Source organism: Streptomyces bicolor (assembly GCF_000719285.1).
Classification (GTDB): domain Bacteria; phylum Actinomycetota; class Actinomycetes; order Streptomycetales; family Streptomycetaceae; genus Streptomyces; species Streptomyces bicolor.
This window is the reverse complement of sequence record NZ_JOFS01000010.1, coordinates 228,528-286,198: the sequence shown is the minus strand read 5'-3', so window position 1 is coordinate 286,198 and position 57,671 is coordinate 228,528. Positions and strand designations below refer to the sequence as shown.

Below are 57,671 nucleotides of genomic sequence, written 5' to 3'. Positions count from 1 at the left end.
CGTCTTCCCCGGTGCCGAGGTGACGTACCGCGGTGTACCGGTGGGAAGGGTGGGCGCACTGCACCTGACGGGCGCCGACGGCGTGTCCGTCACCCTCGACATCGAGGACGGCGCCCCCCGCATCCCGGCGAACACCCTGGCAGTGGTGGCCAACCGCTCGGCGATCGGGGAGCAATACGTCGACCTGCAACCGCGCACGACCAAGGGCCCGTACCTACTGGACGGCAGCACGATCCCGCGAGCGAGCACCCGCGTACCGCTGCCTACGACCGACCTGGTCCTCAGCCTGGACCGCCTGGTGAACTCGGTCGGCAAGAAGGACCTGCGGGTGACCGTGGACGAGCTGGACAAGGCCTTCGCGGGAACCGGCCCGAACCTGAGCCGCCTGGTGGATTCGGGCAACGGCCTGATCGAGTCGGCATCGGAGGCACTGCCGGAGACGATCGCGCTGATCGAGGACTCGAGGAAAGTCCTGAAGACGCAGGCGGACCAGGGCTCGTCGATCAAGTCGTTCGCGCATGATCTGGCCTTGTTCTCGGCCCAGTTGAAGAAGAGCGACGGGGACCTGCGCAAGCTGATCGGCAACGCGAGACCGGCGGCGCAGGAGGTGAACTCGCTGCTGAAGTCGGCGGGCCCCGAGCTGTCGGTCCTGCTGGCGAACCTGATCAGCGGCGGCCAGGTGACGCTGGCGAGGCTGCCCGGCGTGGAACAGGCGCTGGTCACCTTCCCGGTGATGGTGGCGGGCAGCTACACGGTCGTACCGGGCGACGGCACCACGCACTTCGGCATGGTCCTGAACGCCGACGACCCGCCGGCCTGCAGGCAGGGATACGGCACGGTGCGACGCGACCCGGCGGACACGAGCACGCGCGAGGCGAACACGCAGGCTCGCTGCACGTTGCCGCGGGGCAGCGAGTCGTCGGTGCGAGGCGCGCAGAACGCCCCGGGAGCGTCGACGGCCTACGGCGGCGCGAACCAGGCCGCATACGTCACCCCGTACGACCCGGAGACCGGCACGACGGTCGCTCCGGACGGCAGGAACGTCGAGATCGGCTCGACGGGCGGCCAGCAGGCCGTGTTCGGAAAGGAGTCGTGGCAATGGCTGCTCGTTGGCCCGATGGCATGAGGAGCGTGATGACCGTGACGACCTCGAGGGCAATGACGGCGGGACTGATCGCGGCGACGATCCTGACCACCGCACTGTCGATCTGGCTGACCCTGGGCCTGTACGGCCACCGCGAGGCGGACCAGCGCCGCCAGGACATCCTGGCCGCGGCCCGCCAGTCAGCCCTGAACTTCACATCCCTCGACTACCGCCACTACGACCGCGACAGCGCGAACGTCCTGGCAGGCGCGACCGGCGACTTCAAGAAGCAGTTCGCGGCCCAGACGAAGCAGTTGACGGACCTGGTCGACCAGAACAAGTCCGTCTCGGAAGGCCAGGTCCTGGAGGCGGGCATCGTCCGCTCCGACGACAACTCAGCCCGCGTCCTGGTGGTCGCCGACAGCAAGGTGACCAACACGGCGGTGCCGCAGGGGGAGGCGCGCACGTACCGCCTGCAACTGGACCTGGTCCACCGGGACGGCCGCTGGCTGACGTCGAACGTCGAATTCGTCGGCTGACAAGCACCACCACTGAGGAGTACGACCATGCCGAAGACGACGACCGCCGGCGCCCCCGGCACGAGCACCCGCCGCACGCTGACAGCGGCGGCTCGCGCAGCAGCCAAGCGCGCGGAACGCGGCACCGCTTCCGTGACGGCAACCGAGGAGGAGTCCGGCTCCCGTGCCAGTGCCGAGCGCCCGCTCGCCGGCCGCACCGTACTGATCGACGCCCCGAAGAACGGCTGGCAGGACCCACCGGAGCCGTCACCGGAGGCGTTCGAGGAGGAGGATGCGCCGGAGGGGGGTAGCAAGCGGAGGACACCTGGCCGCCGAGGTCTGCTCACGGCGCTGGTGGGCGTCCTGCTCGTGGCGGGCCTGGTGGCGGCCGCCGTACTGGGCTGGCAGTACTGGGACGCCCGACGAACGGAAACCGCCCGCACCGAGGCGGTCGCGGCGGCACAGAAGGCGGCCCCGATCGTCCTGTCGTACGACTACCGCCGCCTGGACAAGGACTTCGCCGCAGCCCGCACCCACCTGACCGGCGACTTCCGCGACGAGTACGGCAAGACCACAAAGACGGTGGTCGGCCCGACGGCCAAGAAATACCGGGGCGTGGTGAAGGCAACGGTCGCCGCCCCTTCCTCCGGCGGCGCTCCGGCAGCTTCCGTCGTCTCGGCTTCCCCGGACAAGGTCGTGGTGCTGCTGTTCGTCAACCAGGTCACCGAGAGCACGCAGGTTTCGGGGGCGCGGGTGGATTTGAACCGGGTGCGGGTCACGATGAGCGATACGGAGGAGGGCTGGAAGGTGAGTGCGTTGGACGCGCTCTGACGAAGCCCTGGCCAACCGGCAGCAACCACGCCCGGCAGCCCGGCCCCGCGGAGAAGGCCTGGCTACCCGCATGTAGAGACCCTCTTTTTTTGTGGCCTGGGCCACACGCCAGCCGAGTACTCCGTACAGTTGGCAAGCCGTTACTGACCAAGGGGGATCCGTGAGCTCTGCCGGCGAACCGTCCGATGTTCCAGCGCTGCCGTTCTGGGTGTCGTGTGATGCTGAACTCGACGAAGAAAGCGACTCCATGGGCCTGTTCGGAGGAGGAGACGGGCAGGTACGGCTGAGGAGCGTGCCCCTGGGGCCGTTGCGCAAGAACCTCGCTGAAGCCGTGGACGCCTTGCAGCAAGTCTTCACCGAGGCTGCCGCGCGCGGAGGGCCTCTGCCGCTGCGGGAGGCACACCTTTCCTTCCAGGTGACCGCGAACGGCGGCGTCCAGTTCATAGGCAGCGCGCAGGTGCAACGCAGCCACGGCATCGTGCTGGTCTTCAAGCACTGACCGGCCTGTCATGGCGCAGTACAGAGCGTTACTCATCGGTGCCAGCGACTACGAGATGCGCGGTGTGCCGGCGCTGCCCTTCATCCCTGGTGATCTTGCCCGCCTCGGCGCGGCACTCCGTGGCGGCGGCTTCGACGATGTCCAGGTCCTGGCCGGGCGGGAAGGCGGTAAGCAGGTCTCGGCCAATTATGTGAACGCCCGCGTGACCGGCTTTCTCAGACGTGCGCGTGAAAACGACACGCTGTTCATCCTTCTCAGCGGACACGGGGTGCACGCCAAGGGCCAGGACTACCTCGTGCCGGAGGACATCGACGAGGACACGCATCCTTTCGAATCGGGGTGCGTGGCCATCGATTGGCGCGAGCATCTGGATGAGACTCCCGCCCGGCACGTCGTCTTCCTGATCGATGCTTGCCGAGAGGGAGTCGAGCAGGAGTCGATGGGAGTCGCAAGTGTCAGGCAGTGGAGCAAGCACAAGGTCGACGCCGCGCTGCGGCGCAAAGTGGCTTACGTCTATGCCTGCTCACCAGCACAGCTCGCATTGTTCGTCCGCACTCACGATGCGCTGGTCGACTACGTCGCCGGTATCCGGCCCGGCGAGTCGTTCAGCCTCTTCTCCCGGTCGGTGTCGGACGTCATCACAGCCCACCATGGCAGCGCGGCGCTCACCCTGGCGGAGTTCAAGGACGCCGTGCAGGAACGGATGACCCGGCTGCACCGCGCGTACCGCAAGCACGGGCAGCCCCAGACCCTACGAATCATCACAGACATCGCCCTGGACAGCTTCGCCTTCCTACCCCCGCCCAGCGCGCTGCCGGGCCCAGCCCGTCAACCCCTCTTCACCCGCGAGCGGACCGGAAAGACCACCTACGAGGGCACGGCCATGAACGTCGGAGTGCCTGTACCGACGCAGCCGCCCCACCGCATCCGACGTTCGCCCGGTCAAGGCAGCCGCCCGCCGGGCGGGCCGACGAGGCCCACCGCAACGAGCACAGCCGCCGTCTCGCACAAAGACACCGCCCTGGACAGCGCACCGGTCCGGGCCGGCGGGGACCCCTCCCCCAGTCGAGTCCTTCGAGACCTGAAGCGGAGCAACAAGAAGCTGGACCGCGCGATGCGCGGCCTGAACCGTCCCGCCCGCTGGGCACGGATCGCCGTGTTGATCTCCACTGGAGCAGCCGTCATCACCGGGACCGGCTACGCACTCTGGGCATCCAGGCCCGACGGAAACCAGCGAACCGACAACTCCTCCGGCCCATCGGCATCAGCGCAGATCAGCAGCCAGCACACCACCCCGCCCCCACGCCGGGACACAGTGCCCGATCTGGGCAATCAGAGCGTGAACACGGCGGCCATCATGCGCCTGCCCCGCTGCACGGACTCGGACTCGTTGGAACCCGTGACGCTTCAATTGAGGTCGGAGCGCAACAGCTACGACTCGACGGACACCCCCGTCCTCATTTTCAAGATCAAGAGCACAACCACCTGCAGGATCAACGCCACACCCAAGCTGGTCACTCTCACGATCACACGCGCCGACGAGGACAAGCCACTCTGGAGCTCCGCGTCCTGCTCCACCGAGACCCCGGACCGATGGCTCTCCGTATCAGCCAGCACCCCAGCCACCGTCACCTACCGGTGGAACCTTCACCGCAACACCTCCTGCAGCGAAGCGCGGAAGGCCCCGACTGGCACCTATCTCGCCACTGGCGACTTCGGATCCCTGTTTGTCTCGGACGCACAAACCAGCTTCGTCGTCACCACCGACTAGGCAGGCACCGGTGCGGAATGGAGACTGGCAGAGGAGTCGGGCTATACGCAGGGGAGAAGCGCCAAAGCACCGTGATTCGTCCAGATCCGAGACTCGATCGTCGGACACGAACCCGACAAGACACCTAGAGTCCGTGACCTCCTCCACCGTCTATTCCCCATGCCGCGCTGCACCGCCGCGTCGACGGCCGTCGCAGGACGCCCCTGCGCGGCAAGGGCGCGTTCCGCAGCCATCATCTTGGACCTCTGCTCGTGCATGCGAACCGGAATCCGGATGAGCGCACCCTCGTCCGCGATGGCCCACGTGAGCCGTGATCCTCACATCACCAGGCGGCAGTCTGCTCGATTCCACGGCGTCGGGCTCCCGCCCCACGCGATCCGTGCCGCGGCGCAGCAGTACGCGAGACCAACCTCAACTTCGACCTCAGGAACGGTTTCCCAGGACAACAGAAAGCGATCCTCCTCCGTACGGCAAGCGCCGCGATCAGGGCAGCCCGAGCCTTCAACGCAGCCATCTGCCGTGTGCCGAGTCCCGCCAGCCGGGCGACGCCGTCCACCGCTCTGGAGGTCACGTATCCGTCGGTGTCCACGTAGCGCGGCAGCAACGCTTGCACCACGCCAGCACCGAGGCGCACGTTTCCCTCACCAATATGTGCAACCTTTCCCACATCCGGAGGGTCTGCGTCTTCATGCACACGCACGCCCTGCTCATGCAGGCCCAACCAGGCCGACTTGTATCGCAGCCGACCCCACTCGGTCTGGCCAAGCCTCACGGGCTGCAGGATCCACACAAAGACCGACTCGGGCACGACACCTTCACGGCGGCCCGCCTCAAGCCGGGCACAGTCGCTCCGCCGGCAGTTCGATCGTGCATGCCATCCACTCCGCTCACAACGAGACCACGTTGACGACGTCAACAAACGTAAACCTGTAAGGTCTGAGTCAATTCGTGTACGGTAACGGCTGCCTCACTGTCCGTTCTGACACCATGGGCCGTGGGGCAGCAGATCAGGGGGCGCGTTCCGGTTCGGAACCGCGAGAACGCGAGCAGTAGGCAGAGGAGCGGCAGTGAGCCACGAGCTCGTCGACGGCAGATTCCGCATCGGGCGCGTCATCGGTAGGGGCAACATGGGGGAGGTCCACCAGGCCGAGGACCTGCGCGCTCCCGAGGGCTCGCCGGAGCGCACCGTCGCCGTCAAGACGATCCTGCGCCGCCGCACCGGGGGCCGGATCGACACCGGCGGCGACACCAAGGCCGTGGAGCGCTTCGCCCGCGAAGTGGGCATCATGCGCCACCTGGACCACCACCCCAACCTCGCCCGGCTCATCGAGGGCGGCATCGCCGCGGACCGCGACGATCTGCCTTACCTCGCGATGGAATTGCTGGACGGCGAGTCGCTGCGCGACCTCATCGAGGAGGAGCCGCAGCTCCCGATCCCGTGGGTCGCCGCCATCGGCGCGCAGATCGCCGCCGGCCTCGCCGCCGCGCACGCGAAGGGTGTGGTCCACCGTGACCTGAAGCCCGCCAACGTCATGCTTACGCGGGGCGGCACCGTCAAGGTGCTCGACTTCGGTATGGGCAGCATCGTCGACGACCCGGACCAGACCCGCCTGACCAGCACGGGCGTCAGCGTGGGCACGGCCCGCTACATGGCGCCGGAGCAGTGCCAGGCCAAGCAGGTGACCCAGGCCGCCGACCTCTACGCCCTGGGCTGCGTGCTGTACGAGATGCTGGTCGGCGTCCCCCCGTTCACGAGCGAGTCGGCGTACGAACTCGCCGAGCGGCACGTCCACCAGGAGCCCAGCCCGGTCCGCGCGATCCGCAGCGAGACCCCCGCCGAGCTCGCCCGTCTCGTCGACCGCCTGCTGGCCAAGGACCCGGCGAACCGCCCCGCCGACGCCGTGACCGTACGGGACTCCCTGCTCCCCCTGGCCGTACCGTCGGACGACACCAGCCTCGTCCCCACCTGGAGCGGGCAGGACCCGACGCTCCCCCTGCGCGAGGCCACCCCGGCCCCGGCGCCCGTCACCCCGCAGCAGCCCTCCCTGGTGACCGGTTCCGGCGCCGGCATGGATGTCTTCGGCGTCAACCAGGCGCTGATCCGCGACTACCGCTCCTTCACGGAGGGCGGCACCGTCATCCGCGACGAACGCATCAAGGCGTACGTCGAGAAAGACCTCGACGACAAGTCCCAGTGGCCGAACCCCTGGCTGTCGCTCAACCCGTTCTTCCAGGGCGGCGGCACGGTGGTCGAGCTCGCCCATCAGAAGGTGCTGCACCCCGAGTGCACCCGCATCTTCCAGGCGAAGAAGACCGAGGGCGGCACCGTCTGCGACGGCCGGCCGCTGCTCCTGCACCGGCACCAGCGCGACGCCATCGATGCCGCCGCCTCGGGAGCGTCGTACGTCCTGACGACCGGCACCGGCTCCGGCAAGTCGCTCTCCTACATCGTCCCGATCGTCGACAAGGTGCTGCACCAGCGCGACGAGGAGGGCCCGAACGCTCCGAAGCGGGTGCGGGCGATCATCGTGTATCCGATGAACGCGCTCGCCAACAGCCAGCTGCGCGAACTGGAGAAGTACCTGCGCGACGGCTACGGCGCGGGCCGTGAGCCGGTCACCTTCGCCCGCTACACGGGCCAGGAGGACGACGCGAAGCGCAAGGAGATCCGCGACAACCCGCCGGACATCCTGCTCACCAACTACGTGATGCTGGAGCTGATGCTGACCCGCCCGGCCGACCGGGCGAGCCTCATCAAGATGGCGCGGGGCCTTGAGTTCCTCGTCTTCGACGAACTCCACACCTACCGCGGCCGTCAGGGCGCCGACGTCGCCCTGCTGATCCGCCGTGTCCGCGAGGCCTGCCAGGCGGAGAGCCTCCAGTGCATCGGCACGTCGGCCACCATGTCCACGGAGGGCACGCTGGAGGACCAGCGGCAGGTGGTCGCCGGTGTGGCGAGCACGCTGTTCGGTACGACGGTCCGGCCCGAGCACGTCATCGGCGAGACCCTGGTCCGGGCGACCGGCGAGGCGCCGGCCACCGTACCCGCCGAGCGCCTCACCTCACCCGCGCCGCGTGCCTACGACGACCTGGCGCAGGACCCCCTGGCCCGCTGGATCGAGGACCGCTTCGGCCTCGTCGAGGACGACGCCACGGGCCGCCTCGTACGCCGGCCGCCGACGCAGATCGAGGTCGCGGCGCGTGAGTTGCACGAGACGTCGGGCGTCGCGGAGGAGCTGTGCGCGGAGGCGATCCGCGCCACCCTGGAAGCCGGCTCACAGGCACTCAACCCGCGCAACGAACGACCGCTGTTCGCGTTCCGCCTGCACCAGTTCCTCTCCAAGGGCGACACCGTCTACGTCACCCTGGAGAACAAGTCCTCCCGTCACCTCACCCGTTCCTACCAGCTCGAACAGCCGGGCAGCGGCGGCAAGTTGCTGATGCCGCTCGCCTTCTGCCGGGAGTGCGGCCAGGAGTACCTGACGGTGTGGCGCACCGAGAAGGACGGCGAGGTGCGCTACGAGGCCCGCCGCGACACCTCGGCGACCGGCGGCCGGCAGGGCGACGGCTATCTGTACGTGGACCACGAGCGCGAGTGGCCCTCCAACGTCCAGTACGCCGTCGACGACCGCCGACTGCCCGAATCCTGGCTCGAGTTGGACGACAAGGGCCAGGAGGTCATCAAGCGCGCGTACCGCGACCGCGTCCCGAAGTCCGTCACCGTCGACCCGTTCGGACGCGAAGGCCGGGGGGGCCAAGGCGGCGAGCTGAAGGCCGCGTTCATCCCCTCGCCCTTCCTCTTCTGTCTGCACTGCGGTGTGGCGTACGAGCAGACGCGCGGCCGGGACTTCGCCAAGCTGGCCACGCTGGACCAGGAGGGCCGTTCGTCGGCCACCTCCCTGGTCTCGGCGTCGATCGTGCGCTCGCTGAAGTCGGTGCCGGAGGAGTCCCTGGACAAGGAGGCGCGCAAGCTCCTCACGTTCGTCGACAACCGTCAGGACGCCTCCCTGCAGGCGGGCCACTTCAACGACTTCGTGCAGATCACCCAGCTGCGGGGCGCCCTGTACCGGGCGGCCCTGGACGTCGGTGAGGAGGGCCTGCACCACGAGGAGCTGGCCTCCGCGGTGACCAACGCGCTCGCCGTCTCCCCCGTCGACTACACCGGCGAGTCCGACCTGCCCCCGTCCCTGGCCCGCAACGCCGCCCGCACCCTGCGGGACGTGATCGCCTTCCGGCTCTACCTCGACCTGGAGCGCGGCTGGCGCATCACCATGCCCAACCTGGAGCAGACCGGCCTGCTGGAGATCGACTACGAGGACCTGGACTGGATCGCCGCAAAGCAGGACCGCTGGGAGGGCACCCACCAGGCGCTGCGGGACGCCGACCCGGCACTGCGGGCCGAGGTGATGAGGGCACTGCTGGACGAGATGCGCCGCTCGCTGGCCATCGACGTGTCGTACTTCCGCGATGACACCTTCGAATCCCTGCAGCGGGCGAGCGAGGAACGGCTCGTGGACCCGTGGATCCTGTCCGCCGCCGACAAGCCCCGCGTCGGCACCGCCTACCCGCACCCCTCCCGGCCGGGCATGGACCGCGCCAGTCTGTTCCTGTCCGCACGCGGCAAGTACGGCAAGTACCTCAAGCGCGCCGACCGCACCTTCCGGGACCTCGACCAGGACGACCTCCAGCTGATCATCTCGGAGCTGCTGAAGGTGCTGACCAAGGCGGGCCTGGTGAAGGAGGTGGAGGCGGCGCCACAGCGGGCCGGCCGCTTCCGCAGGACGTCGTCCGTCACCACGACCGGGTATCGGGTGGCCGCCCAGTCGCTGGTGTGGCGCGCCGGCAAGGGCGAGTCGGGGGCGCACGACCCGCTGACCCGCACGTACCAGAGCGGCGACGGCCCGCGCATCAACACGTTCTTCCTCAAGCTGTACCGGGAGACCGCCGACGCCCTCTCCGGCCTGTACGCCCGCGAGCACACCGCGCAGGTGTCCCCGGAGGACCGCGAGGCACGTGAAGAGGCGTTCCGCAAGGCCGAGTTGAAGCTGCTGTACTGCTCGCCCACCATGGAGCTGGGCGTCGACATCTCCTCGCTCAACGCGGTGATGATGCGCAACGTGCCGCCCACACCCGCCAATTACGCCCAGCGTTCCGGCCGCGCGGGCCGCAGCGGCCAGCCCGCCCTGGTGACGACATACTGCGCGACCGGCAACAGCCACGACCAGTACTACTTCCGCCGCTCCGAGCGCATGGTCGCGGGCGCGGTCGCCCCGCCCCGCCTGGACCTCGCCAACGAGGACCTGGTCCTCTCCCACCTCCAGGGCATATGGATCGCCGAGGCGGGCCTACGGCTGGGCCGGTCCATCCCCGAGGTGTTGGATGTGTCGTACCCGGACTCGGGCGAGCGCCCGGAACCGGAGCTGCACCTCCTCTCCGACATCCGGGATGCGGCCTACGACGACGGCGCCCAGCGGCGCACGGTCGCCGCGGCCCTGCGGGTCCTCGGCCCGCTGTTCAAGGAATTCGCCGAGACGACGTGGTGGCACGACGACTGGATCGACGACAAGGTGCGGACCGTCGCCGAGCGCTTCAACCGTGCCTTCGACCGCTGGCGCGACCTCTTCCGGGCCGCTCTGACCGACCAGTACGTCCAGAACAAGCGGCGTCTCGACTACAGCCTCACCGAGGGCGACCGCAACCGGGCCAACGCCCGCCGCCGCGAGGCGGAGACGCAGCTCAACCTGCTGATGAACGAGAGTGTCGACAGCAAGTCGGTCCTCTCCGACTTCAACCCGTACCGCTATCTGGCCTCCGAGGGCTTCTTGCCCGGCTACAGCTTCCCGCGCCTGCCGCTGGCCGCGTACATCCCGACGATCGGCCGCCGTCGCGGCGACGGCGACTACCTCCAGCGCCCCCGCTTCCTCGCCATCCGCGAGTTCGGCCCCGGTTCGCTGATCTACCACGAGGGCGCCCGCTACCAGGTGACCCGCATCCAGCTGCCCCCGGACTCCTCCGGCGAGCTGACCACGGGCGAGGCGCGCCGCTGCGCGAACTGCGGCTACCACCACGAGCCCAAGGAGCGCGAGGACCGCTGCGGCTTCTGCGACGAGACGCTGGGCGCGGCGACGTACGGCCTCCTCCACCTGCACACCGTGTACACCACGCGCCGGGAGCGGATCTCCTCGGACGAGGAGGAGCGGCGCCGGGCCGGTTTCCGCCTGGAGACGTCGTACCGCTTCCACGACCACGGTGTCCGCAAGGGCCGCCTGAACGCCACGGTCGCCGACGCGACGGGGCAGCTCGCGCAGATCGCGTACGGCGACTCCGCGACCGTCCGCATCACCAACACCGGCCGGGTACGGGCCCGTACGGACGAGCCGCCGGGCTACTGGCTGGACCTGGCTGACGGCCGCTGGATGAACGACAAGGACGCGTCCGAGGCGTCCGGCGACTCCAGCGAGCTGCCGATTGTGGACGCGGATGGTAACGAGCGGCGCCGCAAGAAGCGGGTCATCCCGTTCGTGGAGGACCGCCGCAACATCCTCGTCGTCACCCTCGACGAGGCGCTGCCCGAGCCGGTCGCGCTCACGCTCATGTACGCCCTGGAGCGGGGCATTGAGGCAGAGTTCGAGCTGGAGGACGCCGAACTGTCCAGCGAGCTGCTGCCGCCGGACGACGGCCCGAGGCGTCGCATCCTGTTCATGGAGGCCGCGGAAGGCGGCGCCGGCGTACTGCGCCGCCTCCAGGCGGAGGACGACGCCCTCGCCAAGGCGGCCCGCCGCGCCCTGGAGATCTGCCACTTCTCCGAGGACGGCAAGGACAAGGGCGGCGAGGAACACCGCCCGGGACGCGCCTGCGCGCTCGGCTGCTACGACTGCCTCCTCACGTACGGCAACCAGCTCGACCACGCCCAGATCAACCGGCACACGGTGGCGGCCCTGCTGGTGCGGTTCGCGTCGGCGGCGGCGAGCCGTGAGGCGCGGGGCGAGTCCCGCTCGGAGCAGTTCCGGCGACTGGTGGCCCAAACCCCCGCCGATCCCACGCCGGTTGAGGCGACGGCGTCCGAACTCGCCGCGCAGGGCGACTTCCTGGGCTGGGTGAAGGCGTGCGGGCTGCGTCTCCCGGACGAGAAGGACGTCTTCCTGACGGAGGCGAACGCGGCGCCGGACTTCGTGTACCGGCTGCCGGGCGCCAATGTCGCCGTGTTCGTCGACGGCCCTTCCGGCGCGGAGGAGAGCGCGCTGCGTGACGCCGACGCGGAGGAGCGCCTCTTCGACGCCACCTGGGACGTCGTCCGCTTCCCGCACGGCGCCGACTGGGCTGCCGTCGCCGCCGCCCATTCCCGCTACTTCGGCTCACCCGCCAAGACCAACTGACGCACCGGCCGGACGAAGAGGATTTGACGATCGATATGGCATTCACGTTCTCCGCCGGATCCCTGGTGAAGGCCCGTGGCCGCGAGTGGGTGGTGCTCCCCGAGAGCGAGCCCGACCTGCTCGTCCTGCGCCCGCTGGGCGGCTCGGACGACGACATCGCGGCGGTGTTCCCGTTCGAGCCGGTGGAGGAGGCCCGTTTCGCGCCGCCGGAGCCGACCGACCTCGGCGACCAGCGGGCGGCAGGGCTGCTGCGTACGGCGCTGCGGGTCGGCTTCCGCTCCGGTGCGGGCCCGTTCCGCTCGCTTGCCGGGATCGCGGTGGAGCCGCGCGCGTACCAGCTCGTACCGCTCCTGATGGCCCTGCGCCAGAAAACGGTCCGCATGCTGATCTCGGACGACGTCGGTATCGGCAAGACGATCGAGGCGGGCCTGATCGCGAGCGAGATGCTGGCGCAGGGCGAGGCGAGTGGCCTGGCAGTGCTCTGCTCCCCGGCCCTGGCCGAACAGTGGCAGCAGGAGCTGCGCAGCAAGTTCGGCATCGACGCGGAGCTGGTGCTGGCGTCGACCGTGTCACGGCTGGAGCGCGGCCTGGACCTCGGCCAGTCCCTCTTCGACAAGTACCCGAACGTGATCGTCTCGACGGACTTCATCAAGTCCCCGCGCCACCGCGACGACTTCGTACGTCACTGCCCCGACCTGGTGATCGTCGACGAGGCACACACGTGCGTGGCGGCCGACGACACATCGACGAGCGCGCAGAGCCAGCTGCGGTACGAGCTGTTGCGCCGGGTGGCGGAGGACGCGGAACGGCACCTGCTGCTGGTCACGGCGACCCCGCACAGCGGCAAGGAGTCGGCGTTCCGGAACCTGCTCGGGCTGGTCAAGCCGGAGTTGGCGCACGTGAACCTGGAGTCGGAGGCGGGCAGGAAGCTGCTCGCCCAGCACTTCGTGGCGCGCAAGCGGGCGGACGTACGCCAGTACCTGACGAAGGAGGACGGCCTCGCGGACGACTCCCTCGCCGAGCGCACCGCCTTCCCCTCGGACCGCTTCTTCAAGGACGAGACGTACAAGCTGTCCCCCGAGTACCGGGCCCTGCTGGACGACGCGATCGCGTACGCGAGCGAGCGTGTCGAGGAGGCCGGCGGCCAGGGCAAGCGGGAGGCCCGCATCGCCTGGTGGTCGGCAATCGCGCTGCTCCGCTCGCTGGTGTCGTCGCCGAGGGCGGCGGCCCAGACCCTGACGACACGCTCGGCGGCGGCGATCGCGGCTTCGGCGGAGGAGGCCGACAAGCTGGGCGCCCCGCTGAACAGCGACGCGGCGGACAGCGACGCCATGGAGGGCATGGACGTGGCGCCGGGAGCGGAGACGACAGCGGGCTCTCCGCTGGCCGAACTTGCGGAGCTGGCCGCGCAGTTGGAGGGCCCGGAGAAGGACCTCAAGCTGAAGGCGCTGATCAAGCACCTCAAGGCGCTGCTGGCGGACGGCTACAACCCGATCGTCTTCTGCCGCTACATCCCGACGGCGAAGTACCTGGCCGAGCATCTGGCGAACGACCCGGAGACGAAGAAGCGCGGCCCGCTGGGCGCGAAGACGGTGGTCAAGGCGGTGACGGGCGAACTGTCCCCGCAGCAACGCATCGAGCGGATCGAGGAGCTGGCCACGGAGGCCGGCGAGGACGCGGCGGCCCGCCGGGTCCTGATCGCGACGGACTGCCTGTCGGAGGGCGTCAACCTCCAGCACTACTTCGACGCGGTCGTCCACTACGACCTCGCCTGGAACCCCACCCGCCACGACCAGCGCGAGGGCCGCGTCGACCGCTACGGCCAGCGCCGCGACGAGGTCCGTGTCATCACCCTTTACGGCGACGACAACGGCATCGACGGCAAGGTCCTGGAGGTGCTCATCAAGAAGCACCGCCAGATCAAGAAGGACCTCGGCATCTCGGTCTCCGTACCGGACGAACTGTCGACGGGCGTGACCGACGCCATCGTGGAGTGGCTGCTGATGCGCGGCCGGGAGAACGAGGACGCCCTCTTCAGCGCGGACGCGTTCAAGGTGAGCACCGAGAAGCTGGACAGCGACTGGAACTCGGCGGCGGAGCGCGAGCGGGCGTCCCGTTCCCGTTTCGCGCAGCGCTCGATCCACCCGGAGGAGGTGGCCCGGGAGGTCGCCTCGATCCGGGAGGCACTGGGTGGGGCGGGCGAGATCAGGACGTTCGTACGGGAGTCGCTGGGCGCCCTGAACGCGGTGCTGCGCGGCGCCGACGGCGAGTCCGGGGACTTCACGGCCCAGGTCGGCGGCACACCGGCGGGACTGCGGGACGCGGTCGCGCCGGTGGTGGGCGCGGAGGTCGTCGAGAAGGACCGGGAGATCCCGTTCCGCAACGATCCGGCGGTGGCGCGGGGCGAGGCAGCCCTGGTCCGTACGGACCCGGTCGTAGGCGCGCTGGCGTCCCATGTCCTCAACGCCGCGCTGGACACGCAGGCGGAGGGTGCGCGCCCGGCGCGCCGCTGCGGTGTCATTACGACGGACGCGGTGACTACGAGGACGACGTTGCTGTTGGTCCGGTACCGCTTCCATCTGACGCTGCCGTCGCGGAGTGGTGAGCGGCAGGTGGTGGCGGAGGACGCGCGGCTGCTGGCCTTCGAGGGGGCGCCGAGGAATGCGGTGTGGCTGCCGCCGGAGCGGGCGGTGGGCCTGCTGGACGCGACGGCGTCGGGGAACACGGACCCGCACTTCGGGGAGCGGACGATGACGCGAATCCTGCACCAGCTTCCCGATGTGAACGACTACTTGGAGACGTACGGCGATGAGCTGGCGGCCGAGCTGGACGCGGCCCACCGCCGGGTGCGGGCCGCGTCCGGCGAGATCGTCCGCGGCCTGTCGGTGACGGCCCAGAAGCCGGCCGACATCCTCGGCGCCTACGTCTACCTGCCCGCCACCGCTTCCGTCCCTGCTGGAGTGTCCGCCTGATGTCCGCCACCACTCGCAACCAGGTGTTCACGGCCGCCCACACGGTGGGGGGGCTGCTGCCGGCCGACATGCTGGTACGGATCTCGGAGGGCAAGGACGTCCCCGGCTCCAAGCCCGCCGACTACGGCCTGCCGTCGTCGCGTTCGGTACGCGACGAGGCCGAGCGCAGCTGGGAGTACCTGAAGCCGCTCTGGCGCGAGCTGCGCAAGCACCTCCCCGAGGACCGCGAAACCGGCGTACCCGCCGCCGACCCGACGGGCCGCGCCGACGCGGACTGGCTCGCACCGCTCTGGCGCGAACTGGGCTTCGGCCGACTCACGGCGGTCGGCGTGGCAGGCATCACCGCCGACTCCGACGTGGAGAAGAAGTTCCCGGTCTCCCACCGCTGGCACCACGCCCTGATCCACCAGACCGCCTGGAACGCGGAACTGGACAAGCGCCCCGGCAGTGCGGGCACGGTCCCGCCCCAGTCGATGCTCCAGGAGTGCCTGAACCGCACGGAGGCCCACCTGTGGGGCGTCCTGACGAACGGCCGTCAGGTGCGCCTGCTCCGCGACTCCAGCGCGCTGGCTACGGCGTCCTACGTCGAGTTCGACCTTGAGGCGATCTTCGACGGCGAGCTGTTCAGCGAGTTCGTCCTGCTGTACCGGCTGCTGCATGCCTCCCGGTTCGAGGTGGCGGAGGGAGCGGCGCCGTCGTCGTGCTGGCTGGAGAAGTGGCGCACGGAGGCCATCGCCTCGGGTACGCGGGCGCTGGACCAGCTCCGGAAGGGGGTGCAGGAGGCGATCACCGCGCTGGGCACGGGCTTCCTGCGGCACCCGGAGAACACGGCACTGCGGGAGGACGTCCGCCCGAAGGCCCTCCAGGCGGCTCTCCTGCGCCTTGTCTACCGGCTGCTGTTCGTCTTCGTGGCGGAGGACCGCGACGCGTTGCTGTCGCCGGGGGCGGACGGGATCGCGCGCGAGCGGTACGAGATGTACTTCTCGTCGGCGAGGCTGCGGGCCCACGCGAGGAAGCGCCGGGGCACGGCGCACGGTGACTTGTACGAGGCACTGCGCATCGTTCTGGCGGCACTCGGCGACGAGAAGGGCCGCCCGGAGCTGGGCCTGCCGGGCCTCGGCGGCCTCTTCAACGAGGTGGAGGCGGACGCCCCGCTGCGCGACCTGAAGCTCTCGAACGAGGCCCTGCTGACGGCCGTACGGCACCTGTCCCAGGTCCGCGACGGCAGCTCGCGGCGCTGGCGCGCGGTGGACTATCGGCACCTCGACGCGGAGGAGCTGGGATCGGTCTACGAGTCCCTGCTGGAGCTGGAGCCGAAGTACAGCGCGGTCGAGCGGACGTTCCAGTTGGTCGAGGTGGCGGGTAACACGCGTAAGACGACGGGGAGTTACTACACGCCGTCGTCGCTCATCGAGTGCTTGCTGAACTCCAGCCTGGACCCGGTGATAGAGGACGCGGTGAAGCGCGGCGAGCAGGCAGCCGCGGATTCGGGCGCTACCGACCCGGCGGACGCGATCGTGAACGAGCTGCTGTCGCTGACGGTCTGCGACCCCGCGTGCGGCTCAGGACACTTCCTCGTGGCGGCAGCTCGCCGTATCGCCAAGCGGGTGGCGGCGGTACGGGAACGCAACCCTGAGCCGACGCTGGAGGCGGTCCGGCATGCGCTGCACGAGGTGGTCGCCCGCTGCATCCATGGCGTCGACCTCAACCCCATGGCCGTGGACCTGGCCAAGGTGTCCCTGTGGTTGGAGGCTTTGGAGCCGGGCAAGCCGCTGAGCTTCCTGGACGCTCATGTGAAGCAAGGCAACGGTCTGATCGGGGCCACGCCCAAGCTGCTCCAAGGCGGCATTCCCGACGAGGCGTTCATCGCGACCGAGGGCGACGACAAGAAGCACGCCAAGGCCCTGGAGAAGATCAACCAGCAGGAGCGCGTGGGTCAGGGCAGCCTGTTCGACTTGGGCGGGGAGTCGGTGAGCGTAGCCAACACCGTGTTCGCCAGCGGGTTGCGCGCGATCACACTGGCCCAGGCTGAGGAACTGCCTGACGTACGCCGGCAGGAGGAGGCCTACGGAGAGTGGACCGACTCCGCCGACTACCGGCGTGCGCTGCTCGTGGCCGATGCCTGGTGCGCGGCGTTCGTGTGGCTCAAGACGCCGGAGGCGCCGAGGCCGGTGACGTACGCGGTGTTCAAGGCTCTGGAGGATCCCAGCGGGCAGGGAGTGGCTGAGGAGACCAAGGCCGAGATCAAGCGCCTGCGTAAGCAGTTCTCCTTCTTCCACTGGCACTTGGAGTTCCCTGAGGTGTTCTCCGTGCCGGAGGACGGGCGGGGGGTGTCGCCGGACACCGGTTGGGCGGGGGGCTTCGACTGTGTGGTGGGGAATCCGCCGTGGGACAGCGTCGACTTCCGGGAGCAGGAGTTTTTTGCCCAGCGTGCGCCAGAGATTGCGGAGGCTTCCCGCACAGCCGTGCGTAAGAAGATGATCGCGGCGCTCAAGGACTCACCGGACACGCTTCCTCTGTACGAGGAGTTCGAGGCGGGCAAGCGGAAGGTGTACGCCGAGAGTCACTTCCTGCGGCGGTCGGGCCGGGTTCCGCTGACGGGACAGGGGAACCTCAACACGTACGCCGTTTTCACGGAGACGGATCGGATACTGCTCGGGCCGAAGGGACGGGCAGGAGTGATCGTCCCGACCGGTATCGCCACGGACGCGCGGACGCAGCACTTCTCCGGGGATCTGGTGCGGCGGGGGGCGATTGCGGCGCTGTACGACTTCGAGAACGCCGCACCGCTCTTTCCAGGCGTTCACCGCTCGTTCAAGTTCAGCATCCTCTGTATGGTCGGCCGTTCCCTGCACGAACCGGCGGCTCGATTCGCGTTCTTCCTGCACGACCCGGCTGAGCTGGACGACGCGAACAAGGCGTTCATGCTGTCGCCGGAAGAGATTGCCCTGCTCAATCCAAACACGGGGACACTTCCGGTGTTCAGGTCTAGGCGGGATGCGGAAATCACACTGGGGATGTACCGAAGGTTGCCTGTGCTCTGGAAGGAGGGCGCGGCTGATGGCAACCCGTGGGGGATGTCCTTCCTACGCATGTATGACATGGGTCATGACTCGCCTCTTATGCACCCCCGCGAAGAACTTGAAGGCTCGGGCTGGACGCTGGAAGGCAGCGTCTTCGTCAAAGGCCAGGCCCGCATGCTGCCCCTCTACGAAGCGAAGATGCTCCACCACTACGACCACCGGTGGGCCACGTACGAAGCGACAAGTGACACTCGGGCCCTGGCGCTGGAGGAAAAGGAAGACTGCAACACTATTGTTCTACCTCGCTATTGGGTGTCCGAGGAAGACACACCGTCCGGGAAGCCGGACAAGGATGGGGAGGACATTCCCATCCCCGGCGTCCGAAAGCGCCTCGCCGAGAAGGCCTGGCCGCACGGCTTCCTGCTCGGGTGGCGAGACATCTGCCGTGCCACCGACGAGCGCAGCATGATCAGCTCTTGGCTGCCAGCAGTGGGGGTGGGTCACCTCTTCCTGCTCGCCATGTCGCGTCTCCCGGAACTCCTGGGAGCCGTCTGGTCATCATTGCCGTTCGATTACGCTGCGCGGCAGAACATCGGGGGCACTCACTTGAGCTTCTTCACCGTGAAGCAGCTCCCGGTGCCTTCTCCTACTGAACTCTCGCCCCACGCGCCTTTCATCGTGCCCCGGGTGCTCGAGCTCTCCTACACCACTAGCGACATGGCGGGCCTCGCCACCCACCTCGGCGACACCGGCACCCCCTTCCGCTGGAACGAGCCCCGCCGCCAACAAATCCGCGCCGAACTCGACGCCCTCTTCTTCCACCTCTACGGCGTATCCCGCGAAGACGTCGACTACATCCTCGACACCTTCCCCATCGTTCGCCGCAAGGACGAAGCCAAATACGGCACGTACCGCACCAAGGGCCTGATCCTCGCCGAGTACGACCGCATGGCCGCCGTCGGCCTCACCCTGGAGAACCCCCTCGTGGACGGCGAGAACTACACCTCCACCGTCACCCCGCCCCCGGGCCACGGCCCCCGCCACGAAGGAGCCGGAGAGTGACGAACCCGCCGCCGACCGGCGGGCCGGGGCAGCCGGTGTCGGGGGCGCGGGCCGAGGCGATCGCACGGGAACGGGAGCGGCTGAGGGGGCTCAGAGAGCGTCGGGAGGCGCAGAATGCAGACGCGGGGGTCGACGGGTTCACCGTACGCAGGTGGCGGAAGGTGGGAGTGTTCGGAGCCCCGGCGATACTGCAGGCCCACGCTCTGCTCCAACAGCTCGCCTCCCTCACACAGGACGCGACGCACGACGCCCTGGCCGACGCCCTGCGCAACGAACCGGACGACCGGCTACTGCCCGCTGTGCGGACCGTCCTCGAACGGGCAGACCCAGCCACAATCGCCGCGACGCTCACGGCGATCCACGCGAGCGGCTTCCTGTGGCTGTCCGAGGTCGGGGAGCAACGGCTCACCGCCCTGACAGAGGGCGACGACACGCTCGCCGTCTCTGGGAGCGAGGACCCCTACGGTGCTTTCGCCCTTCTCAGTGCGTTCGCGACGGATGGTACGGCCGCCTTTCCCCCTCGAATGCTGCCGCGTGTGCTTCCCTGGATACCCCTGAGCGCCCTCGACGACCTCATCGACGCCGGGGTGGTAGGCCCCGAGCACCAGCCCTGGCAGTACCGGGCCGAGGAGACAGAGCATGCGTACCTCATAGCCCGGCTGGTACCCGAGCAGGTAACCACCGAGCAGGCAGCTGCACTGGAGTGGACGGCCCCACAGCGGCGACGCGCGTTCCTCGCCGGGGGCGAGCCCCTGCCCCCCGTCGGCGACGTCTACGACCTCTTGGAGCGAGTTGCCGACGGTGACGCCTCGGTGGTGAAGGAGCTCGAAGGGATGCTGCCCCGCGATCTGGTGCTCCGGCTGCGCCGGCTCCTGGACGGGGTCGATGTCGGCAACTGGGACCGTGTCCTTTGGGAAGACAGGGGGTTGTGGCGACTCATTTTCTCTCTGTGGGAACCCAAGGCAGCCGTCAACCCGTCGCGTTCGCCCCTGCATGCGCTCATGGCCCTGCGTCAGGCCTACGACCTGCTGTGCCTGAACGACCTCGCCCGTGCGTCGTCCCAAATAGACAAGCTGGTGGCGTTCGAGACCGCTGAGCCGGCCTACCGAGCCGAGGCCCTCAACTTCCATGCGTACACGCTGTTGCTCCGGGAGGAACTGAACGCGGCGGCCGTCGTCCTCAAGGGGATCAGAGGATCGCATGAGCTGGCCGAGTCCAACCTCCGCATGGTCGAGCAGCGTCGGGCGGTTCCCCGCAACGACAGACCGGCGGCGTCCAACCCCTACCTGGACCTCGGGCTGCCGCACGGCGCGCCAAGCTGGGAGAGCCGGTACCGGGACCTCCGCAGGGAGCATGTACACGACGTGGACATGAGCGCGCGGCTCAACAGCGCGATGAAACGCATCAGAGACGCCGAGCGCGACGAGGACTGGTCCGGCTTCTTCGTGCTGCCACTCGACCTGGACGTGTTCGAGCTTCCGGACGAGGTGCCCGTCACACTGGTCCCGCCTTTGGCCCCGCTGACCAGGCGAACGACGCCTCGCTCCCCCGACAGTCTGGCGCTCGTCCGGCAGCGGGCGGTGGCGGATCTGCTGCCCCACCTGCTCAACGCGCCCCGGCGCCCCGATCGCAACGCAAGGATGCACACACAGTGAAAAAGGTGCCCCGCAGCCAGCGGAAGACCACGGCGGCCCCCAAGCGGGTCACCCCCAAGGGGAACAACGGTCTCAAACATCGTCGGGAGAAGCGGCGGGCGGCGGCCGACGTCCCCAAGGACTCCCCGCGCACCTACCGCCCCGAGGAACTGCTCAGCCCTCCCATGCTCCTCTCCCGTTTCACCGAGCGGGCGACCGACCTTCTGACCACTCTCCCGGAAGAGGAGCGCCCCACACAGGCCGCTGTGACGGCTGCCTTGCGTCAGGCCGTTCTGGAGGCCTTTCGCTCGCGGGAGGAGTACGTGGCCCGGATGGTCGAGATCGACCTGCTCGCCGGCGCGCCCAACCAGAGTGCCAGTTCACTTCGGAAGGGCATCCGTACCGCCTTGCTGGACCAAGGCGTACGGTGCGTGGACGCGCCCGACGGCGAACGCGAGCTCTTCGTGGTGGTGGAAGGCGACGGTGAGGCGTTCGAGGTGTTGCGTCCGGCCTATGTCGACCAGGCCACCGGCAAGCTGGTGCTCTCCGGACAGCTGCGTCGCCTGCCCGGGTCAGACGGAGGAAACCACTCTGCCGGGGACGAGGCGACGAACGGGGAGGGCATGTGACCGCCACCGGGATCGACTTCGGGACCACCAACTCCGTGGTGGCCCAGTGGCTGGGCAATGAGGCTGACGTACTGCTGCTGGACGCCCACCACATCGACGCCGACTGGCGCCATCCAGGCTTCGAATACCTCTTCCCGTCGGTGGTGGGCATGAGTTCGCTGCGCCGGGGAGCGTTGTTCGGCTGGGAGGCCAAGCTCCGCTCCGAAGAGGCGGCCGAGGCCTGCAAGCGACTCCTCAAGAGCGACGAGTACGTCACGATCCAGGACCGCAGATTCGCGGCCACGACGGTGGCCGCCGGTGTTTTCCAGGCCATGCGGAAGGGCGCGGAGCACAACCTCACCGCCATCGACCAGGCCGTGATCACCGTCCCCGCGAACGCCACGGGAGCCGCGCGCTATCGCACCCGCGCCGCCGCGCAGTTCGCGGGCATCAATGTCCTGGCGCTGCTCAACGAGCCGACGGCAGCAGCGATCTCGTACGCGCAAGATCTACGAAATGACCTACATGAGCTGAAGAAGGACCCTACCATCCTGGTCTTCGACTGGGGCGGCGGAACGATCGACGTCACCGTGCTCGACTACCAGGACGGGTTCTTCGAGGAGCTTGCGTCACGGGGTGTGACTGAGCTGGGCGGTCTGGAGATCGACCGTCGTCTGTGTGACCTCATCCTTGAACGGGCTCCGGCGCGATCGTTGTGGACGCCCGCACAGGAGCGGCAGTTCGGACTGGACGTGGAGCGGAGCAAGATCCGCCTGTCCTCCGAAGACTCCGTCACGGTCAGGACTCCGGGCGGTGACACCGTCGAGGTGTGGCAGGAGGAGCTGGAGGACGCCATCACCGACCTCGTGGACCGCGCTCTCGCACCGGTCCAGCAGTGCCTCGCCGACCTGCACATGGCGCCTCTGGACGTGGACGCGGTGCTGATGATCGGCGGTACGAGCCAGATCCCGAGCGTCCGGGCGGCGGTCGCCGAGGTCATGCAGCAGGAGCCCGTCGAGGTCGATCTCTGCGATCCCATGACGGCGGTCGCCCGCGGCGCTTCCATAGCGGCGGCTGTGCTGTCGGGGGAGGTTGACGGCGTAATCCAGGTGGCGACGAGCCATGCCCTGGGCACAGTCGTCAAGGACGACGCCGGACAGAAGAAGTTCAGTCAGATCATTCCACGCAACTCGCCGCTGCCGTGGAAGGAGCGCAAGAGCTACACGCCACGCCAGGACAACGCGCGCAGTCTCACCGTGGAGATCTGGGAGGGTGACCCGGATCGGCCCCTGGACCACCCCGACAACGTGAAGCTGACAGACCTCCCGCTCACCTATCAGGACCCCCGTGCTCGTGAGGACTCCCGCTTCCTGCTGGAGTACACGTACGACACGAACGGGCTCCTGCATGTCAAGGCGACCCTTGAACGCACCGGCGAGGAGGTGCTGAACGAGGAGATCAAGAGTTTCAGTTCCGGTGGTCCGACGCCGGCCGTGCGCAAGGAACTCGATGATCTGCTCGCGGGCAACACCGCCACCAGGCCGCTGGCGGCGCAGCCCCGGAAGCAAGCCACGGGTTCAGCACCCTCAGTGCTCGTGGTGGACGGCTCCAACCTGGCGTGGATCGGCAGGTCACCGCGGCGACCTGGTGTGTACGACAGCGGCGACCGGCCGTCCTTCGCCCAACTGCTGTCCGCGCGTGACGCCCTGACATCGCGGTATCCCGACGCCGTACTGCACGTTGTCGTCGACGCCACTTTCAGACACAAGGTGGCGGAGGAAGAACGCGCGGCAGTGGACTCGGCGCTCAGCAAAGGGGACCTCATCCAGCCTCCGGCCGGAACCGAGGGCAAGGGCGACGCTCTTGTCACAGCGATCGCGGAGGACGCCGGCGGGACCGTCGTCACCAACGACAACTATGTCGAGTTGCAGAACAGATATCCCTGGCTGCGGGACAAGGAACGGGTGCTCGGGGTCACCTTGTCGAAAGGCATGTGGGTTTTCACACCGCGCACCTGCGTGCCGCCTCGCCACCAGATCGTACGAGCGGAGGTGCCTCCGCAGTCGAGGGCCTTGATTCCCCCGAGCTCCGGCCCCCTCCCCGAGTTCAGATACCACCGCCCTCACGAGGAGTAGTGGTGAATGACACGGCACTGAATGACACGGAGAGTCTCAGAGCTGAGGTGCTTGCCCTCCTGCTCGAACCATTGGGCGTCGACGCCACGGGCGGGTCAGCACCACTCCAGCGGCTGGCCAAGGGCGCGGAGGCGGTTGCCCAAGCATGCGGGTGTGCCGGTCTGCCACCGTCCGGGAGCACTCTCCGGTGGGTGTCCGAAGCCGTGGCGTCGTGCGTCGAAGAAGGGGAACTGGTCCGTCTGGCAACGGCTCGGGGCCGGACTCTGACACCGAGCGAGGCCAGAGCCCTCCGAGAGTTGATGCGGCTCGAAGGACTGCGTTCTCATCTCCAGGCGCTCGAGGGCGTGACGACGGAGGCGCTCAGGGCAGACCTTGCGGCTGTGGCGCTCGCGGAACGGACACTGCCTGGAGTCCTTGAGCAGTGTCGTCGTGCGGATCAGGGGTGGCCCGAGGAGATCTGGCGTTCGATCTTTGAGATCGACGTCGATCGCGCAGTGACCGACTTGAGTCGCTACCGACGTAGTCGGCAGGCGTCAGGTGCACGTGAGCTCGTGCTCAAACACAGTGTCTCCACAGCGCGGGATCTGCGGAACCAGGATCTGGTGACGCGGCTTGGGAAGGTGCAGGACTTCATCGCCGCGAATGAGTCGTACGAGGCGGTTTTGTCCGTGCAACCGGAATGGTGGCGCTGGCTCGGGCCGAATGTGCCGTTCAAGTTCAGAGCGGATCGGCATGATGCCCTGGTCTGGGCGATCGGGGCTCGCGACACCGGCGTCGTTTCGGGAGGCACTCTGGAAATGCTCGCGGACGACCGCGCGCGGGCAGTGATCGAGCATGGGCTCTCGACGGCGCTCGTGAGCCCGACCGCTTCCCTCGAAGCGCCGACCACGAGTTCGGCCGCACGGCTCGCGACGGGGCTACTGGCGGTCGCCTCCCAGACCGACATCGGCCAGCTGCGTGCTCTTGAGTCCTGGTACACGGAGAACGTCGAGTCGTTCGACCGCGTGGCCGCCGCGATGGACGCGCGACGAACCGAACCGGGTCTCGGCGAGGCCCTGGAGTCCCTCGTCGGCGAGCTCGCGCTTCCGCCCGGGGCGGTGGACGTGAGTCGCTCGGCCTACCGCAATGTCCAGTCCATCCTCCGGGCCAAGGCCGAAGCCGGCCTTCAGCGGACGTCGTACTCCCCGCACGCGATCGAGAGCGAGGATCTCATCCGCTCAATCAGCCGTATCGGCGCTCTCGAACGCGAACTGCACGATGCCGTGCGGACCGTGCCCGCGGTGGGTGGCAGACTGCTCGTGGCCATCGCCGGAAGAACCAAGTCCGGGAAGACCACGCTCCGCAAGGCCCTCATGGGCGATGCGGACCGAACCGGGATCGGGCGAGGCGCACACCGCACCACACGGAAGACCTCCGCGTTCGATGTCGGCTCCGTGACCTACCTCGACACACCCGGCGTCGCCGCGAAGGACGACGACTTCGACGCCCAGCATGCGCGAGACGCGTGCGATAGCGCCGACGCCGTCATCTGGAACTACGCCGACACGCTGCGCGACGAGGAGTCCGCCGAACTCCAGCGACTTCTCCTGTCGGGGAAACCTCTGCTGGCTGTCGTCAATGTGAAGGGGCTGGTCAACACACCTGTCCGCCTTGCGCTCTTCGCCGATCACCCGAACAGAGAGTTCAAGTCAGCGCCGGAGCACGCCGTCCGGATCGAACAGGTCGCCAGAGCGGTCGGGGTCGCGCCGCCCGTCATCCTCGCGGTCCACTCCGGCGCCGCGCACGAGGCGCTGTCCACGGAGGATCGCGAGCTGGGAGACAAGGCCCTTCGGGCGAGCAGGCTGCCCGAGCTGGAGCGGTCCCTCCAACAGCTCCTGGCCGAGCGCGCGATTCCCCTTCGCGCTGTCCGGCTGGCCGAAAACGTACGGGGGCCGCTCGCCGCGATCCACGACCGGCTGACCGTGGAACTCCCCCGGATCGACCTCGCGCTTGGCGAACTCGAACGCTCGGCGCCGAGTGAACGGGCCGCGTTGCTCGAAGCTTTTCAGACCGCGGGCCGGAACACGCACGACCGGCTCGAAGCGGAGCGGCACCGTGCCAAAGAGCGGTTGCCGGGTGTGGTTCGGGAGCTGGGCGGCGCGGATCACGCGCAGCGGTGGAGCGACTTCGTCACCGGTCTCGAATTGGAGGCACTTGTCTCAGGTATCGAAAGCGAGCTCGATCAGGAGACGCGGAAACGGGGGAAGGTTCTGCGCGCGCGGGCACACGGCCCAGAGTCGCAGGACGACGAGCAGTTGGAAGTGCGGCCGCGTCCTAACGCGAAGCCCGGCAGTGTGAGCACGGCTGCTGCCAAGGGGGCGGCGACAGCCCTCATGGGCTCCGTCGCCGCCAAGGGAATCCCCAAGAAGCTCGCTCCCCCTGCCGTGGTGGTGGCGGACTACGTACTGACGCCCCTGGCCGGAGCGGCGAAAGCAGTGAGCGGCGAAGTTGATCGCCTGCGACGGGCGCGGGACGAGTGGACCGGCGAGATCACGGCCGCAGCTGAGGCCAGGCTCGATGAGCTGTTCGACGGGCGCGAAGCGCAGGTGGCTCGTGTCGTCGACGACACAACGGCTCAAGTCAATGCTCAGTTCGAAGCTCAGTCCGCAGACATCGGTCGCACGCGGGAGCGGTTCGAGCAGCTCCGCCGGCTGAGGTCGGCCGTGCGCTCCGCCCTTGACGCGATCGACCTCGTACTGGTGCGCCGGCTCCTGGCCCTTGCGGGCGGTGACCCGGCGACCGTCCGCTCGGCACGTCGAACGCCAGGAGTCGAACTTCGCGTCTGGACCGACGCGTCCAGCGTCGCGGACGTGCGGGCGTGCTTGCAGGAGCGAATCGTGGACGTCCTCACCGAGCGGATCGAGATCTGCTCTGATTCTATGAGCGGAGATGGAGATGGGACCGCGCATGACTGACGGGAGGCTGGACGCCCGCGTCCTCGCGCTGAGTGCACAGGCGAAGGAGATCCTGAACGCTCACCCTCGTACCCGAGGCCTGACAGCGAGTCTGCCCCAGGCGGACACAAGCCCGCTGCGGATCGCCCTCCTGGGGCCGTACAGCGCCGGGAAGTCGATGCTCATCGCGGCACTGCGTCGACTTCCGGCGGCCGAGGTCGAAAAGCTCGTCGACGCGGCCCCCAAGACGCAGGAGGCGACGCCGTATCCGTGGAACGGGGTGATGCTGGTCGACCTACCGGGAACACTGTCCGGCAACGACGAGCACTCCGCGGCAGCCCGGCGTGGAGTGCGCGGCGCGGACGCGCTGATGATCGTGACAACGAGCGAGCTGCCGGGCGAGGCGGAGACCGAGGCGATCTTGCAGGCGCTCGATGCCGACGGGTTCGCTGACCGCAGTGTCGTCGTCGTCAACAAGATGAGCGCCGAGAACAGCGACCGCGAGGTCATCCTCGACGAGATCCGCAAACGGCTCGGGCCCTTCGCCGATCGTGTCCCGGTCATCCCGACCGACGCGCGCGACTATGTCGACGCGCGCAACGAACCCCAACTCACTGATGAACACCGTGAGTTGCTCGTGGCGGAGAGTGGCATCGACGTCCTCACCGCCGAGTTGCGGAGAATCACGGCACCTGGTGTCGAGGGAATGCGGCCCAAGGCGCAGGCGCAGGAACTCATCCGGGTTCTGGAGGACGCCGAGCAGCGATGGGAACTGGACGGAGAGGAACTCGACGCAGCGCGGACCACGAAGAAGGTAGAGGAGTCGATCTCCCGGGCCAAGGCGGCGGTGCTGGACACCCTGGAGCGGGAGAGCGAGATCGTCGCCTCCAGGGTCAGAACGGCGGGAGGCAGAGCCGCTGACGGCGTCTCCGAGAAGAACGGCGCCGTCCCCGTCGACATCGCCACTGCCGTCACCGGGGAACTGATCGATGCCCGCACCGACTTCGACGTCAGGTACTCCTCGTCGGTGAGGGCGGCGTTCGATGCGCTGGTCGCCGAGTACGGCGATGCCGTACCCGAGCCCGAGGCCTGGGTGAACGAAGTCGACGCCCCCGAGGCGACACTCGCCGCCCCCACGGAGTCACCGTACGAACGGGCCATCAGGGAAGCCGCCGAAAAGGCCGCGAAGGTAGGCGCCAAGAAACTGCACGAGTGGATCGAGAAGGTCGCCGGAGAGCCGGAAGCGGCAGCCAAGATCGCGAACTGGCTCAACAAGACCCGCGCGGGCCAGAAGGTGCTCGACGCCGGCGGGAAGATCACCAACGGCGTCGACAAGTTCAAGCCGTGGGGCAAGATCAAAGCAACCAAGAAGGTCGCCGGTACGGCCGGAAAGGTGCAGTGGGCGGTGGCGGTCATGGGCCCGTTGATGGACGTGAAGACCATCGCGCAGGACCAGAGCGAGTGGAAGGCGATCAAGAAGCGCCGACAGGCGCTCCGGGATCACTTCGCCGACGCGGCGCTCAGACAGCGGACCGACCTCACTGACACCGGTGAGCAGCATCTCAGCGAGTGGATCGCCGAGGTGGAGCAGTCGCTCAGCGGTCTCACGAAGCAGGGTGCGGAGATCAGCGCTGCGCGTGAAACAGCGCTGGAAGGAATCAGAAGCCTCCGCGACGAGGCAGAGAAGCTTGTCAGGCCGGGTGACTGAGACGGCGGCGGGCCTATGTCCCGGCGGTGGATGTCATCACGCGACCGCCGGGACGAACGTACTCAGGCCCCTGCCGCGAACTCCACGAACCGCGACCAGCCATCCCGGCCGACGGCGAAGTGGGGGCGTGTCACGTCCTTGGAGTCCCTGACGCAGACGGCCTGTTCGGTGACGGCGACCTCGACGCAGCTGTCACCCGAGCTGCCGCTGTAGCTGGACTTGAACCAGACGAGTTCCGTCGTGCTCATAGCTCTCCTCGCAGTCGCTCCAGCAGACCCCGCGAGTCCTGGGGGTTCAGGGCCTGCGAGCGCAGTGTGTCATAGCGCTGCTGGAGGGTGCGCACCTCTTTACGGTCGGAGATCAGCCGGCCGTTCTCCTGCCCTTCGGAGTACGCCAGCCGCCGCCCTTCCGGTGTCTCAAGGAGCTGTACCGGACCGTCCATGCAGGCGTGGAACTCAGCCTCGGTCGGCATGACTTGAAGCATCACGTTGTGGAGTGCCGTCAGCTCCAGCACGAGGTCCAACTGCTCCCGCAGCACGTCACGACCCCCCAGCCTGCGCCGGAAGACTGACTCCTCCACGATGAAGTGAAACGGCACGGTCGGCCGTTCGTGCAGCATCCGCTGCCGCTCCATCCGCGCCTCGACCTGGGCCTCCATCTGCTCCTCAGTCAGCAGCGGAAGCCGGTTCTCGAACAGGGCCCGCGCATACCCCTCCGACTGCAACAACCCCGGCACCAGCCTGCACTCATACGTACACAGGCTCACCGCCACCCGCTCCAATCGAGCCCACTGCCGAAACCAAGCCGCGAGCCCCACATCCCCCCGCCCCCGCGTCACGTACTTCGACGACTTCCGCAACGCCCCGGTGTTCCCGAGGAGTTCCTCCGACCGCACCACGTACGACTCGTCGGGCATCCGCCGCCCCAGCTCCACCGACTCCACGGTGTGCTTGGAGAAGCGCACCAGGTCCGCGAACTCGGCCCTGCTGTACCCGGCGTGCTCGCGCAGCGCCTGCTGGACGGCTCCCCAGGTCCGCAGACTGTCCGAGGGGTCGGGCTCACGATCCGGCTCACCGCCGGCCGCCTCCCCGTCGCCGCAGCCCTCAGCCATGATGTCGATGCCGCCCGTCATACGCGGCCACCTCCCGTTCCGTACCCGTGACACGCACTGTCCGTCGCTCCACGCCCGACAGCACCCAGCGTGACGGAGGACCCCGCGTACCGTCCACAGAATGTGTCCGTACGCTGACGCACCGTACGGGCGTCACTCCTGGAACGCGCCCCCGTACGCCCACCACATTGACCCCATGAGCGCAACCCTCCCCCAACCACCCGGCACTGTGCCCACGTTCGCCCAGCTTCTGTCCTCCACCCGCCGAGGAGCCCGCCTCGCCCGCCTCCTCGCCACCACCCAGCTCCGCGCCTGGGACCTGTCACCAGAAGTGACCGAGCGAGCCGAGCACATCGTCGCCGAACTCGCCGCCAACGCGGCCCTGCACGGCCGCGTCCAGGGCCGCGACTTCCGGCTCGCCCTCACCTTCGACACCACGACCGGCCTCCTCCGCATCGCGGTCATCGACGCCAAGGGCGGCCAACTCCCCGTCGCACCTGCCGAGTCGGCGACGGACGGCGAGACGGGCCGCGGTCTGCTCCTGGTCGGCGCGTTGGCCGACCGCTGGGGCACCGAACCACATCCGCCGGGCTGCAAGACCGTTTGGGCCGAGGTGGTTCACCGGCCCAGTTGACGAGTAATCCCCGACCAACAGGCCTCGCAGAGTTGCCCGTTCACTGCCCCTCGTCACCTTCGACGCGCTACGTTCCCAGCAGGGCGAACGCGAGGGGGCGGGCCGGTATGCCTACCCCTCGGACGCGGCGTACGGCAACGAAGGGGGCGCAGTGGCAGAGGACACGACGGCCGGGGTGGACAACCGAGGCCTCTTCGACGACTTCGGCGCCTTCCGGACGCCGACCACCGACGACTTCACCTCCGTGCTGACCCACGGCCTGGTCGCCCCCGACGCCAACGTCCTGCTGAATCTCTACCGCTACACCGAGCAGGCGCGCGGCGACCTGCTGCGTGCGCTCGGCGCCGTGGAGGACCGGTTGTGGGTGCCCCACCAGGTCCTCGTGGAGTTCTGGCGGAACCGTGAGAGCACCCTCAGCGACGCCCGGTCGTCCGGTGCACAGGCCGCCGAGGACATGGCCGGTCACGCGGCCCAGGCGGAACGCACCCTGCGCACCTGGGCCAATCGCGTGGCCCTGCCGGAGGAGGAGACCGACCGTCTGCGCAGTCAGCTGAACGAGGTCTTCGACGACGTGCAGGAGGCGATCGTCAAGGTCGGCGAGGGCGAATGGCAGAACATCACCCATGACACGAGCACCGATCCGGTCATCGCGGAACTGGAGCCCGCGCTCGACGGCCGGGTCGGCGCTCCACTGAGTCCGCAGGACCACGACAAGGCGATCGCGGAGGGCATGCGCCGCGTCGAGAAGCGGCTGCCTCCGGGCTACATGGACAAGACGAAGGACGGCGTGGGAGCCGCCGCCGACTATCTCGTGTGGGAGCAGATCCTCTGCGAAGCCGGCCGCCGCCGGTGCGACGTGCTGTTCGTGACGGCGGACGTCAAGGAGGACTGGTGGCGCAAGGAGCAGGGCTTCAACCGCGGCCCGCGGCCGGAACTGACCGAGGAGCTCAGGACCCGGGGTGGCGGGCGGCTCTTCATGCTTACGCCGAAACGGTTCCTGGAGGTCGCTGCGCCGATCCTGGAGTTCGGTCTCCGAGAGGGGTCCGTCGAGGACATCGAACGCGTCGAACGGATCGGGACCGACGACGGAACCTACGGCGGCTGGACGACCGACGCGCTCCAGGAACTCTTCGACCGGTTGACGTACGAGAACTACGAAGACAGGGTCGCCGTGATCAAGTACGCCGCCGAGATGGACGGTGTCGCGGACGCCAAGAGTGTCTACGACATCTGTCATTACCCCGAGGGCCGCTCCCTCAGAGGCTTCACGAAGCCGGTCACCCGCATCACCGGCCTGCTGCGAAGCCTGGGCAAGATCCCGGAGTCGGCCGTCCAGGTCCTGAAGGCCGAATACAACGCGGGCCCTGGCCCCGCGTCCGGCTTCTCCGTTCATCCGCTCCTCGTACCACTCGTCAACGAACTGGGCGACGAGGACGAGTCTTGACCGCCGACCGGGCATCACACGGCGCGTAGGCGGCCGGCGAAGCCACGTTGCTACTCTCCCGTGCCATGCCTCATGCAGCAGCGCGGGAGATGCTCTCTCCGATCCTGTCGGTCCACCCGTACATTCCGGCGTTCGAGCAACACGACAACGTCATCTGTTCCATGGCCACTAGCGGCGGCTGCGACGAGAAGCTCGTCGCGGAGGTGCGCACCAAGTTCCGCGACGGCAGCATTCATCACTGGCGGGTGTGCGGCGAGTGGCTGACCAGCCACCGGTCAGCCATCACCCACATCAAAACGAACGGCTTCCAGGAGCCCATCCGGGCCGAACCCGACCTCGAAGGCCACTGATCAGGCCGACTCACAGCACGCAGACCAAGAACGTCCTACACCCCCTGCGACCCTCACCGTTCCGGCATCATGACCCCCATGACCGACGGCGTGGACATATGGGAAGCAGCAGCCCGGTTCGACCGGAGCACCGCTGCCAAGGACGAAGCCGGCGCAGAGCAGGAGCGCAAGCAGGTGCTGGCCCAGTTCCCCCTGGAGGACTGGCCCACGCTGCCCCTGGAGCGCTACGCCCTGGGCCTCAACCCGTCCGGTCCCGGGATGACGTACTGCCGACTCATGGAGTTCGGCACCCAGTGCCTGGGCAGCATCAAGGGCGGCAGCGCCGCGAAGCACATCATGTACCGTCACAACTCCGGTGAGTGGCGGCTCGCGGCGCCCCTGCGCGGGATGGAGCCGCAGGACGCGTGGGAGCGTCTTCGGGCCGAGTTCCTCCGGGCATTGACCGCCACAGGCGTGGGCGACTTCGCGGCCGTGGACGACCTCGAAATCCTTCGGTTCGGGCCCGCGCTGGTGACCAAGACTCTCGCCACCTACTTCCCCGAGCACTTCCTCCCCGTCTACTCCGCGGGGCACCTACGGAAGTTCCTCGCCCTGCTGGGCGGCACGTCGGGCGCCGATTCACCGACCTGGCGCAGCAACCGGCAACTCCTCGAACTCGTCCGCTCCCGGCCGGAGTTCGCGGGCTGGACCGGGAACGAGGTGATGACCTTCCTCTACCAGGAATTCGACCCGCGTCCCCAGATGCGCACGATTTGGAAGATCGCCCCCGGCGAGCGCGCCCGCTTGTGGGAGGAGTGCCGCGACGGCGGGTTCATCTGCGTAGGGTGGGACGAACTTCGTGACCTGGGTGAGTATCAGACCGACTCCGAGCTGAAAGAGGCCCTCGACGCGAACTGGCCCAGCGGCAACGGTCGTAGCCTCACCACCGCGCGCAGACTCCTGGCCTTCCGGGACCTGGAGGCCGGAGACCGGGTCGTGGCCAACCGTGGGATGGACGAGGTCCTGGCCACGGGCACTGTCACCGGGAGCTATCGGTTCGCCCCCGAACGGCCGGAGTACCGGCACGTGGTCCCGGTCGACTGGGACGTCTCCCACGCGCAGAAGCTGTCAGGACCCCAGCACGGCTGGCGGTCCACGTTCGCCAAGGTCGACCCGACGCTTTTCGCCAGGCTCACGGCGCATCGGGCGACTGGCTCCGTTGCGCATGCGGCCGCGTCATCCGCCGAGCTGGCGCCCGAGGACGTCCGGGCAGTACTGGACGCGCTGGAACGCAAGGGCCAGGTAATCCTCCACGGGCCTCCCGGTACCGGCAAGACCCGGCTCGCGCTCAGTGCCGCCCTCTTCATGGCCGGCCGCGCGGACGTGATCAACGCCGACCCGGCCCAGCGTTCCGCGGCCCAGGCCGAGATGCTGGGCGGCGAGCAGGTCCATCTGGTGACCTTCCACCCCTCCTACGGCTACGAGGACTTCGTCGAGGGCTTCAAACCGGACCTGAGCGCCACGGGCCCCGGGCTCACGCTCGCCCTCACGGACGGGGTGTTCCACGCCCTGTGCGATCGGGCCTCGGCACACCCCGAGCAGACATACCTCCTGATCATCGACGAGATCAACCGCGGTGATCTGCCCCGGATCTTCGGCGAGTTGATCACGCTCCTCGAACTCGACAAGCGCGGCCTGCCCCTCGCCCTGTCCGTGAGCGGGCGGAGCTTCTCCGTGCCGCCGAACATCCGGATCATCGGCACGATGAACACCGCCGACCGGAGCATCAGCCACCTCGACGCGGCCGTACGCCGCCGCTTCGCCTTCGTTGCCGTCGGCCCCGACCCGGACGCCGTCTCGGGCACGATTGGCCCGCTGGACCTGGCGGAGTTCTTCGAATCCCTCAACACCCGCATCACCCGGCATCTCGACGCCGACCACCAGATAGGACACGCCTACCTACTGCGTGACGGCGCGCCGATCGCCACGGAGGACGACCTCGCCGCAGCCTTCCACCATGAGGTGATCCCGCTGCTGGAGGACTACTGCCTCGGCCGTGCCGACCTGCTGCACCGCGTCCTGGGCAGCCTGGTCGACGCGGACACCGGCCGCATCGCGCTCATGTCACCCCAGGACCTCGCCGCCGCGCTGGCAGCCGAGTTCAGCGGCGGTGAGCCGGGCCCCGATGCCTGAGCGCACCGACGTCCGCCTCGGCGAGTACCAGTCCGTTCCGTTGGACATCGAACAGCTCACCTCCCGGGATGTCGGTCGCCTGCACGCCCTCCAGGCAGGGGGTCACCTCACTCTGCGCCCCGACCGTTCCGGATGGCGGCTCCGGGCGGGCTCGAGTGTCGGAGTCCTGGTCCTCGACCGCGTCCGCATCGTCGTCGAGCCCAAGTTCGCCATACCGGGTGACCGGCTCATGAGTTGGCTCGCCTACGCCCTGGACGCGCCGACGCCCGTTCGGACGATGTCACGACGCTGGGCCACCGGCCCGGAAGGCTACGCCGACCTCGTGGCCGCGGCCTTGCTGGAGCAGTGCGAACAGTTGGTGCGCGAGGGACTGCGCCGCGACTACGTACGTCACCAGAGCGTGGAACCGGTCCTGCGGGGACGGCTGGACTTCGCGGCCCAGGCCACCCGTCGGTACGGACAACTCGACCAGCTGCACATACGCACCTTCGACCGCGAGACCGACATCTGGGACAACCGCGTCCTGGGGACCGCCCTGAAAGTCGCGCTCACCCTCACCTCCGGTTCCGAGTTGGCTCGCGAGCTGCACGGGATCGCCGGTGCGTTCCCTCGGGCCGCCACCCCGGAGGCGGCGCTGCGCGCCCTCGATCGCATCAGGTACACGCGCCTGAACGCCCGCTATCGCCCCGCCCACACCTGGGCACGCCTGCTGCTGCGCGGCGGAGGCGTCACCGACCTGCTCACCGACCTGGGCAGTACGGCGGACGGCCTCCTGCTGCCCATGCCCGCGCTCTGGGAAGCCGTGGTACGACGCCTCGGCGCCGAGGCCGCCGCCCCGTGCGGTGGACATGCCGTCCCCAGCCGCGGCGAGAGGGGCATCACCGTCCGCGGGGACCTCGGCAACGCCTCGACCTTCCGCCCCGACCTGCTCCTGAGCCTCCCGGCGCCTGACCGGCCTCACCGCACACTGCTGCCGGTGGACGCCAAGTACAAGCGCTACGACCGCCACGGCGTCAGCGCCGCCGACGTCCACCAACTCCTCACCTACAGCGTCGGCTACGCCCCCGCCGACGCCCCCGACGCGATGATCGTCCATCCCCAGCCGGGCGGCCACGCTCATCGCGTCCTCCGGGTCGACGGCTCGCAAGGCAGGCTCGGCACCCTTCACGTCATCGGCATCGACACCCACGCACCCCCTCAAAGAGCAGTCGCGTGGCTTACCGAGCAGGCCGCATCGATGTACGGACCGTCGCCGCACTGAGCGGCAAAGAGTGGCAACGATGTTCGCCGCAGCGCCTCACCCGTTCCAGACGATGTTGCAGACGTAGACGCACTCGTGCCGGGGTACGGCAAGGAACTGGATGAAGCCGCGACCGCCAGGCCGGCCTCGGCCTCCGCATCTGCGTGGATCTTCCTTATCTCGGTGATGGCATCCGCCGGATCCACCACCCCGCCGCTCACTACGTTTTCCAGGTGACGCAGGCGAGCGGCTCGTGAGGGGTAGCGCTGGATCGCGACGAACACACCCCACGTGTGAACGAAGGTGCGCAGCGGAGCAAGGGACTGGGCCCGCTGAGCGCTGGTGGTCGCGTCGACGAGATCACGGACAAACGCCGGCATGCGGCTCGGTGTGAGTTCTTCTACGGCGGCACGCAGGGCGTCGGGGGTCAGGGCAGGCATGGGGATGAGCGGCTCACCGGGCTGCGGCTGCGCGTGCAGTGCGGTCACGGTCGTGCTCCCGGTCGGATGGTGGGCGTTGGCTGCGGTCTAGACAGTACTCGCACCGCGCCGGATCGACGGCCGGATCAACGCAAGGGCACGAGCCCGATCACACCTGGTTGCCGGTCGGCTGAAGAGAACCGTGTCGACGCCCGCAACCAGTCCTTCGTCAGTCCGCCGACTGCGCAGGGCGGTGATCAGGTCCACCGCTCCGCGTCCCTCTTCTGGGTGATGGCGCCAGGATGAGTTTCGAAGTAGTTTCAAAGTCATGAGTGCCGAGAGTGCAGCCGTGAACTTCTCCGAGCTGGTGAACAAGAACAAGCAGACGCTTGCCCGGCTCCAGGAATCGCCGAGACTGCTCCTGCATCGCAGAGACGGCGAGGATCTGGTCCTCACTACTGCCGCCCGGGCCGAGCAGGACCAGACCGTGGTGTCGGCAGCCACCCGGATGCTGGCCGCGATGGCTCGCCGGGAGCCCGGCAGCATGGAACTGCTCCTCGACATACTGCCGGACGCGTTCCCCTGGGTCCGTTTCCTGCCCGAGCCCGATCTCCACGCCTTCGCCGTCGAACTGGTCGACACCATGCGAGCCGCCGACTCCGTCGGCAACAGCGCGTCCGTCGCCCAACTGCTCATCGCCTGGCAGCACACCGCCGAGGTCTACTCCGACCCCGAGTTGCTGGCCGCACTGACCAGGGATCACGGCGAGGACTACGGCCCGGTACCGGACCCGCGGGACGTCACATGACCACGGGCCGCGGCGACCGCGCCGCACCTCCGGCACCGGACGGTCACTGGGAAGTCCGCTTCGCCGACGCCGCCTCGGCCAAGGGCTGGGAAAGCCTCGCCCAGCAGGCCCGCGAGAACACCTACCGCGCCTGGATCACCATGCGCACCGCCCCCAGACCGGCCACCGAGACACCCCGGCACCACCGCCTCAAGGGCGGCCTGGCGCATGGCACCCACCGCGGGCAGACCTGCGAGCAGTGGCAGATCGAGGTGACCGGCGGCGGCCGAATCTGGTACCTCCTCGACACCGTCCGGGAGACTTGCTGGATCACCTTCGCAAGTACGGGGCACCCGCGAGCCACAGACCGACGCTGACTCGGGACAGCCGGGTGGGGCGGAACAGGACGCCGAGGATCGACCTCCTTGTTCCGCCCCCTGGCCGTTCAACGTGGCCGGTACACCGATATGACGAACTCCTGCGGTTCGAGGTTCTTGTTCACAGCCCCTCGTTCCCCGGATCTGGTTCGTCATCCGGCACGGCGGTCAGGGCATCCCGTGCGTCCACGGCCTGTTCCGCGGAGTCCGCCGCCCCCAGGAGGGCGGTGAGGCGCTGCCGCATGCGTGTACGGCGGGCCTCGTAGAACTCCGGGAACCCGGTCACATCCTCGGGCAGGCCGGTGGCGTCGTACTCCTTCAGCCAACTCTCGCGCGGGGCATCCGAGGCGAAGTGCTTCCGGAGCCAGGCAGCCGGCAGGTCGGCCTGCTTCGCGATGTTCTCGGGTCTCCTCAGCAGTTGCAGGTTCGCCGCTCTTTCGACGCGGTCCTCGACGAGCGACAGCGCATCCCGCGGGCTTGGTCGACCAGTCCGACATCTCCAGCACGTACACAATTTCGAATATCGGGAATCCCGAATATGCGTTGACAGTGCTAACAAGGTGTCGCCATGCTGAAAGCGCCAACAAGACGCATCACCAGTCCGCGTGGCCCCTTCTCCCACGCCCCGACAACGGGAACAGACCATGACCGATCAGCCCCCTGCCTCCCTCCGCGCTCTCCTCCTCGACCGACTGCGCCACTCGGACCTCGCGCCTCAGGTGCAGGAGCTGCTGCGCGAGCTGGTTCCCGACGAACCGGCCACGAGCAGTGGAGGTCGCGCCGGGCCCGTGCAGCTCCGGTCCGTCACTGCGGCCGGCTGGCGCGGTGTCGGTCCGCGGACCACGCTCGAACTGCCGCCCGGGCCCGGGCTGATCGTCGTCGCGGGCCCCAACGGCTCCGGAAAGTCGAGCTTCGCCGAGGCCGCCGAGACCGCGCTGACGGGACGCAACTCCCGATGGGACGGACGACGGGCCACCGACTGGCAGAAGGGCTGGCGCAACCTGCATAGTCCCGACGTCACCCCCGAGGTCTGCGTCGAGCTGGCCGTCGGCGACCGGGGCGAGGCCGTCACCGTGCGGCGGACCTGGCACGGGCTCAAGGTCGACGAGGCGCGCACCAAGGTCGAGGGACCGGACGGCTCGGAGCGGAAGCTGGAGGAGGTCGTCGACGCCGAGGCGCTGGACCTCGCCCGGCCCTTCCTGCCGTACAGCGAACTCGGTTCGATGATCAACGGCACGCTCGGCGGCCTGCACGACGCCTTCTTCAAGCTCCTCGGGCTCGAACTGCTCGCCGAGTTCGACGGCCGGGTCAAGGACACCGCGAGCGAGTGCGAGCAGGCGATCAAGCACGCGGACGCCCTGACCGCGCAGCTCCTCGACGCGCTGGGCACGCTCGACGACCCCAGGTCCCGCGAGGCCACCCAGGCGCTGTCGGGAGCCAAGCGCGACCTCGGCCGGGTGCGTGCACTGCTGGGGAGCCGTACCCCGGCCGCCGAGGCCGAGCTGGCCCAGCTGCGACAGCACGCGAGCCTCGCCGGGCCGGATCTGGCGGAGGTCGGCGGGGCTGTCGGAAGGCTGCGGGAGGCCGCCGCCTCTGCCGAGGAGGCCCGGTACGGCAGTGCCGAGGAGGCGCGCCGCCTGGCCCGGCTGCTGGAGGCGGCGATCGAGCACCAGCGGCGCTCGAGGAGCACGGACTGCCCGGTCTGCGGCGCCGAGAACCGGCTGGACCGGGCGTGGGCCGAGCAGGCGCGGACGGAGGTGGAGCGGCTCCAGACGGAGGCAGCCGACGCCGAGGCCGCCCGGCAGGAGGTGGCGGTGGCCGTGCGGGCCGTGCACGACCTCGTACAGCCGGTTCCGGTGTGGCTGCGCGGCGAGGACTCCCCGCTCACGGTGGTGTGGCAGGAGTGGGTCCAGTGCCGGGATGTCATCCACCCCCGGGAGCTGGCGGACCGCGTCGAGCGTGCCGCGGCGACCCTGGACGACGCCTGCCGGCAGGTGCGGGAAGAAGCCGTTCAGCGGCTCTCCGCGCATGACGTCGCCTGGCAGCCGTTCGCCGTACGACTGGCCGAGTGGCTCGGTGCCGAGGAAGCGTCCGAGGTCGCGCGCGAGCGCCGCAAGCACGCGCGCAAGGCGCGGGCCTGGCTGCGGCCGATCATCGACGAGCTGCGCGACGAGCGGCTGCGGCCGTTCGCCCAGCGGTCGCAGGAGGTGTGGCAGAAGCTGTGCGAGCACAGCAGCGTCACGCTCGGATCCGTCACCCTCGTGGGCACTCCCGGTCGCGGGAAGGTCGAGCTCGACGTCTCCGTGGACGACATGTCCGCCCCCGCCTATAGCGTGATGAGCCAGGGCGAGCTGCACTCGCTCGCGCTCTCGCTCTTCCTGCCCCGTGCCACACACGCGGACAGTCCGTTCGGGTTCCTTGTCATCGACGACCCCGTGCAGTCCATGGACCCCGAGAAGGTCGAGGGTCTGGCCCGGGTGCTCGACGCGTACGCCCAGGACCGGCAGGTGATCGTCTTCACCCATGACACCCGGCTCCAGCAGGCCGTCGCCCACCTCGGCATCAAGGCGACCGTCCTGCGCGTGAGCCGCCAGACGGACTCCGTAGTGGGCGTAGAGACGCTCACCGACCCGGTGGAGCAGGCTCTCGCGGAGGCGCGGGCTGTCTCTCTGGACCGCGGCCTGCCGCAGGACGTGGCCGACCATGTGCTGCCCGCCATGTGCAGGGTGGCGGTGGAAGCCGCCTGTCTGGAGACGGCACGGCGCAGGCTCCGCGACGAGGAGGGGCTCGGGCTTCGGGCCGTGGAGGAGCGCGTGGAGTCCCTCGATCGCACCAAGACGTACGTGTCACTCGCCCTGTTCGGCGACGAGCAGCAGCCTGCCCGTGCAGCCGTCGAGCGGATCTGTCCCGGTGGCTGGGCGCTGATCGAGGCCTTCAACTCGGGTGCCCACACACCTCTGCCGACTGTGGACGACCGTAAGGATCTCGTCCGCCGCACCAAGGCGCTCGCGGCGGCGATCCGGAGCAGTGCTGGGCCCCAGAGCACCGGGGGCGCCCGATGAGCGCGTCCCCGGAGGCCCTGGTGACCGCCGCCGCCCGCCTCCTCCTGCCCGCCCCCGACACCGTGACCACCCTGCCTCCCGGCCTCCGCGCCCGTGCCGCCGCGGTCCTGCTCCGCATGGCGCTCGACCAGGCCCTGGACGCCTACTGGCGGCGGGTCACTCCGTCGATGACGCGGGTCGGCAAGCACCGCATGCTGTGCCTGGAGTGGTACGCGGGCCACGACACCGCCCGCCGATGTCGCACCACCTGGTCGGCGCTGAGCGCGGCATGCCACTACCGCACGTACGAGCTGCCGCCACGTCCGGAGGAGATCCACGGACGACTGCGGGAGGTCACCAGCCTCCTGACGGTCCTCCGTGCCATGGGCAGCTGAGCCGGCCGCCTTCAGGATTTCGTGCAGGCCTGTCAGTGCCGGCCCGTACGCTGCAATCAAGATCGCACCAGCTGTGCAAAGGGGGGAACCCATGGCCGACGACGGCCCGCAGTACCCGGAGTTCCGGCTCCGGCTGCCCAACGGCGGCCCCGAGGCCCGGGGGCGGCTGCTGACCGAAAAGGGGACGAACGGAAGTCAGAAGTTTGTCGTCCTAGCCGGTTCTCCCGGCCGGTCCGAGGTGGTGCCGTCGTTCCCCGTGCGCATGCCGTCGTCGTACCGGCTGAGGCAGCGGCTGATCGACGAAGGGGTCCTCACTCAGTCGGCCAACTGGCCCGGCTGGCTGGAGACGACGCGGGACGTCGAGTGCAACTCGCCGTCGGCCGCCGCCGAGATTCTGGTCGGTCGCAGTGCGAACGGCTGGCTGGAGTGGAAGACGGACGACGGCCATCCGCTCTCCGACTATCTTGACCAGGTGTGGTGGGGGCCCAACCGGGCCTGGCTGGTACGCGGCTCCAACGTCTCGGGCCTCGACCTCGTCCGGCGTCTGTGGCTGTCCGAGGGCTTGGTGACCCTGCGCGCACGGCACCTGCGGCAAGGTGTCGAGCAGGGTGTCAGCAAGGACCGGCTGCGCACCGCCGTCGAGGAGGACTACGCCTCCACCGCGACGTACAACCAGAAGGTGCAGCTGGTCGAGGAACTGCACATGTTCCTCTCCCGGATGAGGCCCGGCGACACCATGTGCACCATCTCGGGCGGTCGGCTGTACGTCGGCAAGATCACGGGCGACGCCGAGCAGCTCGCTTCCGAGGACGGCCGGTCGGATCTGCGCCGACCGGTGGACTGGGCGGACGACGGGCACGCGTACGAGGGCCTGCCCGAGGCGCTCCAGCAGAAGCTCTCCGCGCAGCATGACGTCGTCGACCTGACCGCGGTGAAGGACCTTATCGACGGCCTGGGGATAAGCGACGAGGAACTGATCGAGGAGGCCGAGGCCGCCGAGCGGGACCCGAGCGTGGAGATCCCCGCGCTCACCGCCCGGCGTGAGCTGGAGCTGCCCGAACCTACGGACGAGTTGGCCGAGGAACTCCTCGTACACGACACGGACTGGTTGCGAGAGGTGCGTGATCTGCTGTGGGACGAACGGCAGTTGGTGCTGTACGGCCCGCCCGGGACCGGTAAGACGTATCTCGCCCTGAAGCTCGCCGAGTTCCTCGGTGGCGGGCCCGAGCAGGTCAAGCTCGTGCAGTTCCATCCGTCGTACGCGTACGAGGACTTCTTCGAGGGCTTCCGGCCGCAGGAGGATCCGCAGACCCGCGAGGTCGCCTTCCGGCTCACCGCCGGTCCGCTGCGCGAACTCGCCGATCTGGCCTCCCGCGAGGGCAACCGGCACATCCCGCACTTCCTGATCATCGACGAGATCAACCGCGCCAACCTGGCCAAGGTCTTCGGCGAGTTGTACTTCCTGCTGGAGTACCGCAACAAGTCGGTCCGGCTGACGTACTCCGGCGACGACTTCGCGCTGCCGCCCAACCTCTTCGTGATCGGCACGATGAACACCGCCGACCGGTCGATCGCCCTCGTCGACGCGGCGATGCGCCGCCGCTTCGCCTTCGTGGAACTGTCCCCGCGCACCGAGCCGACCAGCGGACTGCTGCGCCGCTGGCTCGTCCGCGAGGGACACGACGCCGAGCCGGCCGACCTGCTCGACGCGCTCAACTCCCGTATCGATGACGCCGACTTCCGTATCGGGCCCTCGTATCTGATGAAGAGGGGTGTCTATCGGGAGGGCGGTCTCGAACGGACGTGGCGGACCAAGATCCTGCCCCTGTTGGAGGAGTACCACTACGGAGAGGGCGTGGACGTCGAGAAGCGGTACGGGCTCGCCGCCCTGCGGGAGTCGTCGAGGTGACCTGTGTCGTCGAACTCGTGGAGCATGCGGCGGCCGTAGGTGTCGCCCTGCCGGACTCGGTCGGGCGGGCACTGGCGGCCGGGGACATCGTGGACGCGGCTCCTGATCCGTATGTCCCGGGGCACTGGTCCCTGCGGGCCGGCAGCAAGGTCGGCGCGGTGGCGGTCGCGGTGCCGGGGGACGACGAGCCGGTCACCGTGCGCGTCACTCCCAAGGTCCCCATCGCCCGGCTCTTCTTCCTCCTCGGGTACGGCCTCGACCCGAAGGGCGGTTGGCGGGACGGGGACGTCGATGTCACCGGGCACCGCGATCTGCTGCCCGCCCTCGCCCATGCCGTGGAGCGGCAGATTGACCGCGCCCTGCGGCAGGGGCTCCTCCAGGGATATCGGGTGACCGAGGAGACGTCCCTGGTCGTCCGGGGCCGCATCCGGGAAGCCGAGCAGATACGGCGTCGGTTCGGCGCGACGCTGCCGGTGGAGGTGGAGTACGACGAGTTCACCACCGACATCGCGGAGAACCGCCTGCTGCGCGCCGCCGTGGAGCGTCTCCTGCGGTTGCCCGGCGTGCCCCACGACGTGCGTCGCGGGTTGCTCCACCAGCGTGCCCGCCTGGCCGAGGTCACGGTGATCGTGCGGGGTCAGCCGCTGCCTGCCTGGCAGCCGAGCCGGCTCAACTCGCGCTACCTGCACGCCCTGCACCTGGCCCGGATCGTCCTGGACAACGCCTCCGTCGAGCACGCGCCCGGTGAACTGCGCATCGACGGCTTCCTCTTCGACATGAACAAGCTCTTCGAGGACTTCGTGACGGTGGCACTGCGCGAGGCGTGCCGTGGCCTCGGGCACTTGGCGCGGCTCCAGGATCCGCATCACCTCGACGAGGCGTCCGCGATCCGCATGAAGCCCGACTTCGTGCTCTACGGGCCGCACGGCGCCCCATGCGCCGTCGTGGACGCCAAGTACAAGGCCGAGAAGCGGGACGGTTTCCCGGACGCCGACCTCTACCAGATGCTGGCGTACTGCACCGCCCTCGGCCTGCGCGAAGGTCACCTGGTGTACGCCAAGGGCAACGCCCCACACGCGGCCCACGTGGTCCGGCACGCGGGCATCGTCATTCACCAGCACGCCCTCGACCTCGACCAGGAACCCTCCGGGCTGCTCTCGGACGTGGCGAGAGTGGCCGACCGGCTGGTGAGCACCCCGCGCGTATGATCGACTCCGGAGTGTCCGTTCAGGGTGGGGAGTGCGCCTCGTGCCGCAGCTCGCGTTCGCCAACAGCTTCTGGGAGAGCTACGACGTCCTGGAACGGCCCGTCAAAGCCGGTGTGCGCAAGGCGATGCAGAAGTTCCAGCAGCTCACCGTGCCCGAACTGCACGCGGACAAGGGCCTGCACCTGGAGTCCGTGGAGAACGCGCGCGACCCCCGCATGCGGACCATCCGCATCAACGACTTCTGGCGCGGCGTCGTCCTCGCCCCCGACGACGGCAGTGACGTCTTCCTCCTCGTCAACGTCGTCCCGCACGACGACGCATACACCTGGGCCGCGAAGCGGCTGTACACCACGAACTCCGCGACCCGTGCGCTGGAGGTCCGCAACGTCGCGGCGATCGAGCAGCTGACCCCGGCCCTGGAGAAGGCCGCCGCGGCCGCCGACGCGCTGCTCTTCGCGACGTACTCGGACACCGTCCTGCGCGAACTCGGCATCGACGACCAGGTGCTCAGGGCCGTGCGGACCATCGTCGACAAGGCGCAGCTGCGGGCCTTCGAGACACTGCTGCCGGAGGACCAGTGCGAGGTGCTGCAGTACCTCGCCGAGGGCTTCAGCCCCGAAGAGGTCTACCAGGACGTGGTCGCCGTCCGGCGGCCCGTCGACGCGGGACCCGACCCGGACGAGAGCCTGGCCGTCGTCATCGCCAACACCACGAGCCGCATCACCCTGGTCACCGGCCCGGAGGAACTCGCCGACATCCTGGAGAAACCGTTCACGGCCTGGCGGGTTTTCCTGCACCCCTCCCAGCGCCGCGTCGCTTACCGGACGTCCTACGGCGGCCCGGTGCAGGTCACCGGCGGCCCGGGGACCGGCAAGACGGTCGCGGCACTGCACCGGGTCAAGCACCTGCTCACCCGCTCCCCGGACACCCGCGTGCTGCTCACCACGTTCACCAACGCCCTGGCCGCATCGTTGCGGGAGAACCTGGCCGTCCTCCTGGACGACGAGTCGCTGCTCACCCGCGTCGAGGTGACCACGGTCAACGCCTACGCGCACGGCATCGTCACCCGCCTCGACGGCCGGGCGCCCTCCCCGATCGGCGACCGGGAAGAGCGGCAGATGTGGCAGCGGGTCGTCAGGAAGCTCGGCCTGCCCTGGACGGAGCAGTTCCTGGCCCAGGAGTACCGCCACGTCGTCCTCGCCCAGGATCTGCGCACCCTGGACGACTACCGCGCGGCCTCCCGGCGCGGTCGCGGCAGCGCACTGTCAACGACCAGGCGGGGGCAACTGTGGCCCGCTGTCGAGCTGTTCGAGTCCATGCTGCGCGGCCAGAAAACCACGACCCACCTCAAGGTGTGCGCCCGTGCGGCCGAGCTCCTGGCCGCTTCCTCACCGACGCACGACCATGTCGTCGTCGACGAGGCGCAGGACCTGCACCCGGCGCAGTGGCGCGTCCTGCGCGGTGCGGTGCCGGCCGGCAGCGACGACCTATTCATCACAGGAGACCCGCACCAGCGGATCTACGACTCGAAGGTCTCCCTTGGTTCGCTCGGTATCTCGGTGACCGGGCGCACACACCGCCTGCGCGTCAACTACCGCAGTACGGAGGAGATCCTCGCCTGGTCGACGGGCATCCTCAGCCCGGTGTCGGTCGACGACCTGGGTGGTGAGGGCAGCGACACCCTGGCGGGTTACCGGTCGCTCCTGCACGGCCGTAGACCGCATGTGCACGGTTACGGCTCGGAGCAGGCGGAGATCGCGGCACTCGTCGAACGGGTCGGGGAATGGATCGCGCAGGGCGTCCGGCCGTCGGAAATCGGCGTGTGCGCCCGCTTCAACGTGCTGCTCGACAAGGCGTACGACAAGCTGGCCGCGGCCCGGGTGCCGGTGGTGCGGGTCAGAGACAATCCGGGGCCGGGCACGGACGGCGTACGGCTGGCCACCATGCACGCCATGAAGGGACTGGAGTTCCGCTGTGTCGCCGTTCTCGGAGCGACGGCGAGCGCGCTGCCCTTCGCCCGCGAAGTGACTCCGGCGTCCGTGGATGCGCTGCAGCACGACTCCGACCTGCTCCGGGAGCGGTGCCTGCTGTTCGTGGCGTGCACCCGGGCGCGTGAGGCGTTGGCGGTGTCGTGGAGCGGATCGCCCAGTGCGTTCGTTCCGCAGGCGGGGTGACGTACAGCTCTTTCTTGTGATGTGGCTGCCCGTCAATCTCCTGGCGCGAGAGCCCCGTTGCCGAGCCCGTCCCGTGCCAGCGCCGATGCCTGCCTACCGAGTTCGGTCACTCTCCGCACCCGCTCCTCGAACTCCTGCAGTGCGCGGAATGCTGCCCCGTATCGACGCTGCTCGGCGATGTCCATCTGCGGGATGCGAGCACCCTTGCCGTCGAGCCGGTAGGTGCCGCTGGCGCTGGTGGAGCGACGGGTGTTCGCCGCGCTGCGCAGGAAGCCCTGGAGGTAGTCGGTGTCGAGTTGTTCGCTCACCGACACCGGCTCCGGATCGCCGTACTCGACCAGCCCGGCCCGCGCGAGGTCGGCAACGCTGACGGACGGCCCGTCCAGAGCGCTGGGGCCGTCGCCTCCCGTCAAGGTCGGCAGCAGGTCGGCCAGCAGACTCACCTGTTCGGCCATCTCCTGCCGCAGCGCCCGGTACTCGGTCGCGTAGTCGCGGTGGGACTCCTCGACATGACGGCCGGGAGTCAGGTCCACGGTGTCGTCGAGGAGTTCGATCAGGGGTACGTCAGCCGTCTGGTCGGGCCCTGGCTCCAACGGGCCGTCGGGATCGTTCGCCGTCAGGTCGATCATGCGCACCCTGGCGACGGCATCGTCGGGGGATTGCGGGCGGCGCAGATGCCAGAGGTGCACGGGGAGCGCGTGCGACACAGCGCTTCCCGGTGGGAGGGCGATGATGTCCGTGAGGAGGCCGCGCCGCACGAGCTCGGCCCTGATACGGCGACCGGCCTTGCGGTAGGCGACCGAAGCAGGCATGACCATGAGGACGCGCCCACCCGGCGCGGTGTGTGCGTAAGCGTGTTGCAGCCAGGCAAGTTCACCTTCGGCACGTGACGGTGTGCCGAGTTCCCACCGAGGGTCGAGCAGCAGATCCTCGCGGCCCCAGTCCATGGCGCCGACGGGCGGATCGCAGACGACGAGATCGGCCTTGAGGTTGGGCCAGTGGTCGTCGCGCAAGGAATCTCCGGTGCGGATGTCGATGCCGGTGCGTCCAGTGAGATCGGCCCGCAACTGCCCAAATCGAGCACTGCGGGTGTCGACCTCCTGACCACACCGCTGGGGGCCGACCTCGGGCCCCACAGCCAACAGCAGCGTTCCGATGCCACAAGCCGGATCGAAGAGGGTCGCGTCGCTGCGTACCTCGCCGGCGAAGTGCCGCACCGCGTTGACAATGCGGGGTGAGGTGACCTGGTCGGACCCGGCCCGGCGCACCGAGTCGGTGAAGCGCTCGGTAAGCGCGCTCACCACGTCGCCGGGTGATCCACCGTCGCCGAGTTGCCGCGCCAGTCGGATGGCATCTGTCGGCAGACCTTCCGGGGCCTCGTCCTCGGCACCGGCGAACAGCTGGGCCACGTCGGCGAGCCCGCCGATCATGTCGTCACCGTAGGCCGCTCGTAGGGCCTGCCACAGCTGCACCTCCGCCGAGACATCCTGGCCCTTGCGCTGCTTGTCCAGCCATGCCTGCACCGCGGCAAGGTCGAACAACGGACTGTTCGCGCCGCCACCTGCGGGCGCGGGGAAATCCTCGTACCGGCGCCTCCAGTTGGAGACCGCAGCACGCGTGACGCCCACAAGCCGAGCGATCTCAGAGCCGGTGACAAGCGGTCCGCCGACTGGCGGAGCGGGATGGTCTGCCATGCGCGCCACCGTACACGGGCCTCATGGCCCCATCAATAAATAGAGTATGTTGACAACGTACACGCACCCATGCTGTTGCAAGGACTCGTTACTCACCCCAACCCAACGGGTGACTCTCTGCTGGTTGAAAACATCTGCCGCATCTGAGTGCGACCTGCTACGTGTGATCGTGTTCCGTTATCGCGAGCACGGCGAATTCCTCACCACACCATCGCTCACGATGGCTGGCGTGCGGCAGAGCCGCGTCAAACTGGTCTGTCATGGTGTCCTCGCTGTCGGGTGAGGACGTAACCCTGAAGTCTCCCCTGATCGTGGACGCCATGAGACTGCACTGGGTGGCAAGCCGGGCAGCGCGAAGGCCGAGATGAGGCCGCTTCGCAGGGGGACACTACGGACGATACTTTCGAGTACACCCGAGGCTTCCAGCCTCGCCGTCCACCGGCTTCCGCGTGCACGCCTGATCCACTGCATGGGCAGTGCGAATGCCAGCGTCAGAGGCCTCGCGAATGGTTGAGGTAGTCGGCGGCGGCGCCCACGAAGCTGTCGTGTGCGGCCACGGCTGCTCGGCGGAGGGCCTCGATATCGTCGGCGTCAGTCAGGCCTCGGAGGCTGTATATAGAGGTCAGCAGGTCGGCGGCTGCCTGCCTCACGGCTGGGTCGAGGATGGGTAACTGCAACCGGACGAGTTGAGCTGTCGCGGCCGACCAGGGCGCGTACCTCTCCGCTTTCAGGGCGGCCAGATACTCCGGATCTGGCCTATGACCATGGCGTTGCAAGTCTTGCTGCGCGCACAGGACGCGACGGTGCTCAGTCGCATCGCACAGGCGGCCAGCGCAGCAAGGCATCGAATTGCTCGCGCCGCAGCGTCTCCGCGCGGTCCTGGACACGCTCTGCGCGAGCCGTCTGGTGCTGGATGGCACCAGCGACGATTGCTCCGAGAATGGTCCCCGAGACAGCAACGACGATGGTCCACGCATACCCCTTTTTTGGGGGGAACTGGGACATTCGGTAATCGTCAAGCAGCCGCAGCGTCACTCGTGCCTTCGTCGACGCCCGGGCTAACGCGTAGCCAGTGAACGGGGCTGGTGTTATGCCGTTACAGCGTCCCGGGCGGCGAGATTCGCGCTACCTGAGCGGCCGGTGCCGCTACCTCTAGGGACAACCTTTAAGCAGGACTGTCGAAGGGGTACAAGCTAGCCAGGGCTTCGCAGACTGCTCAGCCATCACGGCGGGACGCCCGGATACCCCAGGCAGAGGCCGCTTGCCGCAGGTCAGGCACCGAAGCCGCCAATCTCCTACCCCGCGCCCCATGGCTGCATACGTAGCCGCGCGACCCCGTTCGAACCGGTACGGAGCGGGGTTTGTCCCAGCCACCAACCCGAGGGGAAAGGGTCTCTGACCGGCATATTCGTGGCCAGAACCCCTCAGCGGCAGACGAGTCGGGCTGTACGCCGGGTTCTGTTCCCAGGGTTCCTCGCGGGGCCCTGGGCGACGGCCATCCATCTAGGACCGGCGTTGCCGCCGGCCTCCTGCGGTCTACCCGCGGACTCGGGCGGGCAGCCCTCGAACGTCCGCGCAGGGCCACCACCTCTTTCGAGAAGGCGGCCCCTCTTGACCTTGCTCCGGGTGGGGTTTACCTAGCCGCCTGAGTCACCTCAAGCGCTGGTGGTCTCTTACACCACCGTTTCACCCTTACCCAGCACCGAAGCGCTGGGCGGTTTGCTTTCTGTGGCACTGTCCCGCGGGTCACCCCGGGTGGCCGTTAGCCACCACCCTGCCCTGTGGAGCCCGGACGTTCCTCGGGAAGCCCCCGTCAAGGGGACTCCACGCGGCCGTCCGCCCGGCTCGTCTGCCGTGTCGACCATGTTACCGGCCTGCGAGGGGCGGCCGTCGCCAGGACTGATCCGGCGAGGATCAGGGCGAACGCGGCCAGGACGCCTGCCGTCAGGGGTTCATCCAGGAAGAGTGCTCCCGCCGCCACCGCTACCGCAGGGTTGACGTACGTGAAGACCGTCGCCCGCGTGGGCCCCACTTCCTTGATCAGCTCCAGGAATGCCACGAAAGCGACCGCCGTGCAGATCACGCCCAAGGCCGCCAGCGCCGTCAAAGCCTCGGCCGACGGCACAGCAGAAGGCCAGGTCAGCGCGGCCGCCGGTGCGTATACCAGTGCCGCCAAGGTCAGGCAGGCCGCCGTCAGGTGGAGGGAGGGTACATCCCTCAGCCAGCGCGCCGCGATCAGCGGGGCCGTCGCATAGCCCAGTACCGTCAGCAGCACCTCCGCCAGTGAGCGGGCGTCGCCGCCCGTCAGGTGCGGGACCGTGAGCGTCGCTACGCCGGCCAGGCCCAGGCACAGGCCGGTCAGGCGGCGGATGCCCAGGTGCTCGGCGTGCCCGAAGACGCGGGACAGAGCAACGCCGACTATCGGGACGCCCGCGATCAGCAGGCCCGCCGTCGAGCTGGAGAGGTGGCGTTCCGCGTCGGTCAGGGTCCACCAGGGGCCGATGATCTCTATGCACGCGAAGGCCAGCATCGGGCGCCAGTGGCGTCGTATCGTCCGGGTCAGTCCGCCCTGGCGGATCGCGAAGGGGAGCAGCAGGGCAGCTGCCAGCGCGCAGCGCGTGAACACCACGCCCGACGGGGAGATCTCCTCCACCGCCACCTTGATCATCAGGTACGGGATGCCCCACACCACGCCCATCAGGGCGAACAGGAACCAGCCGCGTGCAGTCATGCGGCGAGTTTCGGCCCTCTCACACTCCCGCGTCTTGAACGCTGTTGCGGTACGCCGCCGGGGTCACGCCGAGCACGCGGCGGAACCAGCGGGTGAGGTGTGCCTGGTCCGCGAAGCCGACCATTCCCGCGACCTCGGCCGGGCGTAGGCCGGATTCCAGGAGGGTGCGGGCCCTGGTTACCCGGTGTTGGGCCAGCCAGGCATATGGCGGGATTCCCATCGTCGTACGGAAGGCTCGTAGGAGTTGGTAGCGGGAGAGGCCCAGATCTGTGGCCAGGGCCGCGAGGGAGGGTGGGGACGTGAGTTCGTCGGCGAGGCGGTCGCGGACCGTTCGCGCTATGTGGTCGGCGCCCTTGACCGTGTCGCTCGTCGCGCGGGCCGTGGAGTGGCGGTGGGCCAGGGCCGTCAGGAGCCAGGGGATGCGGGACTCGGCTTCCAGGGGGTCGGGGCAGGCGGCGAGTTCGGTGTGCGTGATGCGCAGGGCCGTGGCCAGTTGGGGGTCGTCGAGGAGGGGGTCGCGGAAGTGCGGGACGGCTGTGCCCGGGGTGCCGTCCGTCAGCAGCGACGTTTCGGCGTACAGGGCTCGATAGGCGTAGCCGCCCTCGGAGGCCGCAGGGCCGCCTGTGTGCATCTCTCCCGGCGCCAGTACGACGATGGAGCCCGGTCCGGGGCGGATGCGACCGCCCCGATAGTCGATGACCTCGCTGCCCCCTACGCACACGCCGATCGTGATCTCGTCGTGGGCGTGCGGGGCGTACACGTGCCTGTTGAAGCGGGCGGTCAGGAGGTCGACAGTAGGGCCGCCCCGGCCCAGCCGGGCCCTGGTCCACAGCGCCTGTTCCCTCACCGCGCACGCCCCTTCGCTCCTCCTGAGGGTGCAACGCCGGGAGCTTCAGAGAAAGTCCGACGTGTCCAGGTCGAAGGCGAACGGTTCTGGGAGGGGGAGAGGTTTGCCGAAGGCCACGGCACGGAGCTCCCGGTAGTCGGCCGTCGTCGGGTCACTGAACAGCGTGGTCCACGAGGTTTCACGGTCGACGAGGAGGTAGAGCGGGATACCGCCACGGGCGTAGCAGCGGCGTTTGATCTCACGGTCGACCCGCGGCTTCGAGGGCTCCGAGGACGTCACCTCAAGCACCATGGACACTCCGTCGCACGGCATCCAGGGCTCAGCCCCTCGGAAGAGGCGCAGCTCCTTGAGGGCGAAGGTGCCGTCTGGAATCACATGGTCCTGCGGGTAGCCGTCCGCGCACTTCAGCTTCAGCCCCTTGTTTCCGGAGAACTGGATGTCGGTCGGGGATCGCCGGTACATCTCACCCACGATCCGGCTGATGCAGTGCTCGTGGTGCCCGTCCGGCACCGGGGTCACCACGAGTTCCCCCTCGATGAGCTCCGCCCGGAGCCCCTCGGGGGTGTTCAGGTCGACAAACCAGTCCAGCAGAAGCTTCTGCGTGATCGGATCCTGTCCCATGGCGCCCATGGAACGCCCTGCCAACGGCTCGCCGGAGCCGAACAGCGGCAGGTCACCTGTACGGGAGTCCGCCGGTGGCGTCCCCTTGACCCCGCCGCAACGTCAACGTTTCTACTGATCCCATGCGGATCGGAGAACTCGCCGCCGCCGTCGGCGTCACCACGCGCACGGTGCGGCACTACCACCATCAGGGGCTGCTGCCCGAGCCGGAGCGGCGGCCGAACGGGTACCGGGAGTACACGTTGCGGCATGCCGTCGTGCTGGCGCGGATCCGGCGGCTGACCGAGTTGGGGCTGGGGCTCGCGGAGGTGCGGGACGTGCTGGCCGAGGATGCCGGGAAGGATCTTGTCGAGGTGTTGACAGAACTTGATCAGGATCTTGCTCGGCAGGAGGACGCCATCCGGGAGCGGCGGGCGCGGCTGCGGGCCTTGCTGGAGACGGAGGGCGGGCTGCCGGCCGAGGGGCCTGTGTCGCCGCAACTCGCCGCGCTCTTCCGGGACATGGCTCATGTCTCCGACTCCCCCATGGCCGCCAAGGACCGCGAGATGCTCGCGCTCATTGAGGCCACCGCCGATCCCGAGGGGCGGGACCAGCTCATGGGCGCCCTCGGGGGTGCGCTCGCCCGACCGGGCGGGCAGGAGCGGGCCCTCGCCGCCTACGCCCTGCTCGACGCGCTAGCCGACGCCGACCCCACCGACCCGCGTGTCGACGACGCGGCCCGCGCCCTCGCCGACTGCCTGCCCCGCGACCTCCTCCCGGAGCCGATGGAAGTCGACCCTGACAACAGCTTCCTGCGCGCCTTCTACGCCGACTTCGCCCCGGCCCAGGCGGAGGCCATCCGCCGCACCTTGCACATGCTCACTGAGACCGAAGGAGACGGGCCTTGATGCGGACCATGGTCGTTCTCCTCCGGCACGAGCTGCGGCTCCTCGCCAGTATCGGGCTGTGGGTGGCCCGGCGCCGGCACGGGCTCGGCGGCGGCAGCACCGGCTTCGGGTACTCGCGCGGGCAGACCACGATGATGTTGGGGTTCGGGTTCGTGATCGTCGTCGAGTCGATCATGATGTCCCTGCTGCTGCGGAACTACCCCGCCGTGCAACGGGCGTGGTTCATGCTCGACATGTACACCCTCCTGATCATCATCGGGATGCACGCCGCCTCCGTCGTACGACCGCATGTCGTCGCCGCCGACTCCCTGCGCGTCCGGCGTGCCGCGCACGTCGATCTGCGCATACCGCTGGAGAAGATCGCGCATGTGCGCCGCGAGCTGCGCCATACCCATGAACGGGCCGAGGGTGAACTCAATCTCCCCATCGCCGCGCAGACCACCGTGACGCTCGAACTCACCGAGCCCGTCGCCCACTTCACCTTCCTCGGCCGCCACAAGGACATCCGTCTCGTGCGCTTCCACGCCGACGACGCCGACAGCCTCGTAAAGCTCGTCAGACTCGCAAAGCAAGCAGAGCCCGCAAAGCACACAAAGGAAGTCACACAGGCTCGAAGCGCACCTTCGCCGCTCCCGGATTCCCCGGATCCGACTGCGTAAGGCGAACCCGCAGCCGCTCCCCCAACGGCAGCCCGTCCGTGCCCTCGACCCGGCCGATGACCGCCGGTGACTCCAACTGCACCACGCCCACGGCCGGTTGACGCTCCGACACGTCCACCACCCAACCGTCGAACTCCTCCCCCACCCGGTCCTTCAGCAGCGCCGCCTCCACGATGTCGACGCACTCCCGCTCGACCCTGCCCGCGCGCCGCGTCCCCTCGGCCATCCGGGCGGGCAGCCCATCAAGGGCCTCCATCACCCAGTCGGGCACCGACCGGCCCGCGATGACCGCCAGGCAGATCTCCGAGACGTACCGGTCGGCGAGGCGGCGCAGCGGCGCCGTGCAGTGGGCGTAGGGGGCGGCGACGGCCGAGTGGGTGGTGATGGGCGGCAACGCCCCGTCGCGGAACACCGTGTAGCCCGCGCCCCGCAGCAGCGTCGTGCACTCCTGGAGGAAGGCCGCGTGGTGCGGGCGGTGTGGGTCGAGGGAGCGGACCAGTGAGGCGTACGAGACGTGGTGCGGCCAGTCGATGTGCAGGGCCTGGGCGGTACGGCGCAGGCGGCCGACCGCGCCGTCGGGGGCGGCGGGGAGGGTGCGCAGGATGCCGGTGCCGGCGGACAGCATCAGGTCGGCGGCGGCCATGCCGGTGAGGAGGGAGATCTGGGCGTTCCAGCCGTCGGCGGGATGCGGGGCCCGGTACGCCAGCTCGTACGTGTGATCGCGCTCGATGATCTCCTGCTCGGGCACGCTGAGCGAGATCCCGCCCCGCGCCACCTCCAGCCCTTCCCGCAGCTCCCCGATCTCCTTCAGCAGCGCCAGCGGTTCCTCGGCGGTCCCGGTGTCGATCTGCCTCTGTACGGCCGCGTAGTCCAGCTTGGCCCGGCTGCGGACGAGGGCGCGGCGGATGTCGACGGCGCGGGTACGGCCGTCGTCGTCGAGGTCGATCGTCCATAGGGCGGCCGGGCGGTCCTGGTCCGGGAGCAGGCTCGCCGCGCCTTCGCTGAGCAGCTCGGGGTGGAGCGGGATCCGCTCGCCGGGGAAGTAGAGGGTGGTCACGCGCCGGTGGGCCTCGCGGTCGAGCGCGCCCGACGGTACGACGAAGGCGGCGACGTCCGCGATGGCGTATCGGACGCGGTAGCCGGTGCCCTGCCGGGACAGGTGCATGGCCTGGTCGAGGTCGGTGGAGGTCGGGGGGTCGATGGTGAAGAAGGGGATGTCCGTGGCGTCGTGGGGAGGGAGCACCGGGGCCTTCGCGGTCCGGTCCGCCTCCGCCAGGACCTCGGGCGGGAAGCTTCCGGAGACGCCGAGTTCGGTGCGCAGTGCGGTGAGGGCGGCCCGGAGGGGGGCTTCGGGGGCGCCGGTCACTCGGATGTGTCGGCGGGGCATACGACGAGCGTAGGGCGGGCCCCGTCGGGTGGCACGCCGTACCCTGTGGCGGAGTTCGATTGAAGGAGTACGTGTGCTTGTCCTGCTGCCGCCTTCCGAGGGGAAGGCCTCGTCCGGTCGGGGTGCCCCGCTGAAGCTGGAGTCCCTGTCGCTGCCCGGGCTCACCGACGCCCGTGCGGCCGTGCTCGGTGAACTGGTCGAGCTGTGCGGCGGTGACGAGGACAAGGCGCGGGACGTACTCGGGCTCAGCGAGGGGCTGCGCGGCGAGGTCGCCAAGAACGCCGAGCTGCGGACGGCGGGGGCCCGGCCCGCCGGGGAGATCTATACGGGCGTGCTGTACGACGCTCTCGACCTGGCGTCTTTGGACGCGGCGGCGAAGAGGCGGGCGGGCCGGTCGCTGCTCGTCTTCTCTGGGCTGTGGGGGGCTGTGGGCGTCAATGACCGCATCCCCTCCTATCGCTGCTCCATGGGCGTCAAGCTCCCGGGCCTCGGGGCGCTCGGCGCGCACTGGCGGGCGGCGATGGCGGATGTGCTGCCCGAGGCCGCCGGGGGAGGGCTGGTGCTGGACCTGCGGTCGTCGGCGTACGCGGCGGCGTGGAAGCCGAAGGGTGAGGTTGCCGGGCGGACGGCTTCGGTGCGGGTGCTGCACGCGCCGACGCGGAAGGTCGTCAGCCACTTCAACAAGGCGACGAAGGGGCGGATCGTACGGAGTCTGCTGTCGGCGGGGGCCGCGCCGAAGGGGCCGGCCGAGCTGGTGGAGGCGTTGCGGGATCTCGGGTACGAAGTCGAGGCCACGGAGCCTGCGAAGGCGGGGGTTGCCTGGTCGTTGGACGTGCTGGTGGAGGAGATCCACTAGCCGCCTCGCTTGAGGACCCTCATAGCCACCATTGCAGTATGCGCAACGGCCTTTGCGCATACTGCACCGCGGCGGCAGGATGTCGCCATGACATCCGTGCTGGACCTCGCCCCCGTCGTCCCCGTCGTCGTCATCGAGGACGCCTCCGACGCCGTGCCCCTCGCTCGTGCGCTCGTCGCCGGGGGGCTGCCCGCGATCGAGGTCACGTTGCGGACGCCGGCCGCGCTGGATGCGGTGCGGGCGATCGCCGGGGAGGTGCCCGAGGCTGTCGTCGGAGCCGGGACGGTCGTCACGCCGGAGCAGGTGACGGCGTCGGTGGCGGCGGGGGCGCGGTTTCTGGTGAGCCCGGGCTGGACCGACGTACTGCTGGAGGCGATGCGGGCGTCCGGGGTGCCGTTCCTGCCGGGGGTGTCGACCGTGTCGGAGGTCGTGGCGCTGCTGGAACGCGGCGTGCGGGAGATGAAGTTCTTCCCGGCGCAGGCGGCGGGCGGTACGGCCTATCTGAAGTCGATCGCCGGGCCGCTGCCGCAGGCCCGCTTCTGTCCGACGGGGGGTATCGGTCCGGCGAACGCGGCCGAGTATCTGTCCCTGCCCAACGTCGGCTGCGTAGGCGGGACTTGGATGCTGCCGGCGGACGCGGTGGCGGGGCGGGACTGGGGGCGGGTCGAGCGGCTGGCCCGGGAGGCCGCCGGGCTCAGGGGCGTGTCAGGGGCGCAGGTGTGACGTGTCGTTGAAGAGCCGTACGCTCGCGTTGCCGTCGGCGTAGTACGCCACCGCCGAGAGGGAGGCCGCCGAGAGTTCCATGCGGAACAGGGACTCGGGCGGGGCGCCCAGGGCGAGGCGTACGAACGTCTTGATCGGGGTGACGTGCGTGACGAGGAGGACCGTACGGCCGGTGTACGCCGCGATCAGCTTGTCGCGGGTGGCGGCTATGCGGGTGGCGGTGGCCGCGAAGCTCTCGCCGTTGCCGGTGGGGCGGGCGTCCGGGTCCGCGAGCCAGGCGTTGAGGTCGTCGGGGTAGCGCTCGCGGACCTCGCCGAAGGTGAGGCCCTCCCAGGCGCCGAAGTCGGTCTCGATCAGGCCGTCGTCAACGGTCACGTCGAGGCCGAGGCGGGCGGCGACGATGCCGGCGGTCTCCCGGGTACGGGTCAGGGGCGAGGCGAGGATGTGCTGGATCGTGCCGCGCCTGGCCAGGGCGGCACCGACACGCTCGGCCTGCTCGCGGCCGACGTCGGACAGGGACGGATCGGTACCGCCGCTGCCGGAGAACCGCTTCTGGGGGGTGAGGGGGGTCTCGCCGTGGCGGAGCAGTACGAAGGTGGCGGGGGCGCCCATGTCGGCGGGGGCCCAGCCGGACGAGGGCGTGGCCACGGTGCGTGCCGCCCTGACATCGGCCTCGGCCTTGGTGGGGGCGGCGGCAGCGGGGGCAGGGGTCGAGGACGCGGGGGTCGAGGTCCGTCCCTCCGCCAGTGCCGCGCGCGCCCGGGCCGCGCCTGCGGTCGCGTCTCCCGGTGGGCCGGACGGCTCAGGTTCGACCGCCGCCTTCGCGGCCTTCGCGGCCCTCGCGGCCCTCGCGTCAGCCGCCGCCAGCTCCGCCGTGGAAGCCGCCGCCGACCACTGCTCGCCGCGCTTCCCGGCGTCCATCGCCTCGTTGGCCAGCCGGTCCGCGTGCTTGTTCTGCTCTCGCGGGATCCACTCGTACGTCACCTGAGGAGCCGGGAAGATCCGCGCCGCCTCGAACGCCAGCGGCTTCATGTCGGGGTGCTTGATCTTCCAGCGGCCCGTCATCTGCTCGATGACCAGCTTGGAGTCCATGCGGACGTGGACCGCGGCCGTGGGGTCCAGTTCGTGCGCCGCCCGCAGGCCCGCGAGCAGGCCCCGGTACTCGGCGACGTTGTTCGTGGCGACGCCGATGTACTCGGCCGCCTCGGCCAGCGTCTGGCCCGTCGCCGCGTCGATCACGACCGCGCCGTAGCCCGCGGGCCCCGGGTTGCCCCGTGACCCGCCGTCGGCCTCGACGATGAACTCCCGCACGGCACAGTCTCCTAGAGGCCCGACTCGGCCGTACGCACCAGGATGCGGCGGCAGTTCTCGCAGCGCACCACCGTGTCCGGGGCGGCCGCGCGGATCTCGTTGATGTCCGTGATCGACAGTTCCTGGCGGCAGCCCTGGCAGGTGCGCTGGTACAGCTTGGCCGCGCCGATGCCGCCCTGCTGCTCGCGCAGCTTGTCGTAGAGCTTGAGGAGATCCGCGGGAATCGAACCCGCGATGACCTCGCGCTCCTTGGTCACTGTGGCCACCTCGCCGTCGATCTCCTCGAACGCGGCGTCCCGGCGCGCGGTCGCGTCGTCGACCTTCCCCTGCACGGCACCGACCCGCTCGGTCAGCTCGGCGACCCGCTCCTGCGCGGACTCACGGCGCTCCATGACCTCCAGGACGACGTCCTCGAGGTCGCCCTGGCGCTTGGCGAGGGAGGCGATCTCGTGCTGGAGGTTCTCCAGGTCCTTGGGGGAGGTGATGGCGCCGGAGTCCAGGCGCTGCTGGTCGCGGGCGGCGCGCTGGCGCACCTGGTCCA

39 protein-coding genes, 1 other RNA gene and 1 pseudogene (2 of these 41 cut by a window edge) are annotated in these 57,671 nt (G+C 69.1%); 29 read left to right on the top strand and 12 right to left on the bottom strand.

The features are described 5' to 3' along the window. The 13 genes from IF78_RS0116750 to IF78_RS0116690 all read left to right on the top strand — a co-directional run. Positions 1–1,126: the 3' portion of an MCE family protein gene (locus IF78_RS0116750; RefSeq protein ID WP_031476509.1), read on the top strand. It extends 152 nt beyond the left edge of the window; 1,126 of the gene's 1,278 nt are visible here — the last part of the coding sequence; its start codon lies off the left edge, out of view; its stop codon occupies positions 1,124–1,126. Positions 1,127–1,134: 8 nt separating this feature from the next. Then, positions 1,135–1,623, top strand: a complete 489-nt coding sequence (locus IF78_RS0116745; protein ID WP_234439701.1) for a hypothetical protein — start codon at positions 1,135–1,137, stop codon at positions 1,621–1,623. Between the two features lie 27 nt (positions 1,624–1,650). Further along, entirely contained in the window at positions 1,651–2,433 is a 783-nt protein-coding gene (locus IF78_RS0116740; RefSeq protein WP_031476506.1) for a hypothetical protein, read from the top strand. 160 nt (positions 2,434–2,593) lie between these two features. Next, complete coding sequence (locus IF78_RS0116735; RefSeq protein WP_158751413.1) at positions 2,594–2,932, top strand: Pepco domain-containing protein; 339 nt, start codon at positions 2,594–2,596, stop codon at positions 2,930–2,932. A gap of 10 nt (positions 2,933–2,942) precedes the next feature. Beyond that, positions 2,943–4,703: a caspase family protein gene (locus tag IF78_RS0116730; RefSeq protein WP_031476504.1), complete on the top strand. Its 1,761-nt coding sequence runs from the start codon at positions 2,943–2,945 to the stop codon at positions 4,701–4,703. 1,067 nt (positions 4,704–5,770) lie between these two features. Then, positions 5,771–12,079, top strand: a complete 6,309-nt coding sequence (locus IF78_RS0116725; RefSeq protein ID WP_031476503.1) for a protein kinase domain-containing protein — start codon at positions 5,771–5,773, stop codon at positions 12,077–12,079. Positions 12,080–12,114: 35 nt separating this feature from the next. Next, positions 12,115–15,051 (top strand): DEAD/DEAH box helicase, encoded by a 2,937-nt coding sequence (locus IF78_RS0116720; protein ID WP_031476502.1) that lies wholly within the window; start codon positions 12,115–12,117, stop codon positions 15,049–15,051. Further along, positions 15,051–19,136, top strand: a complete 4,086-nt coding sequence (locus tag IF78_RS0116715; protein WP_031476500.1) for an Eco57I restriction-modification methylase domain-containing protein — start codon at positions 15,051–15,053, stop codon at positions 19,134–19,136. Before IF78_RS0116720 ends, IF78_RS0116715 begins: the two co-directional genes overlap by 1 nt. Next, positions 19,133–20,791, top strand: a complete 1,659-nt coding sequence (locus tag IF78_RS0116710; RefSeq protein WP_031476498.1) for a hypothetical protein — start codon at positions 19,133–19,135, stop codon at positions 20,789–20,791. The genes IF78_RS0116715 and IF78_RS0116710 overlap by 4 nt, the downstream gene beginning before the upstream one ends. Positions 20,792–20,796: 5 nt before the next feature. Beyond that, positions 20,797–21,399: a hypothetical protein gene (locus tag IF78_RS45060; RefSeq protein WP_158751412.1), complete on the top strand. Its 603-nt coding sequence runs from the start codon at positions 20,797–20,799 to the stop codon at positions 21,397–21,399. Next, complete coding sequence (locus IF78_RS0116700) at positions 21,396–23,513, top strand: Hsp70 family protein (RefSeq protein ID WP_031476494.1); 2,118 nt, start codon at positions 21,396–21,398, stop codon at positions 23,511–23,513. The genes IF78_RS45060 and IF78_RS0116700 overlap by 4 nt, the downstream gene beginning before the upstream one ends. Positions 23,514–23,704: 191 nt before the next feature. Further along, entirely contained in the window at positions 23,705–26,467 is a 2,763-nt protein-coding gene (locus IF78_RS0116695) for a GTPase (RefSeq protein ID WP_158751411.1), read from the top strand. Beyond that, positions 26,460–28,154: a GTPase gene (locus IF78_RS0116690; RefSeq protein ID WP_158751410.1), complete on the top strand. Its 1,695-nt coding sequence runs from the start codon at positions 26,460–26,462 to the stop codon at positions 28,152–28,154. The genes IF78_RS0116695 and IF78_RS0116690 overlap by 8 nt, the downstream gene beginning before the upstream one ends. A gap of 62 nt (positions 28,155–28,216) precedes the next feature. On the opposite strand, the gene IF78_RS0116685 is transcribed toward IF78_RS0116690, so the two are convergent. Together IF78_RS0116685 and IF78_RS0116680 are read right to left on the bottom strand one after the other, a co-directional pair. After that, positions 28,217–28,402, bottom strand: a complete 186-nt coding sequence (locus IF78_RS0116685) for a DUF397 domain-containing protein (RefSeq protein WP_031476488.1) — start codon at positions 28,400–28,402, stop codon at positions 28,217–28,219. Beyond that, positions 28,399–29,286, bottom strand: coding sequence for a helix-turn-helix domain-containing protein (locus tag IF78_RS0116680; RefSeq protein WP_107049948.1), 888 nt, complete (start codon positions 29,284–29,286; stop codon positions 28,399–28,401). Before IF78_RS0116680 ends, IF78_RS0116685 begins: the two co-directional genes overlap by 4 nt. Before the next feature lie 175 nt (positions 29,287–29,461). On the opposite strand from IF78_RS0116680, the gene IF78_RS0116675 reads away from it, so the two are divergent. From IF78_RS0116675 to IF78_RS0116655, 5 genes are all read left to right on the top strand, one after another. Continuing rightward, entirely contained in the window at positions 29,462–29,899 is a 438-nt protein-coding gene (locus IF78_RS0116675; protein WP_031476484.1) for an ATP-binding protein, read from the top strand. Positions 29,900–30,050: 151 nt separating this feature from the next. Continuing rightward, entirely contained in the window at positions 30,051–31,343 is a 1,293-nt protein-coding gene (locus IF78_RS0116670) for a PIN-like domain-containing protein (RefSeq protein ID WP_051827931.1), read from the top strand. A 65-nt stretch (positions 31,344–31,408) separates the two neighbouring features. Then, positions 31,409–31,693: a hypothetical protein gene (locus IF78_RS0116665; RefSeq protein WP_158751409.1), complete on the top strand. Its 285-nt coding sequence runs from the start codon at positions 31,409–31,411 to the stop codon at positions 31,691–31,693. 78 nt (positions 31,694–31,771) lie between these two features. Further along, on the top strand, positions 31,772–33,865 hold the full coding sequence (locus IF78_RS0116660) for an AAA family ATPase (protein WP_031476479.1): 2,094 nt from the start codon (positions 31,772–31,774) through the stop codon (positions 33,863–33,865). Then, positions 33,858–35,126: an McrC family protein gene (locus IF78_RS0116655; protein ID WP_031476477.1), complete on the top strand. Its 1,269-nt coding sequence runs from the start codon at positions 33,858–33,860 to the stop codon at positions 35,124–35,126. Before IF78_RS0116660 ends, IF78_RS0116655 begins: the two co-directional genes overlap by 8 nt. Here IF78_RS0116655 and IF78_RS49700 read toward each other — a convergent pair. Then, entirely contained in the window at positions 35,063–35,593 is a 531-nt protein-coding gene (locus IF78_RS49700) for a DUF6247 family protein (RefSeq protein ID WP_234439700.1), read from the bottom strand. The two genes, IF78_RS0116655 and IF78_RS49700, sit on opposite strands and share 64 nt — an antisense overlap. A 259-nt stretch (positions 35,594–35,852) precedes the next feature. Here IF78_RS49700 and IF78_RS0116650 point away from each other — a divergent pair, with 259 nt between their 5' ends. Both IF78_RS0116650 and IF78_RS0116645 read left to right on the top strand, forming a co-directional pair. After that, positions 35,853–36,332: a hypothetical protein gene (locus tag IF78_RS0116650; RefSeq protein ID WP_031476475.1), complete on the top strand. Its 480-nt coding sequence runs from the start codon at positions 35,853–35,855 to the stop codon at positions 36,330–36,332. Further along, positions 36,329–36,688, top strand: coding sequence for a hypothetical protein (locus tag IF78_RS0116645; RefSeq protein ID WP_031476473.1), 360 nt, complete (start codon positions 36,329–36,331; stop codon positions 36,686–36,688). The genes IF78_RS0116650 and IF78_RS0116645 overlap by 4 nt, the downstream gene beginning before the upstream one ends. Before the next feature lie 121 nt (positions 36,689–36,809). On the opposite strand, the gene IF78_RS48435 is transcribed toward IF78_RS0116645, so the two are convergent. After that, positions 36,810–36,974 carry a hypothetical protein gene (locus IF78_RS48435; protein ID WP_158751407.1) on the bottom strand — a complete coding sequence of 55 codons (165 nt, stop codon included), beginning with the start codon at positions 36,972–36,974 and terminating at the stop codon, positions 36,810–36,812. 358 nt (positions 36,975–37,332) lie between these two features. Between IF78_RS48435 and IF78_RS0116635 the strand changes: the two genes are divergently transcribed. From IF78_RS0116635 to IF78_RS0116615, 5 genes are all read left to right on the top strand, one after another. Beyond that, the gene (locus IF78_RS0116635; protein ID WP_031476471.1) at positions 37,333–39,750 is read left to right on the top strand and encodes an AAA family ATPase; all 2,418 of its coding nucleotides are present in this window, start codon (positions 37,333–37,335) and stop codon (positions 39,748–39,750) included. Next, positions 39,747–40,124 (top strand): hypothetical protein, encoded by a 378-nt coding sequence (locus tag IF78_RS0116630; RefSeq protein ID WP_051827929.1) that lies wholly within the window; start codon positions 39,747–39,749, stop codon positions 40,122–40,124. The genes IF78_RS0116635 and IF78_RS0116630 overlap by 4 nt, the downstream gene beginning before the upstream one ends. A 91-nt stretch (positions 40,125–40,215) precedes the next feature. Then, a complete protein-coding gene (locus IF78_RS0116625) occupies positions 40,216–42,033 on the top strand; it encodes a DUF4357 domain-containing protein (RefSeq protein WP_031476467.1) in 1,818 nt (605 codons plus the stop codon). Beyond that, positions 42,030–43,241, top strand: coding sequence for an McrC family protein (locus IF78_RS0116620; protein WP_031476465.1), 1,212 nt, complete (start codon positions 42,030–42,032; stop codon positions 43,239–43,241). The genes IF78_RS0116625 and IF78_RS0116620 overlap by 4 nt, the downstream gene beginning before the upstream one ends. A 40-nt stretch (positions 43,242–43,281) precedes the next feature. Next, entirely contained in the window at positions 43,282–45,414 is a 2,133-nt protein-coding gene (locus tag IF78_RS0116615) for a UvrD-helicase domain-containing protein (protein ID WP_031476463.1), read from the top strand. Positions 45,415–45,446: 32 nt separating this feature from the next. On the opposite strand, the gene IF78_RS0116610 is transcribed toward IF78_RS0116615, so the two are convergent. The 5 genes and pseudogenes from IF78_RS0116610 to IF78_RS0116585 all read right to left on the bottom strand — a co-directional run bounded on the left by IF78_RS0116610 (position 45,447) and on the right by IF78_RS0116585 (position 51,316). Continuing rightward, positions 45,447–47,108: an N-6 DNA methylase gene (locus IF78_RS0116610; RefSeq protein WP_031476461.1), complete on the bottom strand. Its 1,662-nt coding sequence runs from the start codon at positions 47,106–47,108 to the stop codon at positions 45,447–45,449. A 1,431-nt stretch (positions 47,109–48,539) separates the two neighbouring features. Beyond that, an RNA gene (gene rnpB / locus IF78_RS45065) (RNase P RNA component class A) lies at positions 48,540–48,956 on the bottom strand. 55 nt (positions 48,957–49,011) lie between these two features. After that, positions 49,012–49,839: pseudogene (locus IF78_RS50870) on the bottom strand (DMT family transporter); the annotation flags it as partial. Between the two features lie 19 nt (positions 49,840–49,858). Beyond that, entirely contained in the window at positions 49,859–50,686 is an 828-nt protein-coding gene (locus IF78_RS0116590; protein WP_031476457.1) for a helix-turn-helix domain-containing protein, read from the bottom strand. 45 nt (positions 50,687–50,731) lie between these two features. Further along, on the bottom strand, positions 50,732–51,316 hold the full coding sequence (locus IF78_RS0116585) for a Uma2 family endonuclease (RefSeq protein WP_031476455.1): 585 nt from the start codon (positions 51,314–51,316) through the stop codon (positions 50,732–50,734). Between the two features lie 113 nt (positions 51,317–51,429). On the opposite strand from IF78_RS0116585, the gene IF78_RS0116580 reads away from it, so the two are divergent. Together IF78_RS0116580 and IF78_RS0116575 are read left to right on the top strand one after the other, a co-directional pair. Next, a complete protein-coding gene (locus IF78_RS0116580) occupies positions 51,430–52,194 on the top strand; it encodes a MerR family transcriptional regulator (RefSeq protein WP_031476453.1) in 765 nt (254 codons plus the stop codon). Next, the gene (locus tag IF78_RS0116575; protein ID WP_031476451.1) at positions 52,194–52,853 is read left to right on the top strand and encodes a hypothetical protein; all 660 of its coding nucleotides are present in this window, start codon (positions 52,194–52,196) and stop codon (positions 52,851–52,853) included. The genes IF78_RS0116580 and IF78_RS0116575 overlap by 1 nt, the downstream gene beginning before the upstream one ends. Here the strand turns inward: IF78_RS0116575 and IF78_RS0116570 are convergent. Beyond that, positions 52,795–54,240: an RNB domain-containing ribonuclease gene (locus tag IF78_RS0116570; RefSeq protein ID WP_031476449.1), complete on the bottom strand. Its 1,446-nt coding sequence runs from the start codon at positions 54,238–54,240 to the stop codon at positions 52,795–52,797. The two genes, IF78_RS0116575 and IF78_RS0116570, sit on opposite strands and share 59 nt — an antisense overlap. Before the next feature lie 73 nt (positions 54,241–54,313). Here IF78_RS0116570 and yaaA point away from each other — a divergent pair, with 73 nt between their 5' ends. Together yaaA and IF78_RS0116560 are read left to right on the top strand one after the other, a co-directional pair. After that, positions 54,314–55,096, top strand: a complete 783-nt coding sequence (gene yaaA, locus IF78_RS0116565; RefSeq protein ID WP_031476447.1) for a peroxide stress protein YaaA — start codon at positions 54,314–54,316, stop codon at positions 55,094–55,096. An 87-nt stretch (positions 55,097–55,183) separates the two neighbouring features. Next, positions 55,184–55,819, top strand: coding sequence for a bifunctional 4-hydroxy-2-oxoglutarate aldolase/2-dehydro-3-deoxy-phosphogluconate aldolase (locus IF78_RS0116560; protein WP_031476445.1), 636 nt, complete (start codon positions 55,184–55,186; stop codon positions 55,817–55,819). On the opposite strand, the gene IF78_RS0116555 is transcribed toward IF78_RS0116560, so the two are convergent. Together IF78_RS0116555 and IF78_RS0116550 are read right to left on the bottom strand one after the other, a co-directional pair. Continuing rightward, positions 55,802–57,130, bottom strand: a complete 1,329-nt coding sequence (locus tag IF78_RS0116555; RefSeq protein ID WP_031476443.1) for a bifunctional RNase H/acid phosphatase — start codon at positions 57,128–57,130, stop codon at positions 55,802–55,804. The two genes, IF78_RS0116560 and IF78_RS0116555, sit on opposite strands and share 18 nt — an antisense overlap. A gap of 11 nt (positions 57,131–57,141) precedes the next feature. After that, positions 57,142–57,671, bottom strand: partial view of a zinc ribbon domain-containing protein gene (locus tag IF78_RS0116550; protein WP_078662472.1) — the 3' portion only. It continues 214 nt past the right edge of the window; only the last 530 of its 744 coding nucleotides appear in the window; its start codon lies off the right edge, out of view; its stop codon occupies positions 57,142–57,144.

What these genes read in the sequence shown, in the direction of transcription:
- IF78_RS0116745 (WP_234439701.1), top strand. Translation starts at nt 1,135, where the DNA reads ATGACCGTGACGACCTCGAGGGCAATGACGGCGGGACTGATCGCGGCG.
- IF78_RS0116740 (WP_031476506.1), top strand. Translation starts at nt 1,651, where the DNA reads ATGCCGAAGACGACGACCGCCGGCGCCCCCGGCACGAGCACCCGCCGC.
- IF78_RS0116730 (WP_031476504.1), top strand. Translation starts at nt 2,943, where the DNA reads ATGGCGCAGTACAGAGCGTTACTCATCGGTGCCAGCGACTACGAGATG.
- IF78_RS0116720 (WP_031476502.1), top strand. Translation starts at nt 12,115, where the DNA reads ATGGCATTCACGTTCTCCGCCGGATCCCTGGTGAAGGCCCGTGGCCGC.
- IF78_RS0116715 (WP_031476500.1), top strand. Translation starts at nt 15,051, where the DNA reads ATGTCCGCCACCACTCGCAACCAGGTGTTCACGGCCGCCCACACGGTG.
- IF78_RS0116690 (WP_158751410.1), top strand. Translation starts at nt 26,460, where the DNA reads ATGACTGACGGGAGGCTGGACGCCCGCGTCCTCGCGCTGAGTGCACAG.
- IF78_RS0116685 (WP_031476488.1), bottom strand. Translation starts at nt 28,402, where the DNA reads ATGAGCACGACGGAACTCGTCTGGTTCAAGTCCAGCTACAGCGGCAGC.
- IF78_RS0116680 (WP_107049948.1), bottom strand. Translation starts at nt 29,286, where the DNA reads ATGACGGGCGGCATCGACATCATGGCTGAGGGCTGCGGCGACGGGGAG.
- IF78_RS0116675 (WP_031476484.1), top strand. Translation starts at nt 29,462, where the DNA reads ATGAGCGCAACCCTCCCCCAACCACCCGGCACTGTGCCCACGTTCGCC.
- IF78_RS0116665 (WP_158751409.1), top strand. Translation starts at nt 31,409, where the DNA reads ATGCCTCATGCAGCAGCGCGGGAGATGCTCTCTCCGATCCTGTCGGTC.
- IF78_RS0116660 (WP_031476479.1), top strand. Translation starts at nt 31,772, where the DNA reads ATGACCGACGGCGTGGACATATGGGAAGCAGCAGCCCGGTTCGACCGG.
- IF78_RS0116655 (WP_031476477.1), top strand. Translation starts at nt 33,858, where the DNA reads ATGCCTGAGCGCACCGACGTCCGCCTCGGCGAGTACCAGTCCGTTCCG.
- IF78_RS0116650 (WP_031476475.1), top strand. Translation starts at nt 35,853, where the DNA reads ATGAGTGCCGAGAGTGCAGCCGTGAACTTCTCCGAGCTGGTGAACAAG.
- IF78_RS0116645 (WP_031476473.1), top strand. Translation starts at nt 36,329, where the DNA reads ATGACCACGGGCCGCGGCGACCGCGCCGCACCTCCGGCACCGGACGGT.
- IF78_RS0116635 (WP_031476471.1), top strand. Translation starts at nt 37,333, where the DNA reads ATGACCGATCAGCCCCCTGCCTCCCTCCGCGCTCTCCTCCTCGACCGA.
- IF78_RS0116630 (WP_051827929.1), top strand. Translation starts at nt 39,747, where the DNA reads ATGAGCGCGTCCCCGGAGGCCCTGGTGACCGCCGCCGCCCGCCTCCTC.
- IF78_RS0116625 (WP_031476467.1), top strand. Translation starts at nt 40,216, where the DNA reads ATGGCCGACGACGGCCCGCAGTACCCGGAGTTCCGGCTCCGGCTGCCC.
- IF78_RS0116610 (WP_031476461.1), bottom strand. Translation starts at nt 47,108, where the DNA reads ATGGCAGACCATCCCGCTCCGCCAGTCGGCGGACCGCTTGTCACCGGC.
- IF78_RS0116585 (WP_031476455.1), bottom strand. Translation starts at nt 51,316, where the DNA reads ATGGGCGCCATGGGACAGGATCCGATCACGCAGAAGCTTCTGCTGGAC.
- IF78_RS0116580 (WP_031476453.1), top strand. Translation starts at nt 51,430, where the DNA reads ATGCGGATCGGAGAACTCGCCGCCGCCGTCGGCGTCACCACGCGCACG.
- IF78_RS0116575 (WP_031476451.1), top strand. Translation starts at nt 52,194, where the DNA reads ATGCGGACCATGGTCGTTCTCCTCCGGCACGAGCTGCGGCTCCTCGCC.
- IF78_RS0116570 (WP_031476449.1), bottom strand. Translation starts at nt 54,240, where the DNA reads ATGCCCCGCCGACACATCCGAGTGACCGGCGCCCCCGAAGCCCCCCTC.
- IF78_RS0116560 (WP_031476445.1), top strand. Translation starts at nt 55,184, where the DNA reads ATGACATCCGTGCTGGACCTCGCCCCCGTCGTCCCCGTCGTCGTCATC.